This is a genomic window from Pseudomonas sp. S2_H01 (assembly GCF_054668305.1).
Genome location: NZ_CP162756.1, coordinates 6642932 through 6699941, shown reverse-complemented (window position 1 = coordinate 6699941; position 57010 = coordinate 6642932). Strand labels below are relative to the sequence as shown.

General features: G+C 61.2%; 49 protein-coding genes, 4 tRNA genes and 3 pseudogenes (1 of these 56 only partly in view). 33 read left to right on the top strand and 23 right to left on the bottom strand.

Going from position 1 to position 57010, the window contains the following annotated elements; translation table 11 throughout:
* The first annotated feature begins 207 nt into the window (after positions 1 to 207).
* The 3 genes from AB4N84_RS30285 to fabF are packed head-to-tail and all read left to right on the top strand — an operon-like array spanning position 208 to position 3335.
* Positions 208 to 1686 carry an efflux transporter outer membrane subunit gene (locus AB4N84_RS30285; protein ID WP_460044675.1) on the top strand — a complete coding sequence of 493 codons (1479 nt, stop codon included), beginning with the start codon at positions 208 to 210 and terminating at the stop codon, positions 1684 to 1686.
* The gene (locus tag AB4N84_RS30280; RefSeq protein ID WP_460044674.1) at positions 1687 to 2004 is read left to right on the top strand and encodes a LysR family transcriptional regulator; all 318 of its coding nucleotides are present in this window, start codon (positions 1687 to 1689) and stop codon (positions 2002 to 2004) included.
* A 56-nt stretch (positions 2005 to 2060) separates the two neighbouring features.
* On the top strand, positions 2061 to 3335 hold the full coding sequence (fabF, locus tag AB4N84_RS30275) for a beta-ketoacyl-ACP synthase II (RefSeq protein WP_460044673.1): 1275 nt from the start codon (positions 2061 to 2063) through the stop codon (positions 3333 to 3335).
* Here the strand turns inward: fabF and AB4N84_RS30270 are convergent.
* The gene (locus AB4N84_RS30270) at positions 3316 to 4257 is read right to left on the bottom strand and encodes a LysR substrate-binding domain-containing protein (protein WP_460044671.1); all 942 of its coding nucleotides are present in this window, start codon (positions 4255 to 4257) and stop codon (positions 3316 to 3318) included. The two genes, fabF and AB4N84_RS30270, sit on opposite strands and share 20 nt — an antisense overlap.
* 93 nt (positions 4258 to 4350) lie before the next feature.
* On the opposite strand from AB4N84_RS30270, the gene AB4N84_RS30265 reads away from it, so the two are divergent.
* The 10 genes and pseudogenes from AB4N84_RS30265 (at position 4351) to AB4N84_RS30220 (ending at position 14675) form a co-directional block, all read left to right on the top strand.
* Positions 4351 to 5298 carry a DMT family transporter gene (locus AB4N84_RS30265; protein WP_460044669.1) on the top strand — a complete coding sequence of 316 codons (948 nt, stop codon included), beginning with the start codon at positions 4351 to 4353 and terminating at the stop codon, positions 5296 to 5298.
* A 570-nt stretch (positions 5299 to 5868) separates the two neighbouring features.
* Positions 5869 to 6069 carry an MbtH family protein gene (locus tag AB4N84_RS30260; RefSeq protein WP_074753465.1) on the top strand — a complete coding sequence of 67 codons (201 nt, stop codon included), beginning with the start codon at positions 5869 to 5871 and terminating at the stop codon, positions 6067 to 6069.
* A 38-nt stretch (positions 6070 to 6107) separates the two neighbouring features.
* The gene (locus tag AB4N84_RS30255) at positions 6108 to 7100 is read left to right on the top strand and encodes a TauD/TfdA family dioxygenase (protein WP_460044668.1); all 993 of its coding nucleotides are present in this window, start codon (positions 6108 to 6110) and stop codon (positions 7098 to 7100) included.
* An 11-nt stretch (positions 7101 to 7111) separates the two neighbouring features.
* Entirely contained in the window at positions 7112 to 7948 is an 837-nt protein-coding gene (locus AB4N84_RS30250; RefSeq protein WP_460044667.1) for a N(5)-hydroxyornithine transformylase PvdF, read from the top strand.
* Positions 7949 to 7987: 39 nt separating this feature from the next.
* Entirely contained in the window at positions 7988 to 8752 is a 765-nt protein-coding gene (fhuF, locus tag AB4N84_RS30245) for a siderophore-iron reductase FhuF (RefSeq protein WP_460044666.1), read from the top strand.
* A gap of 134 nt (positions 8753 to 8886) precedes the next feature.
* Positions 8887 to 9663 (top strand): annotated as a pseudogene (locus tag AB4N84_RS30240) (cache domain-containing protein); the annotation flags it as partial.
* A 411-nt stretch (positions 9664 to 10074) separates the two neighbouring features.
* Positions 10075 to 10569 (top strand): annotated as a pseudogene (locus AB4N84_RS30235) (methyl-accepting chemotaxis protein); the annotation flags it as partial.
* 204 nt (positions 10570 to 10773) lie between these two features.
* Positions 10774 to 11523 (top strand): gluconate 2-dehydrogenase subunit 3 family protein, encoded by a 750-nt coding sequence (locus AB4N84_RS30230; protein WP_460044664.1) that lies wholly within the window; start codon positions 10774 to 10776, stop codon positions 11521 to 11523.
* 2 nt (positions 11524 to 11525) lie between these two features.
* A complete protein-coding gene (locus AB4N84_RS30225) occupies positions 11526 to 13301 on the top strand; it encodes a GMC family oxidoreductase (protein ID WP_460044662.1) in 1776 nt (591 codons plus the stop codon).
* Positions 13302 to 13313: 12 nt separating this feature from the next.
* Positions 13314 to 14675, top strand: coding sequence for a cytochrome c (locus tag AB4N84_RS30220; protein WP_460044660.1), 1362 nt, complete (start codon positions 13314 to 13316; stop codon positions 14673 to 14675).
* 182 nt (positions 14676 to 14857) lie between these two features.
* Here AB4N84_RS30220 and AB4N84_RS30215 read toward each other — a convergent pair whose 3' ends face one another.
* The 6 genes from AB4N84_RS30215 to AB4N84_RS30190 all read right to left on the bottom strand — a co-directional run bounded on the left by AB4N84_RS30215 (position 14858) and on the right by AB4N84_RS30190 (position 20163).
* Entirely contained in the window at positions 14858 to 15208 is a 351-nt protein-coding gene (locus AB4N84_RS30215) for an L-rhamnose mutarotase (RefSeq protein WP_074753460.1), read from the bottom strand.
* The gene (locus AB4N84_RS30210) at positions 15205 to 15981 is read right to left on the bottom strand and encodes an L-fucose dehydrogenase (RefSeq protein ID WP_460044658.1); all 777 of its coding nucleotides are present in this window, start codon (positions 15979 to 15981) and stop codon (positions 15205 to 15207) included. The genes AB4N84_RS30215 and AB4N84_RS30210 overlap by 4 nt, the downstream gene beginning before the upstream one ends.
* Complete coding sequence (locus AB4N84_RS30205; protein WP_460044657.1) at positions 15978 to 16859, bottom strand: amidohydrolase family protein; 882 nt, start codon at positions 16857 to 16859, stop codon at positions 15978 to 15980. Before AB4N84_RS30205 ends, AB4N84_RS30210 begins: the two co-directional genes overlap by 4 nt.
* 165 nt (positions 16860 to 17024) lie before the next feature.
* Complete coding sequence (locus tag AB4N84_RS30200) at positions 17025 to 18302, bottom strand: L-fuconate dehydratase (protein WP_460044656.1); 1278 nt, start codon at positions 18300 to 18302, stop codon at positions 17025 to 17027.
* Between the two features lie 211 nt (positions 18303 to 18513).
* Positions 18514 to 19359 carry a fumarylacetoacetate hydrolase family protein gene (locus AB4N84_RS30195; RefSeq protein WP_460044654.1) on the bottom strand — a complete coding sequence of 282 codons (846 nt, stop codon included), beginning with the start codon at positions 19357 to 19359 and terminating at the stop codon, positions 18514 to 18516.
* A 63-nt stretch (positions 19360 to 19422) separates the two neighbouring features.
* Positions 19423 to 20163, bottom strand: coding sequence for an SDR family oxidoreductase (locus AB4N84_RS30190; RefSeq protein WP_460044653.1), 741 nt, complete (start codon positions 20161 to 20163; stop codon positions 19423 to 19425).
* 236 nt (positions 20164 to 20399) lie between these two features.
* On the opposite strand from AB4N84_RS30190, the gene AB4N84_RS30185 reads away from it, so the two are divergent.
* Entirely contained in the window at positions 20400 to 21161 is a 762-nt protein-coding gene (locus AB4N84_RS30185) for a FadR/GntR family transcriptional regulator (RefSeq protein ID WP_460044652.1), read from the top strand.
* Between the two features lie 32 nt (positions 21162 to 21193).
* Here the strand turns inward: AB4N84_RS30185 and AB4N84_RS30180 are convergent, their stop codons facing one another.
* The 10 genes from AB4N84_RS30180 to AB4N84_RS30135 form a co-directional block, all read right to left on the bottom strand.
* On the bottom strand, positions 21194 to 22027 hold the full coding sequence (locus AB4N84_RS30180; protein WP_460044651.1) for an oxidoreductase: 834 nt from the start codon (positions 22025 to 22027) through the stop codon (positions 21194 to 21196).
* 144 nt (positions 22028 to 22171) lie between these two features.
* Positions 22172 to 23497 carry an MFS transporter gene (locus AB4N84_RS30175; RefSeq protein WP_460047184.1) on the bottom strand — a complete coding sequence of 442 codons (1326 nt, stop codon included), beginning with the start codon at positions 23495 to 23497 and terminating at the stop codon, positions 22172 to 22174.
* 312 nt (positions 23498 to 23809) lie between these two features.
* Positions 23810 to 24130 (bottom strand): hypothetical protein, encoded by a 321-nt coding sequence (locus AB4N84_RS30170; protein ID WP_074753452.1) that lies wholly within the window; start codon positions 24128 to 24130, stop codon positions 23810 to 23812.
* 113 nt (positions 24131 to 24243) lie between these two features.
* Positions 24244 to 24984, bottom strand: a complete 741-nt coding sequence (gene hutC, locus AB4N84_RS30165) for a histidine utilization repressor (protein WP_460044649.1) — start codon at positions 24982 to 24984, stop codon at positions 24244 to 24246.
* Between the two features lie 150 nt (positions 24985 to 25134).
* Entirely contained in the window at positions 25135 to 25956 is an 822-nt protein-coding gene (locus tag AB4N84_RS30160; RefSeq protein ID WP_460044648.1) for an amino acid ABC transporter ATP-binding protein, read from the bottom strand.
* Positions 25957 to 26034: 78 nt separating this feature from the next.
* Complete coding sequence (locus AB4N84_RS30155) at positions 26035 to 26706, bottom strand: amino acid ABC transporter permease (RefSeq protein WP_074753450.1); 672 nt, start codon at positions 26704 to 26706, stop codon at positions 26035 to 26037.
* Positions 26703 to 27362, bottom strand: coding sequence for an amino acid ABC transporter permease (locus AB4N84_RS30150; protein WP_460044647.1), 660 nt, complete (start codon positions 27360 to 27362; stop codon positions 26703 to 26705). The genes AB4N84_RS30155 and AB4N84_RS30150 overlap by 4 nt, the downstream gene beginning before the upstream one ends.
* Before the next feature lie 80 nt (positions 27363 to 27442).
* A complete protein-coding gene (locus AB4N84_RS30145) occupies positions 27443 to 28309 on the bottom strand; it encodes a transporter substrate-binding domain-containing protein (RefSeq protein WP_208605170.1) in 867 nt (288 codons plus the stop codon).
* A gap of 105 nt (positions 28310 to 28414) precedes the next feature.
* Positions 28415 to 29791 (bottom strand): FAD-binding oxidoreductase, encoded by a 1377-nt coding sequence (locus AB4N84_RS30140; protein WP_460044645.1) that lies wholly within the window; start codon positions 29789 to 29791, stop codon positions 28415 to 28417.
* A 1-nt stretch (position 29792) separates the two neighbouring features.
* A complete protein-coding gene (locus tag AB4N84_RS30135; protein WP_460044644.1) occupies positions 29793 to 30983 on the bottom strand; it encodes an alpha-hydroxy acid oxidase in 1191 nt (396 codons plus the stop codon).
* Positions 30984 to 31370: 387 nt separating this feature from the next.
* Here AB4N84_RS30135 and AB4N84_RS30130 point away from each other — a divergent pair, with 387 nt between their 5' ends.
* Positions 31371 to 32336, top strand: coding sequence for an isopenicillin N synthase family dioxygenase (locus AB4N84_RS30130; protein WP_460044643.1), 966 nt, complete (start codon positions 31371 to 31373; stop codon positions 32334 to 32336).
* A 208-nt stretch (positions 32337 to 32544) separates the two neighbouring features.
* Here the strand turns inward: AB4N84_RS30130 and AB4N84_RS30125 are convergent, their stop codons facing one another.
* Positions 32545 to 33741, bottom strand: a complete 1197-nt coding sequence (locus AB4N84_RS30125) for an amino acid aminotransferase (protein ID WP_460044641.1) — start codon at positions 33739 to 33741, stop codon at positions 32545 to 32547.
* A 340-nt stretch (positions 33742 to 34081) separates the two neighbouring features.
* Here AB4N84_RS30125 and uvrB point away from each other — a divergent pair, with 340 nt between their 5' ends.
* A complete protein-coding gene (uvrB, locus tag AB4N84_RS30120; RefSeq protein ID WP_074753444.1) occupies positions 34082 to 36097 on the top strand; it encodes an excinuclease ABC subunit UvrB in 2016 nt (671 codons plus the stop codon).
* 248 nt (positions 36098 to 36345) lie between these two features.
* Here the strand turns inward: uvrB and AB4N84_RS30115 are convergent, their stop codons facing one another.
* Positions 36346 to 37896 carry an MDR family MFS transporter gene (locus AB4N84_RS30115; RefSeq protein ID WP_460044640.1) on the bottom strand — a complete coding sequence of 517 codons (1551 nt, stop codon included), beginning with the start codon at positions 37894 to 37896 and terminating at the stop codon, positions 36346 to 36348.
* Positions 37886 to 38941 carry an HlyD family secretion protein gene (locus AB4N84_RS30110; protein WP_460044639.1) on the bottom strand — a complete coding sequence of 352 codons (1056 nt, stop codon included), beginning with the start codon at positions 38939 to 38941 and terminating at the stop codon, positions 37886 to 37888. Before AB4N84_RS30110 ends, AB4N84_RS30115 begins: the two co-directional genes overlap by 11 nt.
* Positions 38942 to 39194: 253 nt before the next feature.
* On the opposite strand from AB4N84_RS30110, the gene gltX reads away from it, so the two are divergent.
* The 9 genes from gltX to AB4N84_RS30065 all read left to right on the top strand — a co-directional run bounded on the left by gltX (position 39195) and on the right by AB4N84_RS30065 (position 44241).
* The gene (gene gltX, locus AB4N84_RS30105; protein ID WP_460044637.1) at positions 39195 to 40676 is read left to right on the top strand and encodes a glutamate--tRNA ligase; all 1482 of its coding nucleotides are present in this window, start codon (positions 39195 to 39197) and stop codon (positions 40674 to 40676) included.
* Positions 40677 to 40899: 223 nt separating this feature from the next.
* Positions 40900 to 40975 (top strand) — tRNA-Ala (locus AB4N84_RS30100).
* 88 nt (positions 40976 to 41063) lie between these two features.
* Positions 41064 to 41139 (top strand) — tRNA-Glu (locus tag AB4N84_RS30095).
* 51 nt (positions 41140 to 41190) lie between these two features.
* Positions 41191 to 41266: transfer RNA gene (locus AB4N84_RS30090), tRNA-Ala, on the top strand.
* Between the two features lie 54 nt (positions 41267 to 41320).
* A tRNA-Glu gene (locus AB4N84_RS30085) sits at positions 41321 to 41396 on the top strand.
* 189 nt (positions 41397 to 41585) lie between these two features.
* Positions 41586 to 42125 carry a TetR/AcrR family transcriptional regulator gene (locus AB4N84_RS30080; RefSeq protein ID WP_074753440.1) on the top strand — a complete coding sequence of 180 codons (540 nt, stop codon included), beginning with the start codon at positions 41586 to 41588 and terminating at the stop codon, positions 42123 to 42125.
* An 84-nt stretch (positions 42126 to 42209) separates the two neighbouring features.
* The gene (locus AB4N84_RS30075) at positions 42210 to 42650 is read left to right on the top strand and encodes an acyl-CoA thioesterase (RefSeq protein ID WP_074753439.1); all 441 of its coding nucleotides are present in this window, start codon (positions 42210 to 42212) and stop codon (positions 42648 to 42650) included.
* A gap of 74 nt (positions 42651 to 42724) precedes the next feature.
* On the top strand, positions 42725 to 43684 hold the full coding sequence (locus tag AB4N84_RS30070) for a tRNA dihydrouridine synthase (protein WP_460044636.1): 960 nt from the start codon (positions 42725 to 42727) through the stop codon (positions 43682 to 43684).
* 113 nt (positions 43685 to 43797) lie between these two features.
* Positions 43798 to 44241, top strand: a complete 444-nt coding sequence (locus AB4N84_RS30065; protein ID WP_460044635.1) for an Hsp20 family protein — start codon at positions 43798 to 43800, stop codon at positions 44239 to 44241.
* A gap of 84 nt (positions 44242 to 44325) precedes the next feature.
* Here AB4N84_RS30065 and AB4N84_RS30060 read toward each other — a convergent pair.
* Together AB4N84_RS30060 and AB4N84_RS30055 are read right to left on the bottom strand one after the other, a co-directional pair.
* Positions 44326 to 46389, bottom strand: a pseudogene (locus AB4N84_RS30060) (putative bifunctional diguanylate cyclase/phosphodiesterase); the annotation flags it as partial.
* A gap of 119 nt (positions 46390 to 46508) precedes the next feature.
* Positions 46509 to 47387, bottom strand: coding sequence for a LysR family transcriptional regulator (locus tag AB4N84_RS30055; RefSeq protein ID WP_074753436.1), 879 nt, complete (start codon positions 47385 to 47387; stop codon positions 46509 to 46511).
* A gap of 158 nt (positions 47388 to 47545) precedes the next feature.
* Between AB4N84_RS30055 and leuC the strand changes: the two genes are divergently transcribed.
* From leuC to asd, 4 genes are all read left to right on the top strand, one after another.
* Positions 47546 to 48970 carry a 3-isopropylmalate dehydratase large subunit gene (leuC, locus tag AB4N84_RS30050; protein ID WP_074753435.1) on the top strand — a complete coding sequence of 475 codons (1425 nt, stop codon included), beginning with the start codon at positions 47546 to 47548 and terminating at the stop codon, positions 48968 to 48970.
* A gap of 10 nt (positions 48971 to 48980) precedes the next feature.
* Positions 48981 to 49625 (top strand): 3-isopropylmalate dehydratase small subunit, encoded by a 645-nt coding sequence (gene leuD, locus AB4N84_RS30045; protein ID WP_460044634.1) that lies wholly within the window; start codon positions 48981 to 48983, stop codon positions 49623 to 49625.
* Between the two features lie 173 nt (positions 49626 to 49798).
* On the top strand, positions 49799 to 50881 hold the full coding sequence (gene leuB, locus AB4N84_RS30040) for a 3-isopropylmalate dehydrogenase (protein ID WP_460044633.1): 1083 nt from the start codon (positions 49799 to 49801) through the stop codon (positions 50879 to 50881).
* A gap of 82 nt (positions 50882 to 50963) precedes the next feature.
* A complete protein-coding gene (gene asd, locus AB4N84_RS30035; protein WP_460044632.1) occupies positions 50964 to 52076 on the top strand; it encodes an aspartate-semialdehyde dehydrogenase in 1113 nt (370 codons plus the stop codon).
* A gap of 159 nt (positions 52077 to 52235) precedes the next feature.
* Here the strand turns inward: asd and AB4N84_RS30030 are convergent, their stop codons facing one another.
* Complete coding sequence (locus AB4N84_RS30030; protein WP_460044630.1) at positions 52236 to 53399, bottom strand: acyltransferase family protein; 1164 nt, start codon at positions 53397 to 53399, stop codon at positions 52236 to 52238.
* 368 nt (positions 53400 to 53767) lie between these two features.
* On the opposite strand from AB4N84_RS30030, the gene AB4N84_RS30025 reads away from it, so the two are divergent.
* From AB4N84_RS30025 to AB4N84_RS30010, 4 genes are all read left to right on the top strand, one after another.
* On the top strand, positions 53768 to 54784 hold the full coding sequence (locus AB4N84_RS30025) for a 2-dehydro-3-deoxygalactonokinase (RefSeq protein WP_460044629.1): 1017 nt from the start codon (positions 53768 to 53770) through the stop codon (positions 54782 to 54784).
* A 1-nt stretch (position 54785) separates the two neighbouring features.
* Positions 54786 to 55418 carry a 2-dehydro-3-deoxy-6-phosphogalactonate aldolase gene (locus AB4N84_RS30020; protein ID WP_074753429.1) on the top strand — a complete coding sequence of 211 codons (633 nt, stop codon included), beginning with the start codon at positions 54786 to 54788 and terminating at the stop codon, positions 55416 to 55418.
* 70 nt (positions 55419 to 55488) lie between these two features.
* Positions 55489 to 56637 (top strand): galactonate dehydratase, encoded by a 1149-nt coding sequence (dgoD, locus tag AB4N84_RS30015; RefSeq protein ID WP_074753428.1) that lies wholly within the window; start codon positions 55489 to 55491, stop codon positions 56635 to 56637.
* 265 nt (positions 56638 to 56902) lie between these two features.
* Positions 56903 to 57010, top strand: partial view of an MFS transporter gene (locus AB4N84_RS30010; RefSeq protein ID WP_074753427.1) — the start only. Its footprint extends 1218 nt past the window's final position; 108 of the gene's 1326 nt are visible here — the first part of the coding sequence; its start codon is at positions 56903 to 56905; its stop codon lies off the right edge, out of view.

The window sequence follows — 57010 nt, the reverse complement described above, 5'->3', positions numbered from 1 at the left end:
CCTCCAGAAAAATTCAGGACGCAATGTTCTTTTATGTTTACGGTTTTGTAAATGCGTAACTTTAGATGGCTGTCATCGCCTTCGTATCGTTAAGATCTAGGCCGGTATACGTTGGGGTTCCATAAATTTCAGTGTGACGAATTTAATAAACCGTTGACAAAAAGTTCTGCTCGGAAATAATTGCCGCTCGAGATCACAGGACTTGCCATGAACCTTTTTCCTTTTCGAAGCGCATGGACCGCAGGCTGGTTGTCCGCTGTGTTTCTGGCGGGGTGCGCGGTCGGCCCGGACTACCACGCGCCGGACCTTCCGGCCCCGGCTTCGTTCCGCAGCCAGGCACTGCTGGAGCAGCGGACCTCCAGCCTGCCCGCTGCCGACATGGCCACTTGGTGGGCGGGGTTCGGTGACAAGGAACTGGAGACGCTGGTTAACCGTGCGCTGGCGCAGAACCTCGATCTGGCGCAAGCCGTTGCCAAGGTGAACCAGGCCCGTGCCATGACCACGGGGGCGCGTTCGGCGCTGTTGCCGTCAGGTGAGCTGAGCGCTCAGGCGAGCAGGAATCATCAGTCGCTTCAGGACCCGATCGGGCAGCTTGCCAGCGCGTCTCCCGGCTTCGATCGCAACAGCAGCCTTTATCAGGTCGATGCCGGTGCGAGCTGGGAGGTCGACATCTTTGGCGGGTTGCGGCGCGGCCTCGAAGCGGCCAACGCCGAGCAGCAGACGGCGGTCGCGCAACAGGCCGCCGTCAGGCTGATTGTTACGTCGTCTGCGGCCAGTGGTTACATCCAGCTGCGTACGTTGCAGGCTCGGCTCGAAGTCGTCGAAAGCCGGGTGAAAACACAGGCCGATCTGGTCAGGCTGCTGCAACTGCAATACGCCAACGGCGTGGTCGCCCGACTTCAGTTGAAACAGGCCGAGGGCGTCCTGGCGACGGTGTCGGCGCAGGTACCGCCGTTGCGCAGCTCGATTGAAAGCACGATGAACTCGCTCGAAGTCCTCAGTGGCGTGATGCCAGGGACGCTTCACGCAGAGCTGTCGGTGGTGACACCGATACCCGTGGCGCCGGGCATCGATACCGCTGGGGGGCAAGCCGACATGCTCCGTCGCCGCCCCGATGTCATTGCCGCTGAACGCACGCTGGCGGCCTCCAATGCGCGAATCGGCCAGGCAGTCGCAGATTATTACCCCAAGTTTTCGCTCGGCGCGCTGCTGGGCTCAGCCACCCATGCCAGTGGCAATCTCTTCTCCGGCGATGCCGATCAGGCACAGGCGGTCTTCGGATTGCGCTGGCGCTTGTTCGACTTCGGTCGCGTGAAAGCGGAAGTCGAATTCGCCAAAGGCCGTGATGCGCAGGCGCTGGCCGCCTATCAACAGACACTGCTGCAAGCCACCGCCGACGTCGAAGACGCGATGACCCAACTGGTGCAGAGCGAGAAGCAGAAGGCAGTCCTTGAGGACGGGGTGAGATCGTTGGCTGAGGCGCGAGCGGCAGCCTTTTCTGCGTATGAGCAAGGCAGTGTGAGTTTTATCGAGGTGCTGGACGCCGACGACCGTTTGCAGCTGGCGCAGGAACAGACGCTGCTCGCGCAGTCCGCAGCGTCCGTCGCCGCCGTGGACTGCTTCAAGTCGCTCGGCGGAGGCTGGAACGCACCCCGCGCCGACGTCGTGGCGAAGGCTGGACAGTAAATGGGTGCAGAGGCCGCGTTGCTCAGAGAGAGCCTGTTGAGTGAGCTCGATTTGAATCTGCTCCTGACCTTCGCGGTGTTGTACCGGGAGTGCAACGTCAGTAAGGCCGCCAGGTGCCTGCGCCTGGGGCAGCCGGCGGTCAGCAATGCGCTGGCCAGACTGCGCCTCTATTTCAATGATCCGTTGTTCAAGCGCGGGTATCGCAGGATGAACCCGACCGCCAAGGCGACACGGATCGCCGAGGCAATCTTTCCTGCACTTCAGGGTGTTCAGGAAGCGTTGCGTTGCGCCGGTTCCACGTGTGCTCCGCAGCGCTAACGCCTGAAAACACAGATGCCCCATCGGTTGCATGCCGCACTAGAAAGGATCCGAGCATGAAAGGTAAACGTATCGTTGTCACAGGCATGGGCGTCGTTTCGCCGCTGGGCGTTGGCGCGCAAATTGTCTGGCAGCGCTTGTTGAGCGGGCAGTCGGGTATTCGCGCGCTGCCGGCCGAGATCGCTGCCGACATCAGTTCGCAAATTGCCGGTGTGGTCCCCACGATAGAGGAGGACCCTGAGGCCGGTTTTGATCCAAATGCCACTGTGCCCTCCAAAGACCAGAAGAAGATGGACCGCTTCATCATGTTTGCGCTGGCCGCTGCCCGGGAGGCGTTGGATCAGGCGGCCTGGCATCCGCAAAGCGATGAAGAAAAGGAGCGCAGCGCCACGATCATCGCCACGGGTGTCGGCGGTTTCGGCTCGATTACCGATGCGGTGCGCACCACGGACACCAAGGGCCCGAAACGCCTGTCCCCGTTCACCATCCCGTCGTTTCTGGGCAATCTGGCGGCCGGGCACGTGTCCATTCAGCATGGCCTGCGTGGGCCAATCGGGGCGCCCGTCACTGCGTGTGCGGCCAGCGTGCAGGCTATCGGCGATGCCGCGCGTCTTATCCGCGATGGTGAAGCAGACATCGCAGTGTGCGGGGGTGCCGAAGCCGCCATCGACCGGGTGAGCCTGGCGGGTTTCGCCGCCGCGCGAGCGATGTCCGGTGGTTACAACGACACGCCGACGCTGGCTTCCCGTCCGTTTGATCGGGACAGGGACGGTTTCGTGATGGGTGAGGGCGCGGGTCTGTTGGTCATCGAGTCGCTGGAGCACGCGCAGGGCCGGGGTGCGAACATCCTGGCGGAGCTTGTCGGCTACGGCACCAGCGCCGATGCCTACCACCTGACGGCGGGGCCGGAAGACGGCAATGGCGCGCGCAGGGCCATGCAGAAAGCGATTGATCAGGCCGGCATCAGCGCTCATCAGGTTCAGCACCTCAATGCTCACGCGACGTCGACCCCGGTGGGGGATCGAGGGGAACTGGCGGCCATCAAGGCAGTGTTTGGCGAGCAATCGGGGATCGCGGTGACCTCAACCAAGTCGGCGACCGGTCATTTGCTGGGCGCCGCCGGAGGTCTGGAAGCGATCTTCACGGTATTGGCGGTGAGGGATCAGAGGGTGCCGGCGACCCTGAATTACACCCACCCGGACGAAGCGGTGGGGGGATTGGACATCGTGCACGGCGCCGCGCGGCCGTGGGCCATCGAATATGCCTTGTCCAACGGTTTCGGGTTCGGTGGCGTGAACGCCAGCGTGCTGTTCAGGCGCTGGCAGGGCTGACGAGCTCAGCCTGCGCTGAAGCCAGCAGCCACTCCCTGAACAACTCGGCGGACGGAGACAACGCGCGATGCTTCACCGACACCAGAAACTCGCCATACCCGGTTCTGCACTCAAAAGCCGTGACCCGCTGGAGTTCGCCTCGGGCCACGGCCTCATCTCCCATGAACGTCCACGCCAGGCCGATGCCCATGCCCTGTTGCACGGCGCGGAAGGCCAGGGTCAGTTGGTTGAACACCGGCGCATGGTCCGGCGGCGAATAGTCGTGACCCAGGCGGTGAAACCACTGATCCCAATCCAGGCAATGCCACGCGGACGTGTCGATCTGGATCAGGTTCGCTTGTGCCAATTGCTCCAGCGTCTGGATGCCGGACACATCGAGCGAGGGGTGAGCGGCGGGGTAAACGATTTCCGGCAGCAGGAAATCGCTGTTCAGTGAGGCCCATTCGCCAGAGCCGTACAACAGACCCAGGTCGTAATCATTGACGCTGGCTTCGTCCATTTCATTGATGGCGTGAACGTGAACGGCGATTTCCGGGCAGGCCTTGTTGAACTCGATGAGCTTGGGGAACAGCCAGAACTGCGCGAGTGCATGGGTCGCCAGCACCGAGACGGCGTTGGTTTGATGGACGTTACGAATCCGCGTGACACTCTGGTACATCGTGGTGAGCATGAGGTTGACCGTCACGAGCAGTTCTTCGCCTGCCGTGGTGAGCGCGACGCCACGGGGTTTGCGCTCGAACAGCGCAACGCCGACGCCGTCTTCCAGCGTGCGCATCTGTTTGCTGACGGCGCTTTGGGTCAGAAACAGCTCGGACGCGGCGCCGGTAAAGCTGGCGTGGCGTGCGACGGCTTCGAAGGTGATCAGGGTTTCCAGCGGCGGTAAGGTGCGCAGGTAGCGGTTGATGGTGAATGTCCTCGACATGCCTGTGTGGAATGGGTCGCTGACTTTTTATCGCATGTGGTCTGGTTTTTCCATCGTTAGAATCGACCTCATTCACCTGGCCGAGTCGATGTCATGAACAGCGGGATTGTGTTTGCACTTCTGGCCGGGGCCATTTGGGGCGGCGTCATCGTCGGCCCGTCGTTATTGCCGGAATTCAACGCTGTTCTGATCAGCAGCGTTCGATTCGCCATTTACGGGCTGTTTTCGCTGGCCGTCGCCTTGCCCTTCGCCGCGCGCCTGATTGCGAAGTTGACCCGCGCCGACCTGATGATGCTGTTGCGTCTTTCCTTGACCGGCAATGTGTTGAATTACGCGTTGCTGGGGGCGTCTATTCAGCTCAGCGGGGTCACGGCCGCTGCGCTGATCAACGGCATGATGCCGGTCGCGATCACCTTTCTGGGGCGCAGTGATGCGGGGTCACTGCCGGTCCGAAAGCTCAAGTTGCCGTTATTGATGATATTCCTGGGAATCGTAGCGATCAGCCTGGAACACGCAGCTTCAGCGTCGTCGAACGTGCCATTGTCCTCGCAGCTGCTGGGCCTGGCGTGCGGTTTCTCCGGCGTGCTCAGCTGGTCGTGGTACGCCACACGTAATGCGCGTTATCTCAGAAACAGCGCGTTCAACAGCAGCGAGTGGTCGACGCTGCTGGGCATTGTCACCGGCGTGGTGGCGGTGGCTTTTGGATTGGGCGCCCTGATGCTGTTTCCGAACCTGATACCGGCCAACATTGAGCACAGCCGCTGGATGGATTTCTTCTGGGTCTGCCTGTTCCTCGCCCTGTGCGGCTCATGGCTGGCCAACGGCTTGTGGAACGCCTGCTCGCGCCGAATGGCAACCTCCCTCAGCGGCCAGATGATCGTCTTCGAAACGCTGTTTGCCTGCGTGTACGGTTTTGTGTTCAACCAACGAATGCCCGGCCTGATGGAAGTCATCGCCATCACACTGCTTATCGGTGGCGTCGTCTGGGCGGCGAGACGGCATCGGGTGCCGACTCTGAAGCTGGAGCAGTCGATTTTGTGATGCCATCATCGTCGGCAGTTTCAGCCGGTCCGCATTCACAGGATTTACTGCCGGTTCCCGGCAGATCGCGGGCAAGCGCGCTCCTACAATAACAAGTGGGGTGGGGACGACCGATGCAGGAACCAAGAAAGCGAAGAGCGTTAGCTCCAGCTCGCATTCTTCTTGTGCGCGGCAGCCCAGACACCACAAATCGCGACTTGGGTGCAGGCTGAACGCAGGTGGCGCGGAGTGGGCCGAGCGGCATGGATGCCGCGAGAGCCGCCCCCGGCCATGGATGGCCGATGGCGGCGGGCCCACGGAGCGTCGCCGGAGTGAAGGTACCTCGACGAAGTCGAGGCCAAACCGGGAGCCTTCAACCCTTGGTTACTTGGGGTTATCAAGTAACTCGCCGAAGGCGAAACAGTTAGGCCGTTAGGACTAACCCTCAATGCCAACGCAAATAACGGATCAGCACACGAAACCCAGCGCCCTCAGGATTTTTAAAAAAACCACTAATCATCCCGCCCGCTCAATCGTCTTCTAGATAACGCCGCCCTGCACGCGGCCAATCAACATCGACGAGGTCCACTCATGAGCTTTGACGGCGAAAACACCCAATTCCGCGTAGTCATCAACCACGAAGAACAGTACTCCATCTGGCCCGACTACAAAGCCATCCCTGAAGGCTGGAAAAGCGTCGGCGTCGAAGGCGACAAGCAGACCTGCCTCACCTACATCGAAGCCACCTGGACCGACATGCGTCCATTGAGCCTGCGCAAGGCCATGGCCTGAATCACCCTTTTCACTGCTGCTTCTGGAGCGCCTTGCCCATGAACATGAGCATGCTCACGCCACACCCCCTTGAGCTCGACGCCGGTTTTCCACTGCGGGTCTACCCAGGCCAAGCGGGCGCCTCCCTCGCTGCGGAATTTCAAGCCCTGCGCGGCGTGGTCGAACAATCCCTGGAGCGCGACGGCGCGATCCTGTTCAGCGGTTTTGCCAGTGACGGCATCGAAGGCTTCCAGCGATTTGCGGCGGCGTTCGGACACCCGCTGCTCAACTACGAATTCGGCTCCACGCCACGCAGCCAGGTCGACGGAAAGGGGGTCTACACCTCCACCGAATACCCGGCGCACCGCTCGATCCCGCTGCACAACGAACAGGCGTACACCAACGAATGGCCGATGCGCATCTGGTTCTACTGCGCCAAAGCCGCCGCCAGTGGCGGCGAAACGCCGATCGCCGACAGCCGTGAAGTGTTCCGGCGCATCAACCCCTTGCTGCGCAAGCGCTTCGAAGAGAAACGCCTGATGTACGTGCGCAACTACGGCAATGGCCTGGACCTGACCTGGCAACAGGTGTTCAACACCGACCGTCACAGCGACGTCGAAGACTACTGCCGCAAGCGCGGCATCCAGTGCGACTGGAATGAAGGCGGCGACCTGCGCACGCGTCAGCAGGTGCAGGGCGTGGCGCAACACCCGCGTACCCGCGACTGGGTCTGGTTCAACCAGGCGCACCTGTTCCATCTCTCCAATCTCGACCCGGACATGCAGGAGATCCTGCTGGACACCGTCGGCGAAGAAGGCTTGCCGCGCAACGTGTACTACGGCGACGGCAGCCCGCTGGAAGAGGACGCGCTGGCGGAAATTCGCGCGGTGCTCGCTGACTGTGAGGTGGTGTTCCCCTGGAAGACCGGCGATGTGCTGATGCTCGACAACATGCTCGTCGCCCACTCGCGCAAACCCTTCAGCGGTGAGCGAAAAGTGGTGGTTGCCATGGCCGAAGGCGTCAATGGCGACACGCTGTTCACTCCCAAATGAGTTCGAAACCCATGCAAAAAAACAAACTTGTTTACGTCTGGTCGCTGCGTAACGGCGCGGCGGATAAAGCCGGTCAATACGTCGATTACCACGGTGAAAAACGCTACATGAAGTCGCCGCTGGAGCACTTGGTCCAGGCGCTGAACGACACGCCATTGGGTGACCACTACGCGTTGGAAGCGGTCATCTGCGACGACAACCCGGCATCGGCCCGTGACCGGGAAAGCATCAAGGAATACGGTTTTGCGCCGGGGCAGGGCGAGCACTGGTTCTACCCGGCGGACCTGAAGGTGCAGGGCCGTCTGGTGAATGAATTGTTGGAAAACGTGCCCTCGACCTACCGCGCGCTGCCGCTGGGCGACAGTCAGCGGCCAGCGGGCAAGTCCGACTTCGAGCGGCGTCTGGGCGAGCGTCTGCACGCACTGGAAGCCGACATCGTGGTGCTCGACGGGTTGCTGGTGATCCTCGATGAACTGGTGCGCCCCGGCGCGGATTTCCACCGTCGTGTCGTCAACGTCCATCCAGGCATCACCCGACTTGAGTCGCCTTATGAGCGTCGCGGCGCCTACGCCACCCTCGATGCGCTGTACGGCGCGAAGGGCAAAAAGGTGATCGACTGGTCGACCCGCGAAACCGTCGACATCCCGGTGGTGAACATGACCGGCGCATCGTTCCATTACGTCGACAACGGTATCGATTCCGGCGAGGTGATTTTCGACGTGCTGGATACGCCGATTGCGCCGGACAACACGATCCTCGAACTGCGCTGGAACAATTTCAACAACAGCCTGTTCCCGGCGCTGGAGCAGGGATTGCGGGTGCTGGCGCGGCGTCAGGCTCATCAGTAGCCCGTCAGAACACGCGGCGCCCGCCAAGGGAATCAGGCGATGATCCCCGCGCTGGCGCCGTTGTTCATCGCCGACTTTGCGCACTATCGGGACGTCTTGGTGCTGGAGGACGACCCACGTCCTGCCGTGCCACTGCGCACGCTGCTCACGCCCGAGGTGTTCAGTTCGGTATTGAACCGGTTCGGCGCGCAGTATCCCGGCAGCGACCGGCGAGGTCTGGCCTCGATCTGGTCCAAGTACTACTTCACCAAACTGATCCCGCCAGTGGTGGCGGCGTCATTGATGCTCAATCACCGCCTGCCGCTGCGGCTTGAGCAACTCCAGGTGATGCTGGACGAGCAGGGGATGCCGCTCGGCTTCAAACTGCCGGATCCCGGCCAGCGCTGGGCCCTTGCGCCAACCGACACCTTCCAGCGTTTCGGTGAGCTGACCGAAGGCCACCTGCGTCCCTTCATCGACACTGTGGCAATCTTCACGCGCTTGTCCCCCAAGGTCCTTTGGAGCAACGCCGGCAATTACTTCGAATGGCTGCTGGGCGTGCTCGCCAGCGCCATCCCGCAGGCCGACCTGAGCCATGGCCACGACCTGCTGAATGCAGTTGATCTTCCGGACGGCCGTCGCAACCGGCTGTATCAACCCGTGCAGTACATCAAGGTTGCGGGACAGGTGGATTTGAAGCGTCAACGGCGGGTCTGCTGCGTGCGTTATCGGGTCGGCGGGCTGGCCGTCTGCGAAAGCTGCCCACTTCTCTGTCGACCGACCCGACCAATGGTCGGCTCAGCGCTATCGCTACGCGAATTGTGATGTTCAGACCCTCACGGCATCGCCTGAAAGGTTAAGTGGCGGCTATTTGACGTCAAATTGCTATCAAAATGTTTCAAGTTGTATGATCACCGGCCGATAGGGGAAGACCACACGACCAGGAGGTGATTTGTCTCATGAAGCTGACCGTCAAGAGCAAGCTGCTCTGTCTTGCCATCATTCCCGCGCTGCTGTTCGCCCTGATTCTCAGTGGTTTGGCGTCGTGGATGTTGCAGCGCAGCGCCGATCAGGAAATGAAGGATACCCGCGAGCAACTGGTGGAGCGCAACCGCCAGGTGCTGAAGAATTATGTCGACGTGGCGCTGACCACGATCAAACCGCTGCACGACGCATCCGCAGCCGGTGACATGACCGCGCGGGACAAAGCCCTGGAGTTGCTCAAGCCGATGAAATACGGCGAGGACGGTTACTTCTTCGGGTACGACACCAAGGGTGTGCGGGTCTTCCGCAGCGACAGCCCGGCGGGCGTCGGCAAGAGCTTCTGGGACACTCGCGATCCCGATGGCTCCTATCACTACCAGACCTTCGTGGAAGTGGCGAAGAACGGTAAACACTACATCGACTACGCCGCGCCCAAGCCGGGCGACGAAGCGGTGCAGGTGCCTAAGCTGGGCTACACCGTGTACCTCGACAAATGGGACATGGTGCTCGGCAGCGCGATCAACATGGACGACATTGACGCGTCCATGGCGCTGGAACAGGAAGCAGTCACCGGTCGTACCCGCAGCATTCTTGCCAGTGTCTTCGTTGTTACCCTGATTCTGTTGCTGGTGACCGCCGCCGCCGGGATCTGGACCGCCAACGGCATCGTGCGTCCGCTGCGTGTTCTCAAGTCCAACCTGGACGACATCGCCGCCGGTGACGGCGACCTGACCCATCGTCTGGTCGTCACCAGCCGCGATGAACTGGGTGATCTGGCGGTCTCGTTCAACCTGTTCGTCGACAAGATCCACGGCATGGTAAGGCAGATCGCTCAGATGACCACTGACCTCGCCGGTCTGGTGGATCAGGCCACGCAGCAGACCCTGCGTTCCGAGCAGACCATGCAACGCCAGCGTGAAGAAACCGATCAGGTCGCCACGGCCATTCACGAAATGTCAGCGGCCGCGCAGGAAGTGGCCCTCAGTGCGCAACGTGCCGCCCAAGCCGCTTCTGAAACGGATCAGCAAGGCCAGGCCGCCCGCAAGGTCGTGGGCAACAGCATCACTGGCATGAGTTCGCTGGTCGCCGACATCCGACTCAGTGGCAACAGCCTGGACAGTCTGCAACAGGACGTACGTTCGATCGTTTCGGTGCTGGACGTGATTCGCTCGATTGCCGAGCAGACCAACCTGCTGGCGCTCAACGCCGCTATCGAAGCTGCGCGGGCCGGTGAGGCCGGACGTGGTTTTGCCGTGGTTGCCGATGAAGTTCGCGCGCTGGCCAGTCGCACGCAGCAGAGCACCCAGGAAATCCAGGGCATGATCACCCGTCTGGAAACAGGCACCCATGCTTCGGTCGCCGCCATGCGTCGTTCCACTGAAGCGGGCGAGGGCGCCAACCAGCAGACCAATGAAGTCGGTGTCTCGCTGGACTCCATCTCCGGCCTGATCGGCACCATCAACGCGATGAACGCACAGATTGCCAGTGCCGCTGAAGAACAGACCTCGGTCGCCGAAGAGATCAACCGCAGCGTGCACCAGATTGCCGGTGCTGTAGAGAACCTCGCCGAAGAGACCGAGCAAAGCGCCCGCACCATGCGCGACGTGTCAGCGCTGGGTGGCAACCTCAGCGCGCTAGTGCGTCAGTTCAAGATCTGATGAAACGTTTAACCCTGCAGCGCCCATAGCACGGTGCGGCTAAAGCGGGTTGAATGACGTCCGAATGCTTAGCTAGGTAATGATTAGCAGGCAATCGATGTTCCGGGTGCTCGGCTGCAAGGCTCCGCAGCGCCCGGAGCAACATAAGAAGAAAACACAAGAAAAATGAAGCACACCCGTGTTCAGTCTCAGGAGAAGTGAAAGATGTTCGATGACGACACCTCCCCGGCCCGTCGCGATTTTCTACGCAAGTCGCTGACGCTTATTCCCGTCGTAACGCTGGCCAGCGCAGGCCTTCCTTCCAGTACGTTCGCCCAGACCCCGGCGAGCGATGCCAGTCAGGGTGCCTCCGCAGCGCCAGTTTCGTCTGCCGGTGACTACAAACCGACCTTCTTCACCCCCGAAGAATGGGCGTTCGTGTTCGCCGCCTGCGACCGTTTGATTCCGTCCGACCACGTCGGCCCAGGCGCCGTGGAACTCGGTGTGCCCGAGTTCCTTGACCGTCACATGCAGACGCCCTACGCCAACGGCGGTATCTGGTACATGCAGGGGCCGTTCCTGGAAGCCGCCCCGGAATTCGGTTATCAGGGCCGCTTGAACCTGCGCGAGACCCTGCGCATCGGCATCAAGGCCATGGACACCAGCTGCAAGAAAACCTTTTCTGGCAAGGCATTCGCCGAATTGTCCCATCCGCAACAGGAAGAGCTGCTCAAGGCTGCGGAGGCCGGCAAGCTGGCGCTGGACGACATTTCTTCGAAGCTGTTTTTCACCAATTTGCTGAACGAGGTGCGTAACGGTTATTTCGCCGACCCGTCCCACGGCGGCAACAAGAACATGGGCGCCTGGAAAATGATCGGTTACCCCGGCATGCGCGCCGATTACATGGACTGGGTCACGGTGCGCGACAAGCCGTACCCGTTACCGCCCGTTGATCTGGCCGGACGGAGGGGCTGAACATGGCGAACGTAAAACCGAAAGTAGACGCCGTAATCGTCGGCATGGGCTGGACTGGCGCGATTCTGGCCAAGGAATTGACCGACGCCGGACTGCACGTGGTAGTGCTGGAACGTGGCGCCGACCGTGACACACAACCCGATTTCGCATACCCGAAAGTGGTCGATGAGCTCGAAGGCTCGGTGCATCGCCGCTATCTGCAAAGCCTGTCGCAAGAAACCGTTACCGCGCGGCACAACCTGACTTCCACTGCCGTGCCGTATCGCCAGATGGGCTCCTTCAAACCCGGCACGGGCGTTGGCGGCGCAGGCAGTCACTGGTCCGGCTGCCATTTCCGCGCCTTGCCGGAAGACTTCAAGCTGCGCAGCAACGTCGAGCAGCGTTACGGCGCCTCATTTATTCCCTCGGACATGAGCATTCAGGACTTCCCGGTCACTTACGAGGACCTGGAGCCGCACTTCGATCACTTCGAATACGTCTGCGGGACCTCCGGCAAGGGCGGGATCATCAAGGGCGTCAAGCAGGCGGGTGGCAACCCGTTCGAGGGCTCGCGCTCCCGCGAATTCCCGTTGGGCCCTAACCCGAATTACCTCGGCGCCGAGATGTTTTACAAGGGCGCCCGCGAGATGGGCTGGGACCCGTATCCGATCCCGGCGTCCAACGCGTCCGCGCCTTACGTCAACCCCTACGGTTGCCAGATGGGGCCGTGCAATGCCTGTGGTTTCTGCAGTGACTACGGTTGCCTGAACTACTCCAAGGCCAGTCCGAACATCAGCATTCTGCCGGTGCTGCGCCAGCGCAAGAACTTCGAACTGCGCACCCACGCGCAAGTGCTCAAGGTCAATCTGGACAGCGACGGCAAGAAGGCCACGGGCGTGACTTATCTCGACGCTCAAGGCCGTGAGGTCGAACAACAGGCAGACCTCGTATTGTTGTGTGCGTTCTCGCTGTACAACGTGCACCTGATGCTGCTCTCCGGCATCGGCAAACCCTACGATCCGCAAACGGGCGAGGGCACGGTCGGGCGCAATTATTCGTACCAGAACCTCAACCGCGTGGTGCTGTTCTTCAACAAGGACGTGCAAGCGAATCAATTCATCGGGATTGGCGGCGCCGGGACCACCATGGACAACCTCAACGGCAACCAGCTGGACAACGCCAAGGCCGGCTTCGTCGGTGGCGGCATCATCTGGGCGCGGCAGCCGGGCGCGGGTCCGGTGCGCGGAATCAACGTGCCGCCGGGTACGCCGAACTGGGGCACGGCCTGGAAACAAGCCGCCAGCGATGCGTTTCGCCACTCGTTCTATTTCGAGGTGCAGGGTGCCTGCATGTCGTACAAGCAGCATTACCTGAGCCTCGATCCGACCTACAAGGACGGCTTCGGTCGGCCACTGTTGCGCATGACCTTCGACTGGCACGACAACGAAGTGAAAGCCTCGCAGTTTCTGGTCGGCAAGGCGCTGGAGATGTCGAAGATCCTCAACCCGACGGCCTTGGCCGGTGACGCGAAGAAACCGGGCGAGCACTACAACATCACCAAGTATCAGAGCACCCACACCTGTGGCGGCGCGATCATGGGCAGCGACCCGAAGACGTCGGCACTGAACCGTTACTTGCAATCGTGGGACGTGCACAACGTGTTCGCCATCGGTGCCAACGCGTTCCCGCAGAACAACGGCTACAACCCGACCGGCATGGTGGGCGCGCTGGCGTACTGGTCTGCCAAGGCCATTCGCGAGCAATACCTGAAAAACCCTGGCCCGCTGGTTCAGGCATAAGGAGAGACGACCATGAAAAAGCTTCTCTTGAGCCTGGTTTCACTGGCCGTTGTGGTGCTCGTCGTGCTGCTGATCGTCGCTTTCTGGCCGACCACCACGCCGACGCTCGCCGCCGCCAGCGACGCCGATCAGGCCGCGCTGATCGAAAAAGGCCGCTACCTGGCCGACGCGGGCGATTGCACCGCGTGCCATACGGCAACAGGCGGCAAGCCGTTCGCGGGCGGGCTGCCGATCGCCTCGCCAATCGGCACGCTGTACAGCAGCAACATCACGCCTGACAAGGCCTCGGGCATCGGCAATTATTCGCTGCAAGACTTCGACCGGGCCGTTCGCCACGGCATCGCGGCCAATGGCAGCAGCCTGTACCCGGCGATGCCCTATCCCGCCTATGCGCGAATCAGCGATGACGACCTGCGGGCGATGTACGCCTACTTCATGCAGGGCGTCGCGCCGGTCTACGCCGAGAACCGTGCCAACGAGGTGCCTTGGCCGTTGTCGATGCGCTGGCCGTTGGCGATCTGGCGCAAAACCTTCGCCCCCGCGCCGCAGTCGGTTGCCTTCGATGCCGGTCGCTACAAAGACCCGCAGATCGCCCGCGGTGCTTATCTGGTGCAGGGGCTGGGACACTGCGGCAGTTGCCACACGCCCCGTGCCTTGACCTTGCAGGAGAAAGCGCTGGACGAGTCCGGCGCCGAGTACCTGTCGGGCGGTCCGGTGATCGACGGCTGGCTGGCGGTGAACCTGCGCGGGAATCCGGCCGATGGACTGGGGCGCTGGACCCCTGACGACATCGTCGCCACGTTGCACAGCGCGCGTAACACCCAGCACGCGGTCTTGGGGGGAGCGATGGGCGATGTGGTGGTGCACAGCACTCAGCACCTCAACGACGCCGACCTGCACGCTGTCGCCGCGTACTTGAAGAGCCTGCCGCCGACCAAGGAACAGGTGTCGAGCTTCGAGGCTGATCCGACAACGGCCAAGGCGCTGGCAGCGGGGCAGGAAGGCAGTCGCGGCGCTGAGCTTTACGTCGACAACTGCGCAGCCTGTCACCGCACCAACGGTCAGGGCGATGACCGCGTGTTCCCGAAGATTGCGGGCAACTCTTCGGTGCTGGCGCAGGACCCGGTGTCGATGATTCGCCTGGTGTTGGCGGGCAGCAAGCTGCCGGCCACGCAGACCGCCCCTTCGGAACTGGGCATGCCTGGCTTCGCTTGGCGACTGTCGGATGAAGAAGTGGCGCAACTGCTCACGTTCATCCGCAGCAGTTGGGGCAACCGGGCGCCGGCGGTGGGTGCAGCGCAGGTGACGAAGTTGCGCGCGACACTGCCAAAAGCGTCACCGGCAGTGAGTCGTACGGACATTGCGAAGCCGTAACGTGTACGGCCGCTGCAAAACGCTTGACCTGTAGGAGCGCGCTTGCCCGCGATAGCGTCGTGTCAGTCAGCACATGCAAACCTGACACAACCCATCGCGGGCAAGCGCGTGTTTGGCTGCACCGGCCTCTCGCGGAAAAAATTCGCTTCCACAGGGGGATGTATTTCTCCGGGGGAGCCGGGTTATCGAGGCTGTTCCGCCAGGCTGAAAATCCGTGCCATCGCCTGCCACTTGTTGCCCGGTTCCGTCCACGGCGTCGGTTTCTGGAAGGCCCACATCAGGTCTTCCCATTCCTGCACCTTGGGGTTCTCGGCCGAGGCGTTGTCCATCGCCTGGGCACTGAAATTCGCCGCAGTTTCCATGACCATGAACAGCCGCGTGCCGAGTCGCCAGATCTGCATGTCGAGCACGCCGACACCGCGCAGGTGATCGGCGATCTCGGGCCAGATGCGCTGGTGCAGTCGTTCGTATTCGGCGATCAATGCGGGGTCGTCGACCAGGTCCAGCGCCAGGCAGTAGCGTTGTCGGCTCATGTCAGTGCCCGGTCGAGATGGGTGTAACCGCCGTCCACCACCAGCCATTGCCCGGTGGTGTGCGAGGCGCGTGAGGACAGCAGGAACAACACGCTGTCGGCGATCTCGGTCGGGGTGGTCATGCGCTGGCCGAGCGGGATCTTCTCGACGATCTTCTCAAGCTTCGCCTTGGGGTCGTCGAAGCTTGAAATCCAGCGCTCATACAGCGGGGTCATGACCTCTGCGGGAATCACTGCGTTGACCCGCACGCCGTCGTCGAGCAACGACGCGGCCCACTCGCGGGTCAGCGACAGTTGCGCGCCTTTGGACGCGGTGTAGCCGCTGGTGCCGCCTTGCCCGGTGAGCGCGGTTTTCGAGCCGATATTGACGATGGCGCCCTGACTGGCCTTCAGCGCGTCGACGCACAAATGGGTCATGAGGTAATAGTGGATCAGGTTTTTTTCCAGCGATTCGATGAACGCGCTGCGGCCGGCCTCCAGGCCAACGTTGTCGTTGACCCCGGCATTGTTCACCAGTCCGTCGATGCGCCCGAAGCGTTCGAGGACTTTGCTGACGGCGGCAGCACAACCGGCTTCGTCGCGCAGTTCCACTTGCAGGAACACGCTCTGCGGCTGGCGTCGGTCCAGCTCGGCCGCGAGTTCGGCGGGCAACGGCTGGTTGGCGAAGATCACCGGGATCGCGCCTTCCTCTGCCAGCCCCAGGGAAATGGCCGCGCCGATGCCGGAGCCGCCGCCAGTGACGATAATGACTTTGTTTTGCAGATGCAGGTTCATGGGCAGTTTCCTTTCAGGCCATAAAGGCGAATGGCGTTGCCGCCGCGAATCGCCGCCTGTTCGTCGGCGGACAGTTCGCGAAGGGCGGATTCGAACAGGCGATGAACGTCGCTGTAGGTGCCGGCCAGCTGGCACACCGGCCAGTCGGAGCCAAACATCAGCCGCTGCGGGCCAAACAGCTCCAGCGCAAGGTACAAGTACGGCAACAGCTCGACGGGTCGCCATTGCTGCCAGTCGGCTTCGGTGATGAGGCCTGACAGCTTGCAACTGACGTGGGGCAGCGCGGCGAGCGGGGCGATCCGGTCGGCCCAGGCGATGGGGTCTTCTCGGGAAACGTCCGGTTTGCCGAGATGATCGAGAACGATGGTGTGCTCGTCGTGACGTTGGCAGAAGCCAGCGGCGGCCTGGAGGTCGGCGTCCTTGATCAACAGGTCATACGTCAGGCCGCGGGCCTGCAGCAGACGCACGCCCCGGGCGAATGACGGGTCTTGCATGAACAGCGAAGGCGAGGGTTCGTCCTGAACCAGGTGGCGGAGGCCGACCAGCTTCTCGGACTCGGCCCGCCGTTCCAGTTGCCGCTCAAGGTCCGGGGCGCGCAGGTCGACCCAGCCGACCACGCCGAGGATCCATGGGTGTTGGGCGGCGAGGGCGAGCAAGGTGTCAGTCTCGTCGAGGCTGTGGCGCGCCTGCACGGCGATGCAGCCCGCGATGCCGTGCTGGTCGAGCAGCGGCTTCACATCCTCCGGCAGGAAGTCACGTCGCAGGGCGCCGTGTCGATCGCCGATCCACGGGTAATCCTGCGCACGGTAGCGCCAGAAGTGCTGATGGGCGTCCACGCGTAACGTGGCTGCCGAATGACGTGTTTCCTGGGACGACATTGTTGTTGTACTCCGTCCGTTGTTGCGGGTCCGACGCTATCCCCCTGTGGGAGCGAATTCATTCGCGATTGGCCGTCCGGATCAAACATCTCTGTCGGCAGAAAGATTTTTCGCGAATGAATTCGCTCCCACAGGGGCGCTGAGTCTTCTCGTCGCAGCGGGGGGTCACCCGCGATAGGCATACTGCTTGCGCGACGCTTCTTTCATCTGGATCGAAAACCCCGGCGCGGTCGGCGGCATGTACGCGGCATCGCGAATCACGCACGGGTCTTCGAAGTGTTCATGCAGGTGATCGACGAACTCCACCACGCGGCCTTCGTGGGTGCCGGCCAGGCACAGGTAGTCGATCATCGACAGGTGCTGCACGTACTCGCACAACCCGACGCCTCCGGCATGCGGGCACACTGGCAGGTGGTACTTGGCGGCCATCAGCATCACGGCCAGCACCTCGTTGACCCCACCCAGACGGCAGGCGTCGATCTGCACCACGTCAATGGCTTCGCGCATGATCAGTTGCTTGAAGACGATGCGGTTCTGGCACATTTCACCGGTCGCCACTTTGACCGGGGAGACGCCGAGACGGATCTTGCGATGGCCCTCGACGTCATCCGGGCTGGTCGGTTCTTCAATGAACCACGGCTTGGCGAACGACAACTCGCGCACCCAGTCGATGGCAGCATCCACTTCCCAGACCTGGTTGGCGTCGATCATCAGATGACGGTCCGGCCCCAGGACTTCGCGGGCGATGCGCACGCGACGAATGTCATCCTGCAGGTCGCGGCCGACCTTGAGCTTGATGTGCGAGAAGCCGCCGTCGACGGCTACCTGGCACAGTCGACGCAGCTTGTCGTCGGGGTAGCCTAGCCATCCGGCCGACGTGGTGTAGCAGGGGTAACCCTCGGCTTTCAGCGACTGCAAGCGCTCGGCTTTGCCTTGGGCGCGGTCGCGGAGCAAGGCCAGCGCTTCGTCCGGGGTGATGCAGTCGGTGATGTAGCGAAAATCGATGCAGCGCACCAGTTGCTCGGGGCTCATGTCGGCCACCAGTTGCCACACCGGTTTGCCTTCGGATTTGGCCCACAGGTCCCAGGTGGCGTTGACCACGGCGCCAGTCGCCAGATGAATCGCACCCTTGTCCGGGCCGATCCAGCGCAACTGGCTGTCGCTGGTGACGTGGCGCCAGAAACGGCCCATGTCCTCGGCGATCCACTCAAGCTTCAGGCCGACCATGACGCCCGACAGGGCCTTGATCGCCGCGCAGCAGATCTCGTTGCCGCGACCGATGGTGAACGTCAGGCCATGGCCTTGCAGGGTGGGGTGATCGGTTTCAAGAATGACGTACGCCGCCGAGTAGTCAGGGTCGGGGTTCATCGCGTCGGAGCCGTCCAGCGACTGCGACGTGGGGAAACGAATGTCTTCAACGCGCAGGGCGGTGATGGTGGTCATGGCGGGTCCCGTTGGAATTGTTTTTGGACAGTGCAACGTTCGTTGAAACCTTTACGTGTGGGACTGAGCCACAACCGGGTAAACACCCCCCGATTGCAGGAGCCGGCTGGCTGGCGAAGGCGGTCGGTCAGTGAGTATCCACTTGACTGACAAGCCCGGTTCGCCAGCAAGCCGGCTCCTACAGGGGATTGGGCGTTCAGTCCCAGGGTGTTCAGGCATCGACCGTCAGTTGCTCCTGTTCGCCCAGACCTTCGATGCCCAGACGCATGCGCTGGCCCGCGCGCAGAAACACTGGCTCCGGCTTGATGCCCAGACCCACGCCCGGTGGTGTGCCGGTGGAAATCACGTCGCCCGGTTGCAGGCTCATGAACTGGCTGAGGTAGCTGACCAGTTTCGGGATCTGGAAAATCATCGTGCGGGTGCTGCCGTTCTGGTAACGCTTGCCGTCCACTTCCAGCCACAGGTTGAGCTGATGCGGGTCGGCAATTTCGTCCTTGGTCACCAGCCAGGGTCCCATGGGGCCGAAGGTGTCGCAGCCCTTGCCTTTGTCCCAGGTGCCGCCGCGCTCGATCTGGAATTCACGCTCGGACACGTCGTTGATCACGCAGTAGCCGACCACATGCTCCATCGCATTGGCTTCGTCGATGTAGCGTCCGCCCTTGCCGATGACCACGCCGAGTTCGACTTCCCAGTCGGTCTTCTTCGAGTTGCGCGGGATTTCCACGTTGTCGTTGGGACCGACGATGGCGCTGGTCCACTTGTTGAAAATGATCGGCTCTTTGGGAATGTCCGCCCCGGTCTCAGCGGCATGGTCGGCGTAGTTCAGGCCGATGCAGATGAATTTGCCGACCTGAGCCACGCAAGGGCCGATGCGGGGGGTGCCGTCGACCAATGGCAGGCTGGCAGGGTCCAGTGCTTTGAGCGTCGCGATGCGTTCCGGGCTCAGGACCGGACCCGAGACGTCGTCGATGAATTCCGACAGGTCGCGGATGCCGCCGTCCTTGTCCAGCAGGGCCGGGCGTTCTTTGCCAGGTTGACCGTAGCGCAGCAGTTTCATGGGGTGTCCTCGTTCAAATGAATAGTCAGAATTGGGCGTCAGTCTCTGTAGGCGCGGATGAATTCAGTTACTCCAACCACCGTCGATGATCTGTGCCGTGCCGGTAGTAAACCCGCTGGCGGGCGAACCAAGATATAACGCCAGTTGCGCAATCTCTTGCGGCGTGCCGAGACGCCCCATCGGTTGACGTGCCTCAAACGCGGCGTACACCTGGGCTTCATCGCGATGCTCGCGCACGGCCTGTTCGGCCACACGCTGACGCAGCGACGGCGATTCGACGGTGCCGGGGCAGATGCAGTTGCAACGGATGTTCTGCCCGACGAAATCGGCAGCGACAGACCGCGTGATGCCGATCACCGCGGCTTTGCTGGCGCAGTAGGCGAATCGGTTGGGAACGCCCTTGATGGCGGACGCCACCGACGACATGTTGATGATCGAACCGCCGCCGTTGGCCAGCATGGCCGGCAGGAAGGCGCGGATCATCTTGTACATGGCGGTGACGTTGAGGTCGAAGGCGAAGCTCCAGTCCTTGTCCGAGCATTCGAGAATGTTGCCGCTGTGCACCACGCCTGCGCAGTTGAACAGCACGTCCAGCGCGCCGATCTCGGCTGCCAGTCGCTCGATGGCCGCGTGATCGGTGACGTCCAGCACGTGTTTGTGTACGCCTTTGAGGGTGTCCAGGGCTGCGCCGTTGATGTCGACGGCAAAGACTTCCGCGCCCGCATTCAGGTAAGCCTCGACGCTGGCTTGACCGATGCCCTGAGCGGCGGCGGTGATGAGCACTCGCTTACCGGTGAGGTCCATGTTGAATCCCTTGTTCTTATTGTGAAGACGACCGAGGCGTCAGGTCTAAAGGTCAGGCCATTGATGGCGCAGTGACGGTGACTGGGAGCACGCTCAACCGGCAGAGGTTTGCTATGATCCGTTCACTGCAGTCGTCCAATGGTCAGGCCATTGGTCCTGTTTTTAGCACTTGTGCCGGACCTCAACAAGGTCATTTTTCTGCCGGGTTGCACTTTTCATTTTCGAGCTGAGTTCCAATGCCCATCCAAGCTATTGATAACCAACGGCTTTACCGCCAGATCGCCGACCAGCTGCGCGCCTTGATCGACAGCGGTGAATTTCCGCCGGGCAGTCGTTTGCCCGCCGAGCGTGAGCTGGCCAAGCTGCTGGGTGTCAGCCGCGCGTCGGTGCGTGAGGCGATGATTGCGCTGGAGGTGATTGGTCTGGTCGATGTACGGGTCGGCAATGGCGTGCTGGTCTGTGAGCCACCCTTGCAGATCCTGTCTGACGAGCCTGTGATGACACAGGCGACCCGCGATCAATGGAAAGACATCGACCCTGAACTGGGCATCGAAGTGGATTTCAGCGCGGAGATTCCGCCCTTTGCGTTGTTGCAGGCCCGACGACTGATCGAGCCGGAAACTGCAGCCCTCGCGGCGCAGCATGCCAGTGATGAAGAGCTTGAATCGATCCGCGAAGCCTTCGAGCGCAACACCCACGATAATCGCGAACACTCCCATACCCATCCGGGCGACCGGCTGTTCCATATCCGTATCGCTCAAGCGTCCGGTAATCCCGCTTACGCGCTGATGATCCAGCATCTGCTCGGTCATCAATACGGCAGCATGTTCCAACGCCTGCAAGCGCATTACACCTCGGACGACATGCCGTTTCGCTCGGAGCACGAGCACCGGTTGATCCTTCAGGCGTTGCAGAACCGCAATCCCGACGCTGCACGCCAGGCGATGGCGGATCACCTGGATGAGGTGATCCGGATCTTCAGCCGGGGCGGGGTTTAGCAGCAAGGCAACAGAAGCAGGTCCGCCAGACTTTATCCATCCGTCGACCGCGTCACCGCTTCCCACGCGGCAATCTCCGATTCCAGCAACGCCAGCTTGTCTCGCACCAGCTTCAGTGCGTCGCTGCCGAGCAACAGGTGCGCAGGCGGGTTTTCGCTGTCGATCAGCTTCAACATCGCATCGGCTGCCTTCACCGGGTCACCGATCTGCTTGCCGCTGCGCTCTTCGCGGGCCTTGCGAATCGGGTCGAAGGTTTCGTCGTAGTCGGCGATCTGCCGTGGCGAGCGTTGCATTGAACGGCCGGCCCAGTCCGTGCGAAAACTGCCCGGCGCGACCGCTGTGACATGCACGTTGAACGGCTTCAGCTCCTTGCCCAGCGCTTCCGAGATCCCCTCGAGCGCGAACTTGCTGCCGTTGTAGTAGGCGATGCCCGGCATGGTAATGAAGCCACCCATGGAGGTGATGTTGAGGATGTGCCCCTTGCGGCGCTGGCGAAACAGCGGAACGAACGCCTTGGTGACCGCCACGGCGCCGAACACGTTGACGTCGAACTGCCGACGCAGTTCGTCCAGCGAGGACTCTTCCAGAATGCCTTCGTGGCCGTAGCCAGCGTTGTTGACCAGCACATCCACTGGGCCGAATGCCTTGTCGACGTCGTTGATCACGCTGTCGATGGCGTCGAATTCAGTCACGTCCAGCAGCACGCCATGGGCGCGGCCCTCGGCCTGAGATTCAAACGCGGCCAGTGCTTCCTGGGTGCGCACGGTGCCAATGACCGTGTGCCCGGCCACCAGTGCCTGCGCGGCGAGCGCCTTGCCAAAGCCACTGCTGACGCCGGTGATGAACAGGGTTTTTGTCGTACTCATGGTGTATCCCTCACGAGGCAGATGCCGTTGCTTGATCACCCATGTTAGGAACATAAGGTGGCCAAGCGGTGTACCAGTTCTGCGGGATGATTGCCTGATCCTGCTGCGAGGGTAGCGAATAGGTCGATCAACACCGCATTGGCGTCAAGTCGAAGCGTTCGCCTTGGTCTTGGTCACCAACCGCAATCCACTGGCCACGCTGCCCACCGCGGCGAACCCGGCGCCGATGCTCAGTGCCAGCGCCGGGCCGTGTTCGCTGGAAATCCCGAAACTCAGCGCCACCAGGGCGGCGCCGGTGGCCTGACCGATCAAGCGGGCGGTGGCGATGGTGCCGCTGGCGCCGCTGGAGCGTTCTTTCGGGGCGCTGGTCATCAGCGCTTTCTGATTCGGTGCCTGGAAAAAGCCGAAGCCGATGCCGCACAGAACCATCCGCGCGGCGATGGACATGACGCTGGCGTCCGCAGGCATGGTCGCCAGGGAAATCATCCCGCAGCAGAGCAACGCCAGACCGATGCCGCCGAGCAGCCCCGGCGGGTAACGATCGGACATGCGTCCGGCGAACGGCGCGATCATCGCCACCACCACCGACCAGGGCGTCATCAGGAAACCGGTCTGCACCGGGTCACGGCCCAGCGTGGTTTCGAAGAAGAACGGCAGTGACACGAACGCCAAACCTTGCGTGGCGAACGAGCAAAAGGCAGTCAGGGCTGACAAGGCAAACATCGGGCGTTTGAGCAGGTCCAGCGGGAACATCGGCGCCGGATGCCCGGCCTCGCGTTTGAGCATCGCCGCGCCGCTGACCAGAAAGATCGCCAGGGCGATCAGCACGGTGGTCATCGAGCCCAGCTGCGCGGCCTCGCTCAAGGCGAAGATCAGCGCACCAAAGGTGATGACATTGAGGATCGCCGTCACCCGGTCAAAGGTCAGGCTGCCGGGTTGGGTGGCAGGCAGCGAGTTCCAGGCGAACACCAGCGCGAACACGCCGATGGGCAAGTTGATTGCGAACAGCCACGGCCAACTGGCCACCGACAGCACCAACGAGGCGATGGTGGGGCCGATGGAAAACGACGTGCCGACCACCAGCGCATTCATGCCCAGCCCGCGGCCGAGGCGCTCGCGGGGGAAGATCGAGCTGATCAGACCGGCGTTCACGCTCATGATCGCGCTGGCGCCCAGGCCTTGCAGCACACGGGCGATGGTCAGCGTGGGCAACGACCAGGCGAACGTGCACAGCGCCGAAGACAACACGAACAGCATCAACCCGCCAAGGTAGACCTTGCGTTGACCCAGCACACCGCCCAAGGCCGCGAACGGCAGCAGGGTTGCCACCGCCGCCAGTTGGTAGGCGTTGATGATCCACACCGACGCCGCGGGCGAAGCGTTAAGGTCGGCAGCGATGGCGGGCAGGGCGGTATTGGCGATGGCCGTGTCGAGCGTGGCCAGGGCGATGGACAGCAGAATCGCAACCATGCCGCGAAATTCGCGGGGGGTGAGCTTATCGCTGACGCGCGGGGAATCCTGAGTGGCGGGCTGGACCATTATCGACAACGCTCCGGGGACTGCAGGCGGGTCTGCCTGCACAAACGAAAGCGTGATGGTGCCGGTTTGTTAGGGGGCTATGCAATGGGCAAATGCTTGAGTTTGAGCGGCGGCGGGGGAACTCTGTGGTTATCGCAACTAGAGGCCTTCGCTTGCTCGCGATTGGGTGGTGTCAGACGATCCATCCGTCACAGACATACCGCAATCGCGGGCAAGCGCGCTCCTACAGGGGATCGGCGTTGTTTAACCGCCAGCGGTATCAATGTCCCGATCCGTGTCGCCGGTCTGGTTCTCTTCCTTGGTCTTGTCAGGGGATTCGTGTTCCTCAGGCTCGAAATCCGGCGTGAAGCTGTTTTCGCCCGACTGATTGCCGTTGTTTTCCTGACTTTGTGCGCCATTGTTGCTCTGGCTTTGAGCACCGTCCTGGCTTTGGGAAGTGCCCTGGTTTTGCTCAGGCGCGGTGTTCGGCGCGGCCTTGTCCTGGCCCATGTGGTTGTCCGGGGTGTCCGGGTCGATGGCAGGGTCGTGACGCTCTTGGGTCTGCTGGTTCTGTTGGTTATCCATATGCACCTCTTCTGTACGCCCGAATCACCGGGGCTTACAGCGTTCGAGGGCAAGGCGTCACAGGCGTTCGATGAATCTGCTGACCGGCTGTCTCCCGCCTTCAACGAGGCCGTTCAACTGTCGCGGTAACTGCCCGTCACCGGCAAGCGGCTGCCGAGACGGTAGCGTGAAGAAGGGTGGACCAACCGCACGTAGGTCACGACGCGGCCGCTGTTCCACGTGCGACGCATCAGCACCAGACAGGGCTCGCTGGCGTCGATCTGCAGGTATTTGAGTTCGTCGGCGGTCGGGTGACTGGCCTCTACAATGTGCTCCATTTCGTCCGGTTGAATGATCTGCAGCAAGTAGCGCGCTGATTGCAAGGCGTCGCCGAAGGGTTGCTGCAGAAAGTCCGGCGCCGTGTGCGGATTGACGTAGCGATCCTCCAGCTGCACCGCGATATCTTCTTCGTAATGCACGCAGAGCAGGTGAAACACCGAGGCACCGGTGGGCAATGAGAGCGCCGAGGCGATCGGCATCGACGCTGATTCCCGCGTCAGTTGCAACACCTGACAGCGATAACGATGCCCCCGCGCCAGAATCTCATCGGCGATGTTGGTGATGTGCAGCAGGTTCGATTGCGGCTTGCTCTCGGCGACGAAGGTGCCCACCCCGGACACCCGCAGCAGACGGCCTTCTTCGGTCAGTTCGCGCAATGCCCGGTTGACCGTCATGCGCGACATGCCCAGTTCAAGGACCAGGCGGTTTTCAGACGGAATCAGGTCGCCCGGTTTCCATTCCCCGGACACCAGCTTGCCGAGCACAAAATCCTTCGCCTGGCGGTACAGGGCTTGTGGCGCCGGCTTGTCCATCATTGACCTCCTTAACGCAATACGGTCCGGGTGATCACCTGTAGGAGCGCGCTTGCCCGCGATCGCCACGGGTCTGACCCATCCTGTTTTCAGATCTTACGACCGGTTCCCGGCCGATCGCGGGCAAGCGCGCTCCTACACGATCGGCTCTTGCTACTTGCCGTCCTGCCAGAACGCATTGCGGTCGAGGTAATTCTGCAAAAACTGCTGCAAGCGCGGCTGTTCGGCGTTGTGGAAGATCTGTTGGGGTGTGCCCCGCGCGACCACTTCGCCCTGATCGAGAAAAATCACCGAATCGGCCACCTGTGCGGCAAAGCCCATTTCGTGGGTGACCACGACCATGGTCATGCCTTCTTTGGCCAGGGTCTTCATCACCTGCAGCACTTCGCCCACCAGTTCCGGGTCGAGCGCGGAGGTGGGTTCGTCGAACAGCATGATGTGCGGCTCCATCGCCAGCGCCCGGGCAATCGCCACGCGCTGCTGTTGACCGCCGGACAACTGCGCGGGATAGGCATTCGCCTTGTGCGCCAGGCCGACTTTTTCCAGCATCGCCATGCCGCGCCGGGTCGCCTCAATGGCCGACAGCTTGCGCACTCTGCGCAGGGCTTCGCAGACGTTGCCCAAGGCGGTCATGTGCGGCCACAGGTTGAATTGCTGGAACACCATGCCGACGTTGCGGCGAACCTGATTGATCTGCGATTGCGGCGCGCGTCGGCGACCTTTGTCGGTGTTCTGCCAGCCGAGCAACTGACCCTCGATGCGAATCTCGCCTTCGTCGTATTCCTCAAGGAAGGCCATGCTGCGCAGCAACGTGCTTTTCCCCGAACCCGACGGGCCGATCAGGCACACCACTTCCGAGCGCTGCACCTGCAGGTCGATGCCCTTGAGCACGCGCAGGGCGCCAAAGCTTTTGCCCACCTTGCTCAGCGACAGAATGGTCGGCTGGTCGCCCGGCGCTGTTGCTGAAGTCTTCATGCATTCACCTTGTTTCTCGCGTGTGCTGGCGGACGCGGCACCGCTGGGTATCAGGAAGCTGTTCATGGGAGGGCTTCCTTATCGTGGTTGTTTGTTCATGAAGCGGCCCACACGGGTTTCCAGGAGCATGCCCAGTCGCGAGCAGGCCTCCACCAGAATCAGATAGCCGATGCACAACATCAGCAGGGTCTCGACGAAGGCAAAGGTCTCCGAGCCGATGCCGGTCAGGACCATCGTGAGTTCCGGGATGGTGATGATCGACAGCACGGCGGTTTCCTTGCACAGCACAGTGATCATGTTCACCAGCGCCGGAAGGATGATCACCAGCATTTGCGGCACTTGAATCCGCCAGATGCATTGCAGGCGGGTGATGCCCAGGCAATCTGCCGCTTCCAGCTGACCCCGGGCCACCGACTCGAACCCGGAGCGAAAGATCTCGGCGAAATACACGCTGCCGTAAACGCCCAGCCCCAGGATGCCGGCGGGAATCGGATCAAGGCTCAGCCCGAAGGAAGGCCCGCCGTAATACACCAGGAACAGTTGCACCAGAAACGGCGTGCTACGAATCAGCTCGATGAACACCCGCAGCGGCGCCCGCACGAAGCGGTTGCCAAACACTTGAGCCACGGCAATCAGCATGCCCAGCGCAATACCGAGCACCACGCCGCTGCTCCAGGTGCCGAGGGTGACCAGAAAGCCCGAGCCGATGTCGCCCAGGTGGTCGGTGATGATTTTCGGGTCGAAGATCATGCCGTCTGCTCCTTCAACCGACGTTCAAGCAGGCTGCCGCAGTAGGCGAGCGGAATATTGATCAGACAATAGAAGCCCGCGAGCATCAGGTAATCCTGAACGAACATGTAGTCGCTGGCGGCGAGGTTCTGCGCGGTGCGGGTCAGGTCGGCCAGGCCGACGACCGACACCAGCGACGAGGCCTTGATCAACAGGATCATTTCGTTGACCAGCGCAGGCAAGGTCAGGCGCACAGCCTGGGGCACGCGGATGCGGATCAGCATCTGGCTCGCGCTCATGCCCAGTAAACCGGCCGCTTCCAGCTGACCGCCAGGGATGGCAAGAAAACCACCGCGCATGATTTCGGCGATGTAGGCACCGGCCGCCAGCGACAGGCCAATGACCGCCGCCACGGTAGGCGAGACATTGGGCAGGCCGATACGCGGCAGGAAGTAATAGATGAACAGCAGTTGCACCAGCAGCGGGATGCCCCGGAACACGAAAATGTAGGCCCCGCCCATACGGCGCAACAGGGGAATCGGCGACAACCGCAGGCTGCCGACCATGATGCCGATGACAAACCCGATCGCCAGCGCGGCGATGGAAACCTGCAACGTCACCCACAGGGCGCCGAGCAATAAAGGTGCGTTCTGCTGCAGCAAGGGCCAATCGAACACGGTGTGACTCCAGCGTATAAATCAGATGCCAGACGCCGAACCCTGTAGGAGCGCGCTCCTACAGGGGAGCTTCGCCGGTATTACCAAGTCGGCTCAAAATCACCCTTTGGCACATCCATCTCCGCGCCCAGCCATTTCTTCTGCAATGCCGCCAGACGGCCGTCCGCGTGCATCTTGTTCACCGCAGCATCCAGCGCGGCGATCAGGCTGTCGGCGTCGGCATCCTTGCGGCCCAGGTAGGCGAAGTAGGATTTCTTGCCGAACGGCGGTTGCACCACTTTGTACAGATTGGCTTTCTGTGCCGCGACGTAGGAAATGTTGGGCAACGAGTTGGCCACGGCGACGATGCGTTTGGCCGCCAGGTCGGCGTAGGCCTGGTTGTTGTCGACGTATTCGCGAATGGTGACCTTCTCCGGCAGCGTTGCAGCGAAGGTTTTCAGCTCTTCCAGTTGCGCGGAACCTTTACCGGCACCCACGGTTTTACCCGCGATGTCCTCGGGCTTCTTGATGCTGTCGTCCTTGGCGCCGACCATCAGCGCCACGGTGGCTTCGGCGATTGGCGAGACAAAGTGATAACGCTCTTTGCGGGCTTTGGTGACGATGATCGGGCCGGCGACCACGTCGAATTTCTTCGCCTCAAGGCCTGGCAGCACGCTTGGCCATGGCAGGTCGAGGAACTTGATCTTGACCCCCAGTTCCTTGCCCAGCGCTTCGAACAGCTCGGCGTTCAGGCCTTTCTGTTTGCCCGCGTCGAGAAAGTCGAACGGGGCGAATTGCATCTCGGTACCGACCACCAGTTCACCGGCTTTCTTCACGTCGGCCAGTTGGTCGGCGTGAGCGGCCAGCGGCATTACCCCCACAGAGAAAGCCGCCAACATGGCCGCGATGCTCAGGCTTTTGAACGTCTTACTGAACACTTTCGTATCAACGCAGGAATCGAGTTGCATGGGGTAACTCCTTCAGGTGCAGTGTTGTCGTCGTTATGTGGGGCAGAAGTGGTAGCTCGTGCTGCAGTTAGCGTGCCATACCGGTATATACAACCACCGAAGCCTTTAACCGAAGATTTTCCCCGGATTCAGAATGCCCTTGGGGTCAAAGCTGCGCTTGAGCCCGGCCATCGCCTCTAAAGCTTCTTGGCTGACCGAATGATGAAGAAACTCGCGCTTGAGCAGGCCGATGCCGTGTTCAGCAGAAACGGCGCCACCCAGCTCGCCCACCGCGCTGTACACCAGTTCTTCGATTTCGTAGACGGGCGCAGGTTGCGGCAGCGAGTTGCAGTCCACGGTCAGGTGCAGATTGCTGTCACCGATGTGGCCGAAATACACGCTGTGGTTACCGGGCCAGCGCTCATCCAGGCGTTGGCGGCACAGGTCGGCGAAGTCGCCGATCTGACCGATCGGCAGGCTGATGTCGAAATTCAAAGGCGCCAGACGCACCGGGAATTCGCCGGTGGCTTCGCGGATCTTCCACAGGCTGCGGGCCTGGGTCTGTGAGGTGGCGAGGATCGCATCGACCACTTCGCCCGCCTCGATGGCCGCTTCCAGCGTCTGCTCCAGCACCTCACTGGTCGCCGAGGATTCCAGCAGCACGTACAGGGGATGATGGTCGGGCATCGGCGCCACCGGGGTTTCCAGCCACGACACGCCCATGCAGAAGAAGTCCTGCCACATCAACTCATACGCCTGCGGCGTGCCAGCGTTGCGCTGGAGGCGCCGCAACAAGGCGACCGCGCTGGCGTAATCGGGCAGGGCGCAGAGCAGGGTGGTGGACTCGCCCGGCTGAGGGGCCATCTTCAGCACCGCACGGGTAATCACCCCAAGGGTGCCTTCGCTGCCGATGAAGCACTGTTTTAGGTCATAGCCGCAGTTGTTCTTGATCATCTTGTTCATCAGGTTCAACACGCGACCGTCGGCAAGCACCACTTCCAGCCCGAGCACCAGGTCACGGGTCATGCCATAACGGATCACCGCATTGCCGCCCGCGTTGGTCGCAATGTTGCCGCCGATCTGACAGGAGCCGCGAGCGCCCAGGTCCAGCGGAAACAGGTAACCGGCATCGGCAACCGCCTGCTGGATCTCCTGCAGGGTGGTGCCTGCCCTCACGGTGACGGTCGCGGCCGCCGCGTCGATTTCTTCGATGCCGCGCAGGCGGTCCAGCGACAGGGCGATGTCGCTGGCGCGGGGCACCGCTCCGCCTGCCAGGCCAGTCATGCCACCTTGCGGCACGACGGGTTGTCCGGCCGCGTTGCAGATGCGCAGGGCGACTGACACCTGTTCAGTGTCTTTGGGCAGCAGCAGCGCAGCCGGACAGGTCGGGGCGTGGCGGGTCCAGTCGCTGTAGTGACGCTGGCTAATGGCATCGCCGGTCAGCACCTGCGCATCGCCCAAGGCTTCACGTAACCGGGTGAGGGTCTGTTGCAGGTCGCTCATGTCATCCACTCACGGTAAAGGTCGCGTCAGGCTTGCGGCTGGCGCTCAATTGATTCAGGTCTGGTTGACCGAGCAAGGTCAAGGCCAGCCGCAGTTCGTTCGCCAGCAAGTCCAGCGCATGGCCGGCGCCGGCCTGACCGCCCACGGCCACGCCGTAGAGGGTGGCGCGGCCCAGCAATACGGCGTCCGCACCCAGCGCGCACGCCTTCAGAATATCGGTGCCGCGTCGAATGCCGCTGTCGAGCAGGATGCTGAGCTTGCCTTTGGCAACATCAGCGATGGCGGGCAGGCAATCGAGCGTGGCAGGGACGCCATCCAGTTGCCGACCGCCATGATTGGTGACGACGATGCCGTCCAGCCCGAGCTTCACGGCCTGCTCGGCGTCTTGCGGGTGCATCACGCCCTTGAGCAGTAAGCGGTGGGGCCACCGCTCACGCAATCGGGCAAGGAAATCCCAGCTCAACTGCTTCTCCATCTTTTCACCGATGAAGTGCGCGGCCCCGGCGGCATTGCGCTGGTTGGCCGGCAGGTAGCGGTCGAGGTTGGCCATGCTCGGCATGCCGTGCGGCCAAAGCGCCTGTTTGATCCAGCGCGGGTGGCGCAGGACGTCGAACTTGTTGCGCAGGCTCAGTTGGCGCGGTCGCGCGAAATTGCGCTTGTCCCACTCGCGGTTGCCCAGCAGCACGGCATCGGTGGTCAGCAGCAAGGTCTTGCAACCCACCGCTTCGGCGCGCTGCAGCAAGTCCTCCTGCACCATGGGATCGCTCATGCTGTACAGCTGAAACCACAGGTTGACGTTGGGCACGGCGGCGACGATCGCTTCCATTGAGGTGGTCGAAACGGTGCTGAGGGAAAAGGGCAGGCCGCGCGCGGTGGCCGCTCGGGCAAGATGAATGTCGGCGTCGCGGTGCAGCATGCCGTTGTAGCCCGTCGGTGCGATGGCCATCGGCAGTGCCAGTTGTTGCTCGAACAGCGTGCGGCGTGTGTCGGGGGTCTGCCAGGGAATCAGTGTCCTGGGCAGCAGGCTCACGTCGGCGAACGCCTGGCGATTGCGCGCCAGCGTCAGTTCTTCTTCGGCGCCACCTTCCAGGTACTCCCAGGCGAAATGCGGCAAACGCCGACGGGCCATGTGAGCCAGTTCGGCAATACTGTGCGCACGGAGAAAATCGGTACCGGCGTGATAGCGACGCATGACAATCCTTGGGCGAGCTGTATAGACAGCTTACGCAAGATGCAGGCCAGTTCAGCGCAGGAACCTGGCGCTTGGGCTGCCATCACCGCCATAGGAACAGTGCTTGGAACGATGTCACCAAAAGTTGCACTGATAAAGGCCTGCCTGCCCGGTACTGGGGCGTGTGGGAACTGTCTTGATTCGCACACCGAACTTTGTGGGAGCTGCCGGAGGTTACGACGGTGGCGAAAGCGTCCTGTCTGACACGCCTCACACCACGCATTCGCCACCGTCTTAACCTCCGGCAGCTCCCACAGGACCAAGGGGGTGCTGCAGGACAGTGTTGGGCACACTAAATGCTTCACCTGTCTATACAGCTTGTCCGACCTTCCACCGACAGGAGCTCGCATGACCGCACATACTCATCTCCCTCTGATCGACATGGCTGGCGTTCGCGAAGGCGACCCCGCGGCGGTCTCTCGTGCCGGTGAGGCGATTCGCAAGGCCTGCGGCGAAACCGGGTTTTTCTACATCATCAACCACGGCGTGCCGCAACCCGTGATCGACACTGCCATGGCGGCGGCGAAAACCTTCTTTGCCTACCCGGTGGACGTGAAGCGTCAGGTGGCGGTGAACAAACGTCACCGTGGCTGGCATGCCCTCGGCGGTGCGCTGATGTATGAAGCGACTAAGCCGGACTTCAAGGAGTTCTTCAGCATGGGGCTGGAGCTGCCGGAAGACGATCCCTGTGTGCTGGCGGGTGAGGCCTTGCGTGGGCCGAATCAGTGGCCGGATTTCATGCCGGAGTTGCGCATGGCGCTGGATGGCTATTACGAAGAAATCGGCCTGGCCGGCGCCGACCTGCTCAAAGCGGTTGCGGTAGGGCTGGGCATCGAGCCTGGTTTCTTTGAGCCGAAATACGGCAAGCGCTTGCAGCGCACGCAGATGGTGTATTACCCGCCGCATCCGCCGATGGCCGAGACCGATCAGTTCGGCGTTGCGCCGCACACGGATTACGGTTGCATCACGTTGCTGTATCAGGACAACACCGGCGGTTTGCAGGTCCGTGAACTGGGCAGCAACCGCTGGATTGACGCCACGCCTGTCGAGGGCAGTCTGGTGGTCAATGTCGGGGATCTGCTGGCGCGCTGGTCGAATGATCGCTTTCGCTCGACGTTGCATCGGGTGATCAACAAATCCGGGCATGAGCGGTATTCCATCGCCACGTTCTACGACCCCACCTACGGCGCCATGGTTGACCCCTGTGATCTGGGCATTGATGCGGCGACCAGCCTGTATCCGCCGGTGGCGGCGGGGGATTACATCCTCAAGCGGATTGATGACTCGATGGCGTATCGCAAGAAGGCGCAGTGAGTAAGGGCATGAGCCTATGCAGTTGCTTGGGTGAACGCGGGTAAATGTAAGAGCGCGCTTGCCCGCGATGGCGATATGTCTGTGAAAGGCAGGTTGCCTGAAACTACGCTTTCGCGGGCAAGCGCGCTCCTACAGTGTTTTGCGTCAGGCATAAAAAAGGGGAAGCAGACACCGATCTGCTTCCCCTCATGCAGCTTGCAGCTGCTCGTTAAATAACCGCCAGAATCGCTTTGGTCACCGCTTCAATGTTGCGGTTGTTCAACGCCGCCACACAGATCCGGCCGGTGTCCAGCGCGTAGATCCCGAACTCGTTGCGCAGGCGATGCACCTGCTCGGTGGTCAGGCCCGAGTACGAGAACATCCCACGCTGACGCGCCACGAAGCTGAAGTCCTGACCGGCTGCGTTGTTCGCCAGGCGGTTCGTCATTTCTTCACGCATGGCACGAATGCGCAAACGCATTTCGGCCAGTTCGTCTTCCCACTTCTGACGCAACTCAGGGCTGTTCAGCACCGCGGCGACGATGGTTGCGCCATGGGTCGGCGGGTTCGAGTAGTTGGTGCGGATCACACGCTTGACCTGGGACAGGACGCGCGCAGTTTCTTCTTTGGAGTCGGTGACGATCGACAGCGCGCCCACACGCTCGCCATACAGCGAGAACGACTTGGAGAACGAGCTGGAGGCGAAGAAGGTCAGGCCCGATTCAGCGAACAGACGCACGGCGGCGGCGTCTTCGTCGATGCCGTCGCCAAAGCCCTGATACGCCATGTCGAGGAACGGCACGTGGCCTTTGGTTTTCAGCACCTCAAGGACTTTTTTCCAGTCGTCCAGGGTCAGGTCAACGCCGGTCGGGTTGTGGCAGCACGCGTGCAGGACGACGATCGAGCCGGCTGGCAGGTTCTGCAGGTCTTCCAGCATGCCCGCGCGGTTCACGTCGTGGGTGGCGGCGTCGTAGTAACGGTAGTTCTGCACCGGAAAACCGGCAGTCTCGAACAGGGCGCGGTGGTTTTCCCAGCTCGGGTCGCTGATCGCCACAACGGCGTCTGGCGACAGCTGCTTGAGGAAGTCAGCACCAATTTTTAGGGCGCCGGTGCCGCCGACGGCCTGCACGGTCATCACGCGGCCGGAAGCCAGCAACGGCGAGTCGGCACCGAACAGCAGGGTTTGAACGGCTTTGTCGTAGGCGGCGATGCCATCAATCGGCAAGTAACCGCGGGGGACGTGTTGAGCGACGCGAATGTCCTCTGCTTCGGCAACGGCACGCAGCAGCGGAATTTTCCCTTCTTCGTTGCTGTAGACGCCTACACCCAGGTTGACCTTGGTGGTACGGGTATCGGCGTTGAATGCTTCGTTGAGGCCCAGGATAGGATCGCGTGGTGCCATTTCGACAGCGGAAAACAGGCTCATTTTTGCGGCGGCTCTGAATGGGGAGTGAATGGGTCGCATCGCTCCGGCCGAATGCACTAGAGCGGTGCACAAACGGGGAGTCAGTATAGAGAGCATCGCGATCGGGGGCGACAGGTCGGGACTGGTTTTTTCCGGGTTTTTCCGATTATTTTCGACCATTAGTCATGTCACGCTGACTAATGTCCTGAGGACGGCTTGAAAGCTGGCGTTATGGCCACCATTTGTAGTCCCATCATTCTTTTCTTCGTACGTCTTTTCCTTTGACGGGATCAGTCGTCCTCGCTCATTACGCCCTGGCCCGGAAGTCTCGTTCGGGCGAGGGCGAACACAGAGGTAGGTTATGTCCGAGTTTCAGCTCGTTACCCGTTTTGAGCCGGCCGGTGATCAACCGACGGCGATCCGCCAACTGGTCGAGGGCATCGATGCAGGGCTGTCGCACCAGACCCTGCTGGGGGTGACCGGTTCGGGCAAAACCTTCAGCATTGCTAACGTCATCCAGCAGGTGCAGCGCCCGACCCTGGTGCTGGCGCCGAACAAGACGCTGGCGGCTCAGTTGTATGGCGAATTCAAGGCCTTCTTCCCCAACAATGCCGTTGAATACTTCGTGTCCTACTACGACTACTACCAGCCGGAAGCCTATGTGCCGTCGTCCGACACCTTCATCGAGAAGGACGCGTCGATCAACGACCACATCGAGCAGATGCGGTTGTCGGCCACCAAGGCGTTGCTGGAGCGCAAGGACGCCATCATCGTCACGACGGTGTCGTGCATCTACGGTCTGGGCAGCCCGGAAACCTACCTGCGCATGGTGCTGCACGTCGACCGTGGCGACAAACTCGACCAGCGCGCCTTGCTGCGCCGTCTGGCTGACCTGCAATACACCCGCAACGACATGGATTTTGCCCGTGCCACCTTCCGCGTGCGCGGTGACGTGATCGACATCTTTCCGGCGGAATCAGACCTGGAAGCCATTCGCATCGAGCTGTTCGACGACGAAGTCGAAAGCCTGTCGGCCTTCGACCCGTTGACCGGCGAAGTCATCCGCAAGCTGCCGCGCTTTACCTTCTACCCGAAGAGCCACTACGTCACGCCACGGGAAACCCTGCTGGACGCGATGGAAGGGATCAAAGTCGAGTTGCAGGAGCGCCTGGAGTACCTGCGCGGTGCCAACAAACTGGTGGAAGCGCAACGTCTGGAGCAACGCACCCGGTTCGACCTGGAGATGATCCTGGAGCTGGGTTACTGCAACGGCATCGAAAACTACTCGCGCTACCTGTCGGGCCGTCCGGCCGGTGCGCCGCCGCCCACGCTCTACGACTACCTGCCGCCGGATGCCTTGCTGGTGATCGACGAGTCCCACGTCAGCGTGCCGCAGGTCGGCGCCATGTATAAGGGTGACCGCTCGCGTAAGGAAACGCTGGTGGAATACGGCTTCCGTCTGCCGTCGGCACTGGATAACCGTCCGATGCGTTTCGATGAATGGGAAAGCGTCAGCCCGCAGACCATTTTCGTGTCCGCGACACCGGGCCCGTACGAAGGCGAGCACGCCGGGCGAGTGGTCGAGCAAGTGGTGCGTCCGACCGGTCTGGTCGATCCGCAAATCGAAATTCGTCCGGCCCTGACCCAGGTGGACGATCTGCTGTCAGAGATCCACAAACGCGTGGCGCTGGAAGAGCGGGTGCTGGTCACCACGCTGACCAAACGCATGTCCGAGGACCTCACCGACTACCTGGCCGACCACGGCGTGCGGGTGCGCTACCTGCACTCGGACATCGACACCGTTGAACGCGTCGAGATTATCCGTGACCTGCGTCTGGGCACCTTCGATGTGCTGGTGGGGATCAACCTGCTGCGCGAAGGCCTGGACATGCCGGAAGTGTCCCTCGTGGCGATTCTCGACGCCGACAAGGAAGGCTTCCTGCGTTCCGAGCGTTCGCTGATCCAGACCATTGGCCGCGCGGCGCGTAACCTCAACGGGCGGGCGATCCTGTACGCCGACCGCATCACCGGTTCGATGGAACGGGCGATTGGCGAAACCGAACGCCGGCGTGACAAGCAGATCGCCTTCAACCTGGAAAACGGCATCACCCCCAAAGGCGTGATCAAGGACGTCACCGACATCATGGAAGGCGCCACCGTGCCCGGCTCGCGCAGCAAGAAGCGCAAGGGCATGGCCAAAGCCGCCGAAGAGAACGCCAAGTACGAAGCCGAACTGCGTTCGCCGAGCGAGATCACCAAGCGCATTCGTCAACTGGAAGAGAAGATGTACCAGCTGGCCCGCGACCTGGAGTTCGAAGCGGCGGCACAGATGCGCGACGAGATCACCAAGCTTCGCGAGCGGTTGCTGGCGGTTTGATCGCAGGCTGAGCAAACGGGGACTTTCGGTGGGAGCGAATTCATTCGCGATGGTTGTACAGGCGATGCACCTCTGGCGCCTGATCAATTTTTCGCGAATGAATTCGCTCCTACAGGTTCTCTGCACGGCATACGGCTTGATGAGAACCCTGTAGGAGCGCGCTTGCCCGCGATTGCGGTTTGACCGTCAACACATGAGTTGGAGGCAGACAGCTATCGCGGGCAAGCGCGCTTCTACAGGGAAGAACCTTAATGCGCCGCGCCACCCTTGATGCCCTGCGGCAGCTTCTTGGTCAACAACACCGCCACCATGCTGATCCCCAGCGCGATTCCAACAAAATGAAACGCATCGTTGTAGGCCATGATCGCCGCCTGCTGGTGGGCGATTTCGCTGAGCTTGCCCAGCGCTGCCGTCTCGTTGCCCAATCGGTCCGTGAGCTGTGCCATGCGTTCGGCGACTTGCGGGTTGGCGGGGGAGATGGACTCTCGCAAGTAGTCGAAGTAGGTCTTGGTCCGGGCATCCAGCAGGGTCGCCAGCAAGGCAATGCCGATGGCGCCCCCGAGATTACGCAGAATATTGAACAGGCTCGACGCCGACCCGGCGTCCTGTGGCTGAATGAACGCCGTGGCAATCAGCGAGATGGTCACCATGATCAGCGGCTGACCCAGCGCTCGAACGATCTGGATCTGATTGAATTGCGGCCCGGCGAAATCCGGGTTGAGCACGCCCGATGAAAAGCTCGCGATCCCGAACAGGCCAAAACCCAAGGTGCAGAGCACTTTCGGCGAAATGATCTTCATCAGTTGCGGCACAAGCGGAATCAGAAACAGCTGGGGGATGCCCATCCACATGATCACTTCGCCAATCTGTTGCGCGTTGTAACCCTGTATCTGTGCCAGGTACAGCGGCAGCAGATAGATCGAACCGTACAGCCCAACGCCCATCCCGACACTGGAAATGCTCGACAGCCCGAAATTGCGGTTACCGAGGATGCCCAGGTTGATCAGCGGTTTGGGTTTGGAGAACTGGATGATCACGAAGGTCATCAGGCTGATCAATGCGATGCTGCCCAGGCTGACGATGAGGTTCGATTCGAGCCAGTCCTTGCGATGACCTTCTTCAAGAAACACCTGCAGACAGCCCAGCCCGACGCCGAGGGTAACAATACCGGCGTAATCGGTGCTCTTGAGCAACTCCCAGTGCGGCGCTTTCTTTTCGAGCCCGTAGAGCAGCCCGGCGATCATCACCAGCCCTGGCGGGATGTTGATGTAGAAGATGTATTCCCAGCCGAAGTTTTCCGTCAGCCATCCGCCGAGGGTGGGGCCGATGGAGGGCGCGAAGGTGGCGGTCATGGCGAACAGCGCCATGCCTTTTGCGCGATGGTGTTCTGGGAGTTTGATCAGCGTCAGGGTGAACGCCAGCGGGATCAGCGCGCCGCCGGTGAAGCCCTGCATGGCGCGGAACACGATCATGCTCTCCAGGCTCCAGGCCATCGAGCAGAGCAGGGAGGAGACCAGGAACCCCAGCGACACCCACACCGCCAGACGCCGTGCCGAGAGCAACTGCACCAGCCAGGCGGTGAGCGGGATCATGATGATTTCGGCGACCAGGTAGGACGTGGAAATCCACGAGCCTTCTTCAAGGGTCGCCGACAGCGCGCCCTGAATGTCCTTGAGCGAAGAGTTGGTGATCTGGATATCCAGCACCGCCATGAACGCGCCGAGCATCACGCTCATCACCGCGATCCAGTCCCGCCGGCTCGGCTCGCCGACCGGGCGGATCAGCTCGTCACCGGCCACTGTGCGGATCGTTCTCAGGCTTGATGTTCACCGAAACCGTCACCGACATGCCGGGACGAATCTTGCCGTGCAGCGGATTATCGGCCGCAAACGTCAATTTCACCGGAATGCGCTGCACGACCTTGGTGAAGTTGCCGGTGGCGTTGTCCGGTGGCAGCAAACTGAACTGGGCGCCGGACGCGGCGAACAAGCTGTTGACCTGCCCTTTGATCGGCGTGCCGGGGAAACTGTCGAACGTCAGCTCGGCGGACTGGCCGATCTCCATGTGCTCGATCTGGGTTTCCTTGAAGTTGGCCTGCACCCAGATGTCTTCGTCGGGCACGATGGACAGCAGGTACGCACCCGCCTGCACGTACTGACCGTTGCGCGCCGCGCGCTGGCCGACCAGCCCGCTGATCGGCGAGTGGATCTCCGTGCGCTGCATATTGATCTCGGCCTGCGCCAGGTCCGCGCGGGCGTTGGCGATTTGCGCGTCGAGGCGCTTGATCTCTGCATTCAAAGCGTTGACCTGCTGACGCTGGCTCTGGGCGTCGGCCTGGGCTTTGGTGACCTGCGAGCGGGCGACGTTGCTGTCGGCGGTCATGGTGGTGACTTGCGCTTCCGAGACGAAGCCCGGCGTGCGCAGCTTTTGCAGACGCGCCAGGTCGAGTTGAGTACGGCCAAGGGTCGCTTGATTGGCTTGTACCTGCGCGTCGCTGGCCGCGATCAGGCTCGATTGCTGGGTCAGCTTGCTTTGTGCCTGCAAACGTTCGGCTTCACGCGTGGCGAGGGTGGCCTGCGCGCGGTCGATCGCTAGACGAAAGTCATCGGGTTCCAGCCGCACCAGCAACTGACCTTTTTCGACGTGCTGGTTGTCCTGCACCCGCACGTCGCTGACCCGCGCGGCCAACTGGCTGGACACTCGGGTGATTTCACCCTGCACGTAGGCGTTGTCGGTGGTTTCGTAAAAACGTCCTTTTAAATACCACTGGGCGAAGAAGGCGAGGGCGATCAACAGGACCACCCCGAAAAAGATGAACAGGCGGCGTTTCAGTTGGGCAGGCATGGTTATTCTGATTATTGGAAAGTCAGGAAATGATCAGCAACAAATTATCAGCAAAGAAGGTCTGGCACCTAGCCATCGTTGAAATAATGACTGGAAGTGATAATCCGGTATTCATTTATGGCGCGGGGTGAGGGACGGGCTACGCTGAGTTCCCACCTGTGCGAATCTGCCCCGTGATCCGGTTCCGGCGCTGGAGCCGCGAGGGCTGCGCCTGTTAAGATTCGCGGCTTGTTCGACCTATTCGGAATTTTCCATGACCACCGTTCGTACCCGCATCGCGCCATCGCCTACCGGCGACCCCCACGTTGGCACGGCTTACATCGCACTCTTCAACTATTGCTTTGCCAAGCAACACGGCGGCGAGTTCATCCTGCGCATTGAAGACACCGATCAGCTGCGCTCGACCCGCGAGTCCGAACAACAGATTTTCGATGCCCTGCGCTGGCTCGGTATCGAATGGAGCGAAGGCCCGGACGTCGGCGGCCCGCACGGCCCATACCGTCAAAGCGAGCGTGGCGACATCTACAAGCAGTACACCCAGCAACTGGTCGACGCCGGTCATGCCTTCCCATGCTTCTGCACCGCCGAAGAGCTGGACCAGATGCGCGCCGAGCAGATGGCCCGTGGCGAAACCCCGCGTTACGACGGGCGTGCGTTGCTGTTGTCGAAGGAAGAAGTCGAGCGCCGTCTGGCCGCCGGCGAACCCCACGTGATCCGCATGAAAGTGCCGAGCGAAGGCGTGTGCGTCGTGCCGGACATCCTGCGCGGTGAAGTCGAAATCCCGTGGGACCGCATGGACATGCAGGTCCTGATGAAGACCGACGGTCTGCCGACCTACTTCCTGGCGAACGTCGTCGACGACCACCTGATGGGCATCACTCACGTGCTGCGCGGCGAAGAGTGGCTGCCGTCGGCCCCGAAACTGATCCTGCTGTACGAATACTTCGGCTGGGAAAAACCGGCGCTGTGCTACATGCCGCTGCTGCGTAACCCCGACAAAAGCAAACTGTCCAAACGCAAGAACCCGACGTCCGTCACGTTCTATGAGCGCATGGGCTTCATGCCCGAAGCGATGCTCAACTACCTGGGCCGGATGGGCTGGTCGATGCCGGACGAGCGCGAGAAGTTCTCGTTGCAGGAAATGGTCGACAACTTTGACCTGAACCGCGTCTCGCTGGGCGGTCCGATCTTCGACATCGAGAAACTGTCCTGGCTCAACGGCCAGTGGCTGCGTGAGTTGCCGGTCGAAGAGTTCGCCGCACGTGTTCAGAAGTGGGCGTTCAACAGCGACTACATGATGAAGATCGCGCCGCACGTTCAGGGGCGCGTGGAAACGTTCAGTCAGGTCGCACCGCTGGGTGGTTTCTTCTTCGCAGGGGGCGTCAACCCGGACCCGAAACTGTTCGAGCACAAGAAACTGTCGCCGGAGCAGGTGCGTCAGGTGCTGCAGCTGATTCTGTGGAAGCTGGAATCCCTGCGTCAGTGGGAGAAAGACACCATTACCGGTTGCATCCAGGCCGTGGTCGAGCACCTCGAGCTGAAGCTGCGCGACGCCATGCCGCTGATGTTCGCCGCGATCACCGGCCAGGCCAATTCGGTGTCGGTGACCGATGCCATGGAAATCCTCGGTCCGGACCTGACCCGCTTCCGTCTGCGCCAGGCGCTTGACCTGCTGGGCGGCGTTTCGAAGAAAGAAAACAAAGAGTGGGAAAAGCTGCTCGGCGCCATCGGCTGAGTCACGCCCGGCCGCTGTGCGTACCCGAACACGGGCGCACGGTGGCCGAGCAACCCCCTGATTCTTCGGGGGAGGGCGGTAAGTGATTGTTATCCCGGAAAATTCTTTTGGAATTTGTTGAAAAAAAGTTTGACAGGTATGTGGGTCGCACTTAATATGCGCCCCGTCCACACGGCAACACAGAAACGCGGCGGCAACGCCGAGTAATCTGAGAGTGTAATGTGGGGCTATAGCTCAGCTGGGAGAGCGCCTGCATGGCATGCAGGAGGTCAGCGGTTCGATCCCGCTTAGCTCCACCAATTTAGAAACTTCAAGGTTGGCTACACTGCCTTGAAGTTTGTACCGCAAAAATCGGAACCAGCACCGATTCAGGTACACAAGGGTTACGTCCCCTTCGTCTAGTGGCCTAGGACACCGCCCTTTCACGGCGGTAACAGGGGTTCGAGTCCCCTAGGGGACGCCAGTTTTACCGAGTGATGCCGATAGGCTGATCTCCGTCGAGAGACGTAAATTCGGGGCTATAGCTCAGCTGGGAGAGCGCCTGCATGGCATGCAGGAGGTCAGCGGTTCGATCCCGCTTAGCTCCACCAAATTTGCCAGGGTTCGTTGATGATGTTTATCACGAACCTGACTGAAGGTTTTGCGTCCCCTTCGTCTAGTGGCCTAGGACACCGCCCTTTCACGGCGGTAACAGGGGTTCGAGTCCCCTAGGGGACGCCACGATTTCTCGCTCTGCGAGACCAAGGGTCATTCGATTATTGAATGGCCCTTTTGTTTTTCTGGGGTTTTATTTCCCCGTCCCTCCTTTGACGACCACGCTTTTGACGACCACGGATCAGTGGGTTCACATCGCGACTTGCCATCTCGCATGATGCAGATAATATTACTGCCATCATCCCGGAGGCGGACATGAACGATAAGAAAGCACAAACCCGCGAACGTATTCTCAATGCGGCCAGCGTCGCGCTGATTGCACGCGGGCCTGTCGAGCCCAGCGTCAACGAAATCATGGGCGCGGCGGGGCTGACAGTGGGTGGTTTCTACGCGCACTTCGACAGCAAGGAAGCCTTGATGCTCGAGGCGTTCAACCAGTTGCTCAGCGAGCGGCGGGACATGGTTGCGACAATAGACGACCAGCTCCCCGGCGAAGAGCGGCGCGCCTTGCTGGCGGCGTTCTATCTGTCGCGCAAACACCGCGATGCCGAAGATCACGCCTGTCCGCTGCCCACGGCGATCGGGGAGATGGCGCGTCTCTCGGATGATTTTCGCGGTGCCTTGTCCGAACACATCGAGTTGATGGTCGCGCAACTGGCTGCCAGCCCTGAAGAAACCGACAAAACCCTGGCCGACATTGCCCTGATGCTCGGTGGTCTGGCGCTGGCGCGAGCGCTCGGCCCAAGCGAGCTGTCAGACCGCGTGCTGCGTGCCGCCAAGTCGGCCATGCAGTGAGGCGTTGCTGACAGAGACGGACCATGCCTCCACGCTTTTAGTTACACTGCCTCGCGAACGAACTAACGAGGGGCAGGAACGAGCATGGTCTGGGATCTGGCAACGCCATTCGTCATCGACCTGAACGTGGGCGAGGACGACATCGATGGATTGGGGCACGCCAACAATGCGGTGTACGTCACCTGGCTTGAGCGCTGCGCGTGGCGCCATTCACAACAGTTGGGGCTCGATTTGACCGAGTACCGGCGTCTGGACCGCGCCATGGCGGTGGTCCGTCATGAAATCGACTATCTGGCCAGCGCCTATCAGGACGACGAGCTGCAACTGGCGACCTGGATCGTGGACTGGGATCAGCGCCTGAAGATGACCCGGCGTTTTCAACTCAAGCGGCCCAGTGACGGGGTGACGTTGCTGCGCGCGCAAACCACCTTCGTCTGCATCGAGCTGTCCACGGGCAAGCCCAAACGCATGCCCGCCGAGTTCATCGAAGGCTATGCGCCCGCCTTACAGACGGCAGCGTCCTGACGTCCGGCGCCTTCGGCCCGTTCCCAAGCGCGCCACCACTGCGTAAACTGCCGGACTTTTTCGAGTGTGACCCCATGCAAATTGCTCTGGCACCCATGGAAGGCCTGGTCGACGACATTCTGCGCGATGTGCTGACCCAGGTCGGCGGCATCGACTGGTGCGTGACCGAATTCATCCGGGTGACCGAGCGTCTGTTGCCTGCGCATTATTTCCACAAGTTCGCCTCCGAACTGCTGACGGACGCCAAGACCCGTGCGGGCGTGCCGTTGCGCGTGCAACTGCTGGGTTCAGACCCTGTGTGCCTGGCGGAAAACGCAGCCTTCGCCGCCGAACTGGGCGCCCCTGTGATTGACCTGAACTTCGGCTGCCCGGCCAAGACCGTCAACAAGTCGCGGGGTGGGGCGGTGCTGTTGAAAGAGCCTGAGCTGCTGCATTCGATCCTCAGCCATGTCCGCCGCGCCGTGCCCGCGCACATTCCGGTCACCGCCAAGATGCGCCTCGGTTACGACAGCACCGAGCCAGCGCTGGATTGCGCCCGTGCGCTGGAAGCCGGTGGCGCCGAACACATCGTCGTCCATGCCCGAACCAAGGTCGACGGTTACAAGCCACCCGCGCACTGGGAATGGATCGGCAAGATCCAGGACGTGGTGAAGATCCCGATCATCGCCAACGGTGAAATCTGGACCGTCGACGACTGGCGTCGCTGCCGTGAAATATGCGGGGCACGGGACATCATGGTCGGGCGCGGTCTGGTCGCTCGTCCAGACCTGGGGCGACAAATTGCGGCGGCAGAAGCGGGGCGCGAGGTTGTCGAGATGACCTGGCAGGAACTGCAGCCGCTGCTGCGCGTGTTCTGGCAGCAGGCATTGGCGAAGATGACCCGTGTGCAGGCGCCGGGGCGTCTCAAGCAGTGGGTCGTGTTGCTGACCAAGAGCTATCCCGAAGCCGTCGTCCTGTTCGATGCCTTGCGTCGTGAAACGGACTGCGAGCGCATCAGCCAAATGCTCGGTGTTGTCGCACAGGAAGCGGCCTGAAAAAATTTTCATAGCGACTCTTGAAACAGAAGTGACTGTCCCTATCTTGGGATTACGCGATGCCGAAGTCGGGTCGCGGAGACAACCACTTGCTGATTTATCAGGAGATTCACATGACTACCGCTTTCTCTCTGGCTCCACTGTTCCGTTCTTCCGTGGGCTTTGACCGCTTCAACGACCTGTTCGAATCGGCCGCCCGCAACGAGTCGGCCAGCAGCTACCCTCCCTACAACGTCGAGAAACACGCAGACGACCAATACCGCATTGTCATCGCGGCGGCGGGTTTCCAGGAAGAAGACCTCGAGTTGCAGGTCGAGAAGGGTGTGCTGACCGTCACGGGCAGCAAGCGCGACAACACGGCGGAAGGCGTGACCTTCCTGCATCAGGGCATTGCCCAGCGCGCGTTCAAGCTGTCGTTCCGTCTGGCCGACCATATCGAAGTGCAAAACGCCGCACTGGTAAACGGCCTGCTGAACATTGACTTGCTGCGCCTGGTGCCTGAAGAGGCCAAGCCAAAACGCATCCAGATCAATGGTCAGAAAACCCTGGCGCATTGATTCACCCGCCAGCGAAATGAAAAGGCGCCCCTTGGGGCGCCTTTTTTTAGGCTGTTCAGTCACCGCTTGACGCTTCTGTGGACGTTACAGGAACCTCCCACGCAACAGCGTTTCAAACCCTGCGGCGCTCAGCGGTTCGCTGAACAGAAACCCCTGATAAAAGTGGCAGTCCAGTTGCGCAAGAAAGTCCAGTTGCTCCTGTGTTTCGACGCCTTCGGCAATAATCGCGAGGTTCAGGCTGGCGGCCATGGCGACAATGGCGCGGACGATTTCGGCGTCGTTGGGATCGGTGGTTGCGTCGCGAACGAATGACTGATCGATTTTCAGCGCGTCTACCGGCAAGCGTTTCAGGTACGTCAGCGACGAATAGCCCGTGCCGAAATCATCCATGGCGAAACTGATGCCCAGGTGCTTGAGCTGGAGCATTTTGGCGATGGTGTCGTCCAGGTTTTGAATGACGATGCCTTCGGTGATTTCCAGTTTGAGCAGGCGGTTGGGCAGTCCATAGGTGCGCAGGCAGCGTTCGACGCGCTCGACAAAATCCGACTGACGAAACTGCCGGGGACTGATGTTCACGCACAGGCTGAAATCGTTACCGTCGATCAACTCCTTACCCAGCAGTTCTCTGCCCGTTTTGCAGGCTTCTTCGAGAATCCAGTTGCCGACCTCAAGGATCATCCCGCTTTCTTCCATGACCTGAATGAACTGGCTGGGCGCCAGGTGACCCAGGCTCGGGTGTTGCCACCGCAGCAGCGCCTCGGCGCCGACAATGCGATTGCCGCGGGTGTCCACCTGGGGTTGATAGCTGAGGCTGAACTCGCCGCGGGCGAGCGCCTGGCGCAAGTCGTTCTCCAGGCGCAAACGGTCGCTGGCCGCCTTTTGCATGGTGGCGTGAAACATCTGTATTGCGTTGCGGCCCGAGTCCTTGGCCCGGTACAGCGCGATATCCGCGCGCTTGAGCAGGTCGGCGGGGGTTGAGCCATGGTCGGGAATCAAGGCAATCCCGATGCTGGGCGTGACCTGCAGCCGGTGGCCGTCGAGGAACATCGGTTCCGAAAGCAGCTCGCGCAAGGTGTTTGCCAGGCGTTGGACCTGATCGACGACCTCCTCCCTGGATCCCTCCAGTCCGCTGATCAGCACGACAAACTCGTCGCCTCCCAGCCGCGCCACGGTGTCTTCCAGTCGTACGCTGGCTTCCAGGCGCGCGGTGATGATCTTCAGCACACTGTCGCCAACCGGATGCCCGAGCGAATCATTGATGTGCTTGAAGTGATCAAGGTCGAGGAACAGCAAGGCGCCGCGTAAATTGTGGCGCTTGAGCAAGGCAATCTGCTGGCTCAGACGGTCCATCAGCAGGGCGCGGTTGGGCAGGTTGGTCAGCGAGTCGTGATAGGCCAGGTGCTGAATCTGCGCCTGGGCGTTCTTCAACTGGCTGATGTCACGTGCGGTGATTAAAAGGCACGGGGTGCCATCCAGTAACAGTGGGTCGATGGAGACGTCGACCGTGATGAGCTCACCGTCCTTGTTGCGCCCCAGCAACTCACGGTTACGCACTTTGCCCTTTTCTTCGATTTCCTGAATCAGCCGCGTGCGTTGGGTAATGTCGGCCATGATCGAGAACTCGAACACCGTGCGATTGACGACATCGCTGGCGCTATAGCCGGACAGGCGAGAAAAACCGTCGTTGACTTCGATGTACCGGCCGGAGTCCCGTTCGGTGATGATGATGGCGTCCGGGCTTGAGTGAAACGCGCGGGCAAACTTCTCTTCGCTGGCCTTGAGCGCCTGTTGTGCGCGTATATGTTCGGTGTTGTCGATGAAGGTGCTCAGCAGGTAGAGGCCGTCGCTCAAGTCTATTTGCTGGGTATAGAGCGTGCCGTCGTGGGTGCGTCCGTCCCGGCTGCGCCACTGGGTCTCCAGGCTGGCAGGTTCATCGGTAACCAAGGTTTTTTCCAGCGCCATCTCACGATGCTGTGCGGCCATCCAGAGGCCGATCTCCAGCGTGGTACGGCCCATACAGTCGCTCATCGGCCAGCCGAACGTCGTCTCGAAATGGCGATTGGCGTTGCAGATCAGGCCGTCTTTGAAGCGCGTGAGCAAGACCACATTGGGACTGAGGTTAAACAGGGTCGCAAAGTGTTTCTCCGACTCTTTCGCGGTCAATGCCAGGCCAGTCAGTTGAAACAGTGGGCTGTCAGCGGTTATGGGCATGCGATCACGAGCCTTCAGGGAGTCAAGCCAGTATGTCGATCAGTAGGCAGCACCGCTCAGGCGACGGTCGCCTGGGCATCGAGCAGCGCCATGAAGGCCTTGGCGGCGTTCGACAGCGTGCGTTCCGTGTGAACAATGTAGCCTAGCTGGCGCCGCAGCTGTATGCCCGGCAATGGAATGCTGGCGACCTGTTCGTCAAGCATGGTTCTGGGGAGCACACTCCAGGCCAGCCCGATGGACACCATCATCTTGATCGTCTCCATGTAATTGGTGCTCATGGCGATGTTCGGCTTCAGTCCCTCGGCTTCGCACAAGCCACTGACGATGTGATGGGTGAAGGTATTGCCGCCCGGAAACACGGCAGGGTAGCGGGCAATGTCGGCCAGGCTGACGTTGGGCGTCGTGGCCAGCGGGTGTTCGGGGGCCGCCACGAAGTCCAAGGGGTCATCCCAGACCCTCACGGCCTTGACCAGCGAGTGCGGCTCCGGTGCCAGGGTGATCACTGCCAGCTCCGCACGGCCGTGCAGGATTTCCTCGTACGCGACCTCGGAATCCAGAAACTCGATGTCCAGCGCGACGTCGGGATAAGCGCGGGTGAACGCTCTTAACACCGGTGGCAGGCGGTGCAGGCCGATGTGGTGGCTGGTCGCCAGACTCAAGCGGCCGGTGACCTCACCGGTCAGATTGGTCAGCGCGCGTCGCGTGTCATCCAGTACGTTGAGGATCTGGTAGGCCCGGGGCAAAAGCGCGCGGCCGGCTTCCGTCAGGCTGACTTCCCGACCGAGGCGGTCGAACAGGCGTACATTGAGTTGTTGTTCAAGGCCGGCGATGCGCTTGCTGATGGCGGGCTGAGTCAGGTGCAGGCGTTCACCGGCGCCCGAAAAACTGCCGGTCTCGGCAATGGCAATAAAGGCATTGAGGTTCGCCAGATCCATCTCGAATTCCTGTTGGTTATCCAAAGCATGAAAAATATGAATTTGAGTTATTTAAGCATATTCCATAGCATCTCCCCCACAAGCCAAGGGGTCTTTGATTCGTCGCCGTGATGACGATGACCCAAGGCATAGAAACAAGCTGATGAGGAAACCGTCTGATGGCCGGCAAAACGCTCTACGACAAGCTCTGGGATTCGCATTTGGTCAAACAGCGCGACGATGGTTCGGCGCTGCTTTATATCGATCGTCACATCATTCACGAAGTGACCTCGCCACAGGCGTTCGAGGGCTTGCGCCTGGCTGGCCGCAAACCATGGCGCATCGACGCCAACGTCGCCACCGTTGACCACAACGTGCCGACCACCCCGGACCGCAAGGACGGCGTCGACGCCATCGTCGATCAGGTGTCGCGTCTGCAGGTCAAGACGCTGGACGACAACTGCGACGAATACGGCATCACCGAATTCAAGATGAACGACGTGCGTCAGGGCATCGTTCACGTCATCGGCCCGGAGCAGGGCGCAACCTTGCCGGGCATGACCGTGGTCTGCGGCGACTCTCACACCTCGACCCATGGCGCCTTCGGCGCTCTGGCTCACGGTATCGGCACATCCGAGGTCGAGCACGTGCTCGCCACTCAGTGCCTGGTCGCCAAGAAAATGAAAAACATGCAGGTGAAGGTCGAAGGCAAGCTGCCGTTCGGCGTCACCGCCAAGGACATCGTGCTGGCGATTATCGGCAAGATCGGCACGGCCGGCGGTAACGGCCACGCCATCGAGTTCGCGGGCAGCGCGATTCGCGACCTGTCCGTTGAAGGCCGCATGACCATCTGCAACATGTCCATCGAGGCGGGCGCGCGCGTCGGTCTGGTGGCCACGGACGAAAAAACCATTGCCTACGTCAAGGGCCGTCCTTTCTCGCCAAAAGGCGAGCAGTGGGACATGGCTGTCGAAGCCTGGAAAACGCTGGTGTCGGACGACGACGCCGTGTTCGATACCGTGGTCGAGCTGGACGCCACCCAGATCAAGCCGCAGGTGAGCTGGGGCACGTCGCCGGAAATGGTCCTCGCGGTGGATCAGAATGTTCCGGATCCTGCGCAGGAAGCCGATCTGGTCAAACGTGGCTCCATTGAGCGCGCGTTGAAGTACATGGGCCTCAAAGCCAATCAGGCGATTACCGACATTCAGCTGGATCGCGTGTTCATCGGTTCGTGCACCAACTCACGGATCGAAGACTTGCGTGCCGCCGCCGACATCGCCAAAGGCCGCAAAGTGGCCTCGACCATCAAGCAGGCGATCGTTGTGCCGGGCTCGGGTCTGGTGAAAGAACAGGCAGAAAAAGAAGGCCTGGACAAGATCTTCCTCGAAGCCGGTTTCGAATGGCGTGAGCCAGGCTGCTCGATGTGTCTGGCGATGAACCCGGACCGACTGGAAAGTGGCGAGCATTGCGCGTCCACCTCCAACCGTAACTTCGAAGGCCGTCAGGGCGCCGGTGGTCGTACTCACCTGGTCAGTCCGGCGATGGCGGCGGCGGCAGCGGTCAACGGCCGTTTCGTCGATGTCCGCACCATGAGCCAGCAATAAGGAGCCCAGCATGAAGCCTTTTACTCAACACACCGGTTTGGTCGCTCCGCTGGACCGTGCCAATGTCGACACCGATCAGATCATTCCCAAGCAGTTCCTGAAGTCGATTCGTCGCACCGGGTTCGGTCCGAACCTGTTCGATGAGTGGCGTTATCTGGACGTGGGTCAGCCGTATCAGGACAACTCCAAGCGTCCGGTGAACCCTGACTTCGTGCTTAACCACGAACGTTACCAAGGTGCCAGCGTGCTGCTGGCGCGCGAAAACTTCGGCTGTGGCTCGAGCCGCGAGCACGCGCCATGGGCGCTGGAAGAGTACGGTTTTCGCAGCATCATCGCGCCGAGCTACGCCGACATCTTCTTCAACAACAGCTTCAAGAACGGCCTCTTGCCGATCATCCTGAGCGAAGCTGAAGTGGACGATCTGTTCAAGGTGGTCGAAGCCAATCCCGGTTACCAGCTGAAAGTGGACCTGCAAACGCAGACCGTGACCCGCGAAGATGGCAAGGTACACACCTTTGAAATCGACGCCTTCCGCAAGCACTGCCTGCTCAACGGCCTGGACGACATCGGCCTGACCCTGGTGGATGGTGATGCGATTGCGACGTTCGAAGCCAAACACCGCGCCTCGCAGCCCTGGCTCTTTCGCGATGCCTGATTGATACACGAACGGTAGGAGCGGGCTTGCTGGCGAAGGCGATTAATCAGACCCCTTGGGTGTCGCCTGACTTGACGCATTCGCCAGCAAGCCGGCTCCTACCCTTCAGGACACACCCGCTTTTCCAATCGGCGCTCCTGAAGCGCCGATGCACTTATTGAAACGAGGATGGTATGAGCAAGCAGATTCTGATTCTTCCAGGTGATGGTATTGGTCCGGAAATCATGGCCGAAGCGGTCAAGGTGCTGGAACTGGCGAACGAGAAGTATCAGCTGGGCTTTGAATTGAGCCACGACGTCATCGGCGGCGCAGCCATCGACAAGCATGGCGTGCCGCTGGCGGATGAGACGCTTGACCGTGCCCGTGCGGCCCACGCCGTCCTGCTGGGCGCCGTGGGTGGCCCGAAGTGGGACGCCATCGAGCGTGACATTCGTCCTGAGCGCGGCCTGCTGAAAATCCGCTCGCAGCTGGGCCTGTTCGCGAATCTGCGTCCGGCCATCCTGTATCCGCAACTGGCTGACGCTTCGAGCCTAAAGCCGGAAATCGTTTCGGGCCTGGACATCCTTATCGTTCGCGAGCTGACCGGCGGTATCTACTTCGGCGCGCCACGTGGCACCCGCGAGCTGGAAAACGGCGAGCGGCAGTCTTACGATACCTTGCCGTACAGCGAGAGCGAGATCCGCCGCATCGCTCGCGTCGGTTTCGACATGGCCCGTGTACGCGGCAAGAAACTCTGCTCGGTCGACAAGGCCAACGTTCTGGCGTCCAGCCAGTTGTGGCGTGAAGTGGTTGAGCAAGTGGCCAAGGACTATCCGGATGTCGAGTTGAGCCACATGTACGTGGACAACGCCGCCATGCAACTGGTCCGCGCGCCGAAGCAGTTCGACGTGATGGTCACCGACAACATGTTCGGCGACATCCTGTCCGACGAAGCCTCGATGCTTACTGGTTCCATCGGCATGCTGCCATCGGCGTCGCTGGACTCCCAGAACAAGGGCATGTACGAGCCTTGCCACGGTTCGGCACCGGACATCGCGGGCAAAGGCGTGGCCAACCCGTTGGCGACCATCCTGTCGGTGTCGATGATGCTGCGTTACAGCTTCAATCAGCACACCGCAGCCGATGCGATTGAGAAGGCCGTCAGCCTGGTGCTGGACCAGGGCCTGCGCACCGGTGATATCTGGTCCGAAGGTAATGCCAAAGTCGGTACGCAGGAAATGGGCGACGCCGTAGTCGCCGCGCTGCGCAATCTGTAATATCTCGGGCCCACTGCCGCAAGATCGAGTCCAAAGGCTCTCTGCGAGAAGGGGCCCCACTTTTAATTAAGGTGTAGTTGCGATGAAACGTGTAGGTCTGGTCGGTTGGCGCGGTATGGTTGGTTCCGTGCTCATGCAGCGCATGCTGGAAGAGCAGGATTTCGATCTCATTGAGCCGGTTTTTTTCACCACCTCCAACGTCGGCGGACAAGGTCCGTCGGTGGGCAAGGACATTGCGCCGTTGAAGGATGCCTACAGCATTGACGAGCTCAAGACTCTGGACGTGGTACTGACCTGCCAGGGCGGCGACTACACCAACGAGGTGTTCCCGAAGCTGCGCGAAGCCGGCTGGCAGGGTTACTGGATCGACGCGGCCTCGGCCCTGCGCATGCAGGACGACGCGGTGATCATCCTTGACCCGGTCAACCGCAAGGTCATCGACCAGCAGCTGGATGCCGGCACCAAGAACTACATCGGCGGCAACTGTACCGTCAGCCTGATGCTGATGGGGCTGGGCGGCCTGTTCGAAGCCGGTCTGGTCGAATGGATGAACGTCATGACGTATCAGGCGGCCTCCGGTGCCGGCGCGCAGAACATGCGTGAGCTGATCAAGCAAATGGGCGCGATCAATGCGTCGGTGGCTGACGAACTGGCGAACCCTGCCAGCGCGATTCTGGACATCGACCGCAAAGTGGCCGAAGCCATGCGCGGCGACAGCTTCCCGACCGAGAACTTCGGTGTACCACTGGCGGGCAGCCTGATCCCCTGGATCGACAAGGAACTGCCGAACGGTCAGAGCCGTGAAGAGTGGAAAGGCCAGGCGGAGACCAACAAGATTCTGGGCCGCTTCAAAAGCCCGATCCCGGTCGACGGTATCTGCGTGCGCATCGGCGCCATGCGTTGCCACAGCCAGGCGCTGACCATCAAGCTGAACAAGGATGTGCCGATCGCGGACATCGAAGGCATGATCAGCCAGCACAACCCGTGGGTGAAGCTGGTGCCGAACAACCGTGACGCGAGCATCCAGGAACTGAGCCCGACGTCGGTGACCGGCACGTTGAACATTCCGGTAGGCCGTCTGCGCAAGCTGAACATGGGGTCGCAGTATCTGGGCGCGTTTACGGTGGGTGACCAGTTGTTGTGGGGTGCCGCCGAGCCGTTGCGTCGTATGTTGCGGATTCTGCTGGAGCGTTGATTCGCTTTTTGTGTTTCAAATAAAAAAACCGCCTGTCAGGGGCGGTTTTTTTTTATGGGTTTGATTTGGGGGCGGCCTAGGTCTTGTGTGTCCTATCCGCGTCACCACCGATCGTACGGATTCACACGCAGAGCAACGCCCAAAAGCTTGTAACCCCCTTCAAACCTGCTCCGGCGGTGGATCATCCTTACGCCGACGAAACAACGTTCCGCGCTTCCAGTGCTTCCCAAACCGGATCCCCGGCGCTTCGATATAGCAATGGGTCAACATCGACACCACCACCACGGCAATGACCACAAAGAGCATCAGCAAGTTATCGTTCAGCGCAGTCCCGGTGCTGAGGTAACGCACCATCGTGCCGCTCGTTTCGCCCGGCCGGTCGACCAGCAGTGAAAGCCCGCTGAACTTGGCCGCAATCGTGATTGTCGTCGCCAGCACGAAAATCACCGCCGCGTGGGTCAGATAGATCGACAGCCACAACTTGCCCAGCGCCGGAAACAACCGCAGGCTCAGAAGTCGAGACACCAGTCCGGCTTCATAGGAAAAAATCAGTATCGCCACGCAGAACAGCAACCCAAGCTCGAGGGTCAGCGGCTGCTCGCCCTCCGTCATGAGCCAGTAAATCGCTGCCAGCACCCCCACTTCCAGCACGGTGGCGAAGGCCGGACCCGGCACCGAGTCGTGCAGTCTCACGTACAGCCGGTAAGCAATCGCCCCGGCGAAGAAACACGAAGTCCCCCACAGCACGTTGCGCGGGATCAGGTTGAAATCCTTGTACAGCGCGATGAACGCCAGCACACACAGCAGCGAAAACAGCTTTCTAGCCAGGCCCGGTAGGGAGAACAGGATCAGTGCGAAGATCACCCACAGATAGAATTCGACACTGATGAACCAGGAGGGGTAGTTGAAAGACAGCGCATTGAACGTCGGCCACCATGCCTGGATCAGCAGCAGATTAGGCAGGATCTCGCTCGGTGCGCGGTCGCCGCTGAATGCCGGGTAATTCAGGGAAAGGCCATAGCGCTCCATCACCAGTTTCAGGCATTCGAACCCGATGAAGAACAGCAGCACGGCAATGTGCAGCGGCATTACGCGACAGGTTCGCGTGATCATGAATTCGCCCAACTGGCGGGGCGTGGTGAGGTTGCCGATGTAGCGGCGGTAAATCAGAAAGCCGCTCAAGGCGAAGAAGAAGCCCACGAACTGGCTGGCGTTTCTGAAAAACGTCAGTTCCGTGACGCTACGTTCAATGTGCGAGTGATGAACGATCAGCGCGACGGCACACAGGCCGCGAAAGCTGTCGAGCACGAGAAATCGCTTCATCTTACGGGTCCTTTTGCAGATGAGTGTAGACCGTGGATGGCAGGTGGCTATCGGCGTCTGATGTCGCCTGAGTGTAGGGAACAGCGTGTGAAAAAAACGCGAGGGATGGTTACCACCTTCGGCACGGTGGGCTGAATGGGCGGTGAGGCAAAGAGGGTGGGTGCAGCGGTCCGGGGATCCGGGCAGAGCGGAGTATGCCTGAGTGTCCTGATGGCCTGCCAGATGCAGCGGGAGGGGGCGAGGGGTATAGGCGTCGCAAAATGTAACCATCCCACAATATGGGATTGATATTTACATATTGAGATATTTTGCTTTCCGGGTTTATAGTTCGTCCCGCATTCACTCATTAATAACAATCAGGTGAAGCCATGCAGGCGCAATTGATCGCGCTCGATTGGGGAACGACCTCCCTACGCGCGTATCGACTCGGCGAAAACGGCCGGGTACTGGAACAACGCTCGCTCAGCGCGGGCATCATGCAATTGCCTTCAACCCCCCGAAGGGTTGCCGGTCAGCTGTGCAGCGACGGTTTTGAGCTGGCCTTCGATGAAGCCTGTGGCGACTGGCTCGACGCGCAGCCGACCTTACCGGTTATCGCTTGCGGCATGGTCGGCAGTGCTCAAGGTTGGCGGGAAGCGGTCTACCAACAGACACCGGCCAGCGTCGCGGCGCTGAGTTCTGCGCTGGTGACGGTGCGCAGCACGCGCGGCGTCGATGTTCATATCGTGCCTGGCGTGCTGCAACGCTCCGAACTGCCAAACGTCATGCGCGGTGAAGAGACGCAAGTTCTGGGCATTCTCAGTGCGTTGTCTGCCGAACAAGCGGCCAGACCGATGTTGATCGGGTTACCCGGCAGCCATTCGAAGTGGGTGAGGGCGGTCGACGCTCGCATCGTTCATTTCGATACCTTCATGACCGGCGAGGTGTATGCCGCGCTGTCCAGTCACACCATCCTCGGCCGCACGATGCAGCGCAGCGATGCGTTCGACGCTGTTGCCTTTGACCGTGGCGTCGCCGTTGCGCAATCACCGGAAGGGGCCGCAGGCCCGCTGTCGAACATCTTCAGTTGTCGCACCCTGGGGCTCACCGGTGCACTGACCGGCACTGCCCAACCGGATTATCTGTCCGGTCTGCTGATCGGCCACGAAATCGTGGCGTTGGTCCAATTGCTGCGCCAGCACGAGCAGCACCTGCCGGCGGTGATCCTGATCGGCAGCGGCCCGTTGCTGGAGCGCTATCAGCGCGCACTCCACGCCAATGGCTTCCCGCAGGTGAAACTGGCCGAGCAGGCCACCGAACGCGGCCTGTGGCAGGTCGCGGTTCAGGCCGGCCTGATTTCATCCCCTTCTGTGGCCGCTGCCCGGCCCCTTCATGTAGAGAACTGAGATGCTCAAACAAGCCCTCGCGCAAAACGGCCTGGTCGCGATTTTGCGCGGCCTGCGTCCTGAAGAAGCCCCGGCGATCGGTGACGTCCTGTACGCCGCCGGTTTTCGCGTCATTGAAGTCCCGCTTAACTCCCCTCAGCCGTACGACAGCATTCGTCTGCTGCGTCAGAGCCTGCCCGCCGATTGCCTGATCGGCGCGGGCACCGTGCTGACGCCTGAGCAAGTGCGTCAGGTCAAGGAGGCCGGTGGACAGGTCATCGTCATGCCGCACAGCGACCCCGAGGTGTTGCGTGCCGCCAAGGCCGAAGGCTTGTTCCTGTCGCCTGGCGTGGCGACGCCGACGGAGGCCTTTGCGGCGCTCGCCGAAGGCGCTGACGTGCTGAAAATGTTCCCGGCCGAGCAAATGGGACCTGCGGTGGTGAAGGCCTGGCTGGCCGTGTTGCCAGCGGGCACCGTGCTGCTGCCGGTCGGCGGGATTACCCCGGACAACATGAAGATCTTCCTGGATGCCGGCGTTTCCGGTTTCGGCCTCGGGTCAGGCCTGTTCAAGCCCGGCCTGAGCCCGGCAGACGTCGCCGAGCGTGCGAAGGGTTATGTCGCCGCCTGGAAACAGTACCGCCCGGACGGCAAGTAACGCGTATTGCGCAGAGCGGCTTTGATTGGCAGGCCGCGATCACCGGCTTCGAATACAAGAGAGACAAGACATGAAAATTACCAAACTCACGACCTTCATCGTTCCACCGCGTTGGTGTTTCCTGAAAGTGGAAACCGACCAGGGCGTCACTGGCTGGGGCGAACCGGTGGTCGAAGGGCGTGCGCACACGGTTGCTGCGGCTGTTGAAGAATTGTCCGACTACCTGATTGGCAAAGACCCACGCAACATTGAAGACATCTGGACCGTGCTCTATCGCGGCGGCTTCTACCGGGGTGGCGCGATTCACATGAGCGCGCTGGCGGGTATCGACCAGGCGTTGTGGGACATCAAGGGCAAGGCGCTCGGCGTGTCGGTCAGCGATCTGCTGGGTGGTCAGGTGCGCGACAAGATTCGCGTCTACTCCTGGATCGGTGGCGACCGTCCTGCCGACACCGCGCGGGCGGCGAAAGAAGCGGTGTCCCGGGGTTTCACCGCCGTGAAGATGAACGGCACCGAGGAGCTGCAATTCCTCGACACGTTCGAGAAGGTCGATCTGGCCCTGGCCAACGTTGCGGCCGTGCGAGATGCGGTCGGGCCGAACGTCGGCATTGGCGTCGACTTCCACGGTCGGGTGCACAAGCCGATGGCCAAAGTGCTGATGAAAGAACTGGACCCCTACAAGCTGATGTTCATCGAAGAGCCGGTGCTCAGCGAAAACTATGAGGCGCTCAAAGAACTCGCGCCGCTGACCAGCACCCCGATTGCTCTGGGCGAGCGTCTGTTCTCGCGCTGGGACTTCAAGCGCGTGCTGAGCGAAGGCTACGTTGACATCATCCAGCCGGACGCTTCTCACGCGGGCGGCATCACCGAAACCCGCAAAATCGCCAACATGGCCGAGGCCTACGACGTGGCGCTGGCGCTGCATTGCCCGCTGGGTCCGATCGCCCTGGCCGCCTGTCTGCAACTGGACGCCGCCTGCTACAACGCGTTCATCCAGGAGCAGAGCCTGGGCATTCACTACAACGAAAGCAATGACCTGCTCGACTACATCAAGAACCCTGAAGTCTTCGATTACGACAAAGGCATGGTGAAGATCCCGAACGGGCCTGGGCTGGGGATCGAGATCAACGAAGAGTACGTCAAGGAACGCGCCGCCATCGGCCACCGCTGGCGCAACCCGATCTGGCGTCATGCCGACGGCAGCTTCGCCGAGTGGTGATTGAACGCCGGATCGGTTTGCTGAAGCCATCGGCGGCACCCGCCGGCTGACGCAAAAACCGGGCGTTGGCCGCAAAACCTGTAGGAGCCGGCTTGCTGGCGAAAGCGATGGGTCAGGCACTGAGAGGGTGAATGATGAGTTGCGTTCGCCAGCAAGCCGGCTCCTACAGGGGGCAATGGTCGTTCCCTTGCTCTGCGGCGTCACGATCATTAACCCGCAACACACGAATCCAGACCTCAGATAAACATAAAAAGAGGCATTTCCCATGCGCACACAGACCTTGCCGGAGGCGCGGGCGATCACCGCCACGCCGACACGCAAACGCTTTTTCATCATGGTCCTGCTGTTCATCACCGTTGTGATCAACTACCTG

Bases quoted from the DNA above. Each gene is read 5' to 3' on its own strand.
- AB4N84_RS30145 (WP_208605170.1), bottom strand. From the start codon at position 28,309: ATGCAACTCGATTCCTGCGTTGATACGAAAGTGTTCAGTAAGACGTTC.
- AB4N84_RS30130 (WP_460044643.1), top strand. From the start codon at position 31,371: ATGACCGCACATACTCATCTCCCTCTGATCGACATGGCTGGCGTTCGC.
- uvrB (WP_074753444.1), top strand. From the start codon at position 34,082: ATGTCCGAGTTTCAGCTCGTTACCCGTTTTGAGCCGGCCGGTGATCAA.
- AB4N84_RS30220 (WP_460044660.1), top strand. From the start codon at position 13,314: ATGAAAAAGCTTCTCTTGAGCCTGGTTTCACTGGCCGTTGTGGTGCTC.
- AB4N84_RS30140 (WP_460044645.1), bottom strand. From the start codon at position 29,791: ATGAGCGACCTGCAACAGACCCTCACCCGGTTACGTGAAGCCTTGGGC.
- leuC (WP_074753435.1), top strand. From the start codon at position 47,546: ATGGCCGGCAAAACGCTCTACGACAAGCTCTGGGATTCGCATTTGGTC.
- AB4N84_RS30185 (WP_460044652.1), top strand. From the start codon at position 20,400: ATGCCCATCCAAGCTATTGATAACCAACGGCTTTACCGCCAGATCGCC.
- AB4N84_RS30190 (WP_460044653.1), bottom strand. From the start codon at position 20,163: ATGGACCTCACCGGTAAGCGAGTGCTCATCACCGCCGCCGCTCAGGGC.
- AB4N84_RS30255 (WP_460044668.1), top strand. From the start codon at position 6,108: ATGAACATGAGCATGCTCACGCCACACCCCCTTGAGCTCGACGCCGGT.
- AB4N84_RS30200 (WP_460044656.1), bottom strand. From the start codon at position 18,302: ATGACCACCATCACCGCCCTGCGCGTTGAAGACATTCGTTTCCCCACG.
- gltX (WP_460044637.1), top strand. From the start codon at position 39,195: ATGACCACCGTTCGTACCCGCATCGCGCCATCGCCTACCGGCGACCCC.
- AB4N84_RS30215 (WP_074753460.1), bottom strand. From the start codon at position 15,208: ATGAGCCGACAACGCTACTGCCTGGCGCTGGACCTGGTCGACGACCCC.
- AB4N84_RS30055 (WP_074753436.1), bottom strand. From the start codon at position 47,387: ATGGATCTGGCGAACCTCAATGCCTTTATTGCCATTGCCGAGACCGGC.
- leuD (WP_460044634.1), top strand. From the start codon at position 48,981: ATGAAGCCTTTTACTCAACACACCGGTTTGGTCGCTCCGCTGGACCGT.
- AB4N84_RS30110 (WP_460044639.1), bottom strand. From the start codon at position 38,941: ATGCCTGCCCAACTGAAACGCCGCCTGTTCATCTTTTTCGGGGTGGTC.
- AB4N84_RS30180 (WP_460044651.1), bottom strand. From the start codon at position 22,027: ATGAGTACGACAAAAACCCTGTTCATCACCGGCGTCAGCAGTGGCTTT.
- AB4N84_RS30205 (WP_460044657.1), bottom strand. From the start codon at position 16,859: ATGTCGTCCCAGGAAACACGTCATTCGGCAGCCACGTTACGCGTGGAC.
- AB4N84_RS30285 (WP_460044675.1), top strand. From the start codon at position 208: ATGAACCTTTTTCCTTTTCGAAGCGCATGGACCGCAGGCTGGTTGTCC.
- AB4N84_RS30265 (WP_460044669.1), top strand. From the start codon at position 4,351: ATGAACAGCGGGATTGTGTTTGCACTTCTGGCCGGGGCCATTTGGGGC.
- AB4N84_RS30075 (WP_074753439.1), top strand. From the start codon at position 42,210: ATGGTCTGGGATCTGGCAACGCCATTCGTCATCGACCTGAACGTGGGC.
- leuB (WP_460044633.1), top strand. From the start codon at position 49,799: ATGAGCAAGCAGATTCTGATTCTTCCAGGTGATGGTATTGGTCCGGAA.
- dgoD (WP_074753428.1), top strand. From the start codon at position 55,489: ATGAAAATTACCAAACTCACGACCTTCATCGTTCCACCGCGTTGGTGT.
- AB4N84_RS30280 (WP_460044674.1), top strand. From the start codon at position 1,687: ATGGGTGCAGAGGCCGCGTTGCTCAGAGAGAGCCTGTTGAGTGAGCTC.
- AB4N84_RS30125 (WP_460044641.1), bottom strand. From the start codon at position 33,741: ATGAGCCTGTTTTCCGCTGTCGAAATGGCACCACGCGATCCTATCCTG.
- fabF (WP_460044673.1), top strand. From the start codon at position 2,061: ATGAAAGGTAAACGTATCGTTGTCACAGGCATGGGCGTCGTTTCGCCG.
- AB4N84_RS30065 (WP_460044635.1), top strand. From the start codon at position 43,798: ATGACTACCGCTTTCTCTCTGGCTCCACTGTTCCGTTCTTCCGTGGGC.
- AB4N84_RS30195 (WP_460044654.1), bottom strand. From the start codon at position 19,359: ATGAAACTGCTGCGCTACGGTCAACCTGGCAAAGAACGCCCGGCCCTG.
- AB4N84_RS30225 (WP_460044662.1), top strand. From the start codon at position 11,526: ATGGCGAACGTAAAACCGAAAGTAGACGCCGTAATCGTCGGCATGGGC.
- asd (WP_460044632.1), top strand. From the start codon at position 50,964: ATGAAACGTGTAGGTCTGGTCGGTTGGCGCGGTATGGTTGGTTCCGTG.
- AB4N84_RS30080 (WP_074753440.1), top strand. From the start codon at position 41,586: ATGAACGATAAGAAAGCACAAACCCGCGAACGTATTCTCAATGCGGCC.
- AB4N84_RS30270 (WP_460044671.1), bottom strand. From the start codon at position 4,257: ATGTCGAGGACATTCACCATCAACCGCTACCTGCGCACCTTACCGCCG.
- AB4N84_RS30230 (WP_460044664.1), top strand. From the start codon at position 10,774: ATGTTCGATGACGACACCTCCCCGGCCCGTCGCGATTTTCTACGCAAG.
- AB4N84_RS30170 (WP_074753452.1), bottom strand. From the start codon at position 24,130: ATGGATAACCAACAGAACCAGCAGACCCAAGAGCGTCACGACCCTGCC.
- AB4N84_RS30160 (WP_460044648.1), bottom strand. From the start codon at position 25,956: ATGAAGACTTCAGCAACAGCGCCGGGCGACCAGCCGACCATTCTGTCG.
- AB4N84_RS30025 (WP_460044629.1), top strand. From the start codon at position 53,768: ATGCAGGCGCAATTGATCGCGCTCGATTGGGGAACGACCTCCCTACGC.
- fhuF (WP_460044666.1), top strand. From the start codon at position 7,988: ATGATCCCCGCGCTGGCGCCGTTGTTCATCGCCGACTTTGCGCACTAT.
- AB4N84_RS30210 (WP_460044658.1), bottom strand. From the start codon at position 15,981: ATGAACCTGCATCTGCAAAACAAAGTCATTATCGTCACTGGCGGCGGC.
- AB4N84_RS30030 (WP_460044630.1), bottom strand. From the start codon at position 53,399: ATGAAGCGATTTCTCGTGCTCGACAGCTTTCGCGGCCTGTGTGCCGTC.
- AB4N84_RS30155 (WP_074753450.1), bottom strand. From the start codon at position 26,706: ATGATCTTCGACCCGAAAATCATCACCGACCACCTGGGCGACATCGGC.
- AB4N84_RS30250 (WP_460044667.1), top strand. From the start codon at position 7,112: ATGCAAAAAAACAAACTTGTTTACGTCTGGTCGCTGCGTAACGGCGCG.
- AB4N84_RS30260 (WP_074753465.1), top strand. From the start codon at position 5,869: ATGAGCTTTGACGGCGAAAACACCCAATTCCGCGTAGTCATCAACCAC.
- hutC (WP_460044649.1), bottom strand. From the start codon at position 24,984: ATGATGGACAAGCCGGCGCCACAAGCCCTGTACCGCCAGGCGAAGGAT.
- AB4N84_RS30175 (WP_460047184.1), bottom strand. From the start codon at position 23,497: ATGGTTGCGATTCTGCTGTCCATCGCCCTGGCCACGCTCGACACGGCC.
- AB4N84_RS30135 (WP_460044644.1), bottom strand. From the start codon at position 30,983: ATGCGTCGCTATCACGCCGGTACCGATTTTCTCCGTGCGCACAGTATT.
- AB4N84_RS30020 (WP_074753429.1), top strand. From the start codon at position 54,786: ATGCTCAAACAAGCCCTCGCGCAAAACGGCCTGGTCGCGATTTTGCGC.
- AB4N84_RS30070 (WP_460044636.1), top strand. From the start codon at position 42,725: ATGCAAATTGCTCTGGCACCCATGGAAGGCCTGGTCGACGACATTCTG.